This window comes from Streptomyces sp. NPDC005438, assembly GCF_040606315.1.
Taxonomy (GTDB): domain Bacteria; phylum Actinomycetota; class Actinomycetes; order Streptomycetales; family Streptomycetaceae; genus Streptomyces.
This window is the reverse complement of the sequence record NZ_JBEXEP010000001.1, coordinates 401,486-459,156: the sequence shown is the minus strand read 5'-3', so window position 1 is coordinate 459,156 and position 57,671 is coordinate 401,486. Positions and strand designations below refer to the sequence as shown.

The following is a 57,671-nucleotide window of genomic DNA, read 5'->3' as shown; positions in this document are numbered from 1 at the left end:
CACCGAGGAAGAACCACATACCGAACGGGAAGGCGGCCCAGATGCCCAGCAGTCCGAAGGGGAGCCAGGAGTTGGCGCCGAAGGCGCCGTCGTCGACCGGGATGTCGTTGAGTCCGCTGGCCTGGAACTCGGTGAACGCCCCGACGGCGAAGACCAGCAGGGCCAGTACGGCGATGGAGGTGACCACCAGGCTGAACCGCAGGGCCTCGCCCACGCCCCACAGGTGGACGCCGATGAAGATGACGAAGCAGGCGAGGTAGACCGGCCAGCCGGAGGTGAGCCCGAAGAGGTGGAGGGACTCCACGTAGTCGCCGATGAACAGGGAGATGGCGGCCGGGGCGAGCACGTACTCGATCAGGATGGCGGTGCCGGTGAGGAAGCCGCCCCAGGTGCCCAGGGCGCGGCGGGCGAAGCCGTAGCCGCCGCCGGCGGTGGGGAGGATGGCCGACAGTTCGGCCAGCGAGAACACCAGGCAGGCGTACATCAGGCCCATCAGGACGGCGGCGACCGCGAGTCCGCCGAAGCCGCCCTCGGAGAGGCCGACGTTCCAGCCGGAGTAGTCGCCGGAGACCACGTAGGCCACGCCCAGGCCGGTCAGCAGCAGCGAGCCGGCGCTGCCCCGGCGCAGGGTTCTCCGTCGCAGGTAGCCGCCGCCGGGGTCCCGGGGGTCACCGGCCGGGTGGGGGCCGTCCCCCGCCGGTGCCGTGCGCGATGAAGTGTGCTCGGCCATCAGCCGCTCCCGCCGCTCGACAAAGGTACGGCTCGACACCATTGACCCTTCGTACGCGGACGCGCAAGACCCGTGCGGAAAACAGGGTGTTACGCCGGGGCCGGTCGGCGCTCAGGCGAGGAACCCGCGCAGCAGCGCGGCGGTGCCCCGGCAGTGCTCGCGGGTCAGCTCGGCCGCCGCGTCCGGGTCCTGGTCGAGCACGGCCTCCACCAGCGCGGTGTGCTGGTGCTGGGAGTGCTCCAGGTTGCGCACCAGCAGCGGTACGCAGTCCAGCAGTTCGTTGACCGTGGCGCGGACCGCCGCGTACTGGGCGGCCAGGGTCGCCGAGCCCGCCAACTCGGCGAGGGTCAGGTGCAGCAGGGTGTCCACCCGGCGGTACTCCGACAGCTCCGCCTCCTGGGTGGCCGCCAGCGCCGCCCGCAACCGGTCGGCCTGCGCGGGGTCCAGGCCGTGGGTGGCGCACAGGTGCCCGGCGCCCACCTCCAGCACCTCCCGGAACCGCAGCACGTCCTCGATGTCGACCTCGGCCACCCGGCGCCGCAGCTCCTGTTCGGCCAGCCCCTGCGGGGGGTCGGGGCGGGGCAGCACGAAGGTGCCGCCGTACCGGCCCCGCCGGGACTCCAGCAGCCCCTGTTCCTGGAGCACCTTCAGCACGTCCCGGAGGGTGACCCTGCTGATCCGCAGCCGGTCGGCCAACTCCCGTTCGGAGGGCAGCCGTTCCCCGGCCGGCACCAGCCCCAGCCGTACGACCTGGAGTATCTGCTCCAGCGCCTCCTCGAAGCCGTTGTCCGCCCGCACCGCCCGGAGTACCGGGTCCAGTCGGCGCGCGACCTCGCCGGGCTCGGCCATACCGGCTCGCCCCCTTCCCAAACAATGGTCTCCGGTCATACCTTATGGCTCTGTTGACCTAAGGAGGACTCTCCCGTGGCAGAACGCACTCCCCCACTGCGGGTCGAGGAGCTACGGCGCCGGGTGGCCGACGGTGAGGTGGACACCGTGGTCCTGGCGTTCCCCGACATGCAGGGACGACTCCAGGGCAAGCGGTTCGCGGCGGGCTTCTTCCTCGACCAGGTCCTGGACCACGGTACGGAGGGCTGCGCCTACCTGCTGACCGTGGACACCGAGATGAACACCGTGGACGGCTACGAGGTCACCTCCTGGGACCGTGGCTACGGCGACTTCGAGATGCGCCCCGACCTGGACACCCTCTGCCTCCTCCCCTGGCATCCGGGCACCGCCCTGGTCATGGCCGACCTCGCCTCCACCGGTGGCGAGGCGGTCACCGTCTCCCCCCGGCACGTGCTGCGCCGGCAGCTGGACCGGCTCGCCGAGCGCGGCTACACCGCCCAGGTCGGCACCGAGCTGGAGTTCATCGTCTTCCGGGACTCCTACGAGGAGGCCTGGGACCGTGGCTACCGCGACCTGACCCCGGCCAACCAGTACAACGTCGACTACTCCGTGCTGGGCACCGGCCGGATCGAGCCCCTGCTGCGCCGTATCCGCAACGAGATGGCCGGCGCGGGACTGACCGTGGAGTCGGCCAAGGGCGAGTGCAACCTCGGCCAGCACGAGATCGTGTTCCGCTACCAGGACGCGCTGACCACCTGCGACCAGCACGCGCTGTACAAGACCGGGGCCAAGGAGATCGCCTCCCAGGAGGGGTACGCCCTCACCTTCATGCCCAAGTTCGACCAGCGCGAGGGCAACTCCTGCCACGTCCACCTGTCCCTGGTCGACGCCGGCGGCACCAACGTGATGGCCGGCGACGAGCCGTACGGGATGTCCCCGCTGATGCGCCGCTTCCTGGCCGGACAGCTCGCCGCGCTGCGGGACTTCACCCTGCTGTACGCCCCCAACATCAACTCCTACAAGCGCTTCCAGCCCGGCTCCTTCGCCCCCACCACGGTCGCCTGGGGCCCGGACAACCGCACCTGCGCCCTGCGCACCGTCGGCCACGGGCCGGGCACCCGCTTCGAGAACCGGCTGCCCGGCGGCGACGTCAACCCCTACCTGGCGGTGGCCGGACTGGTCGCGGCCGGGCTGTACGGGGTGGACAACGAGCTGGAGCTGCCCGACCCCTGCGCGGGCAACGCCTACGTCGGCGACCACGCCCAGGTGCCCCACACCCTGCGCGAGGCCGCCGACCTGTGGGCCGCCAGCCCGCTGGCCCGGGAGGTGTTCGGACCCGAGGTGGTCGCCCACTACGAGCGCATGGCCCGGGTCGAGCTGGAGGCCTTCGACGCGGCCGTCACCGACTGGGAACTCCGCCGCACCTTCGAACGCCTCTGAGCCCGCCCCGCACACCCCGCACCAGATCGCGAGGAACTCCCTTGTCGACCTCAGAACCCACGCTGCACGAGGTGCGCAACCCCGCCACCGAGGAGATCATCGCCACCGTCCAGGCCACCCCGCCCGAGGCGGTGGACCGCGCGGTCACCCGGGCCGCCGGGGCGCAGCGCCGGTGGGCCGCCCTGGCCCCCGCCGACCGGGCCCGGTTGCTGCGCCGGTTCGCCGCCGTGGTCGACGACCACGTCGAGGAGCTGGCCGGACTGGAGGTGCGGGAGGCCGGCCACCTGCCGGGCAACGCCCGGGGGGAGGCGGGCAACGTCCGCGACCTGCTGGAGTACGCGGCCGGCGGGGTGGAGCGGCTGAACGGCCGGCAGATCCCGGTCAGCGGAGGGTGGAACGTCACCCTGCTCGAACCGCTGGGCGTGGTGGGGGTGATCGCCCCCTGGAACTTCCCGATGCCGATCGCCGGTTGGGGCCTGGCCCCCGCCCTGGCGGCCGGCAACGCCGTACTCCTCAAGCCCGCCGAGACGACCCCGCTGACCGCGCTGCGGCTGGCCGAACTCGCCCTGGACGCCGGGCTGCCCGAGGACCTGTTCCAGGTGCTGCCCGGGGCGGGGTCCACCGTGGGCGAGGCGCTGGTGGGCCACCCCGGGGTGGCCAAGATCGTGTTCACCGGCTCCACCCGGGTCGGCAAGCGCGTCATGGCGCGCTGCGCGGAGCGGGTGAAGCGGGTGACCCTGGAGCTGGGCGGCAAGAGCCCCAACATCGTGTTCGCCGACGCCGACCTGGAGCGGGCGGCGGCGGCCACCCCGATGTCCTTCCTGGACAACGCCGGCCAGGACTGCTGCGCCCGCACCCGGGTGTTGGTGCAGCGCTCGGTCCACGACCGGTTCCTGGAGGCGTTGGCCCCGCATCTGGAGTCGGTGGTGGTCGGCGACCCGGCGCGGGAGGGCACCCAGATGGGCCCGCTGATCTCGGCCGCCCAGCGGGACCGGGTCCGCGCCCTGGTCGGCGACGGTCACCAGGGCATCCGGGGCACCGCCCCCACCGGGCCGGGCTACTGGTTCCCGCCCACGGTGCTCACCGGGGTGGCCGAGAACGACCCGGTGGCCGTGGAGGAGGTGTTCGGGCCGGTGGCCGTGGTGCTGCCCTTCGAGGACGAGGAGGACGCGGTACGGCTGGCCAACGCCACCGAGTACGGCCTGTCCGGCTCGATCTGGACCCGCGACATGGGCCGGGCGCTGCGGGTGTCCGGTGCCGTCGCGGCCGGCAACCTGTCCGTCAACTCACACAGCAGCGTCCGCTACTCGACCCCGTTCGGCGGCTTCAAACAGTCCGGCCTGGGCCGGGAGTTGGGGCCCGACGCCCTGTCCGCCTTCACCGAGACCAAGAACGTCTTCCTCAGCACGGAGGGATGAGCACCCATGACCGACAGCGTGACCCCGGTCTGCCGGCGTCTGCCCGGACGTACCGCCGTGATCACCGGTGCCGGCAGCGGGATCGGCCTGGCCACCGCCCGCCGGCTGGCGTCGGAGGGGGCGCACGTGGTGTGCGCCGACATCGACGAGAGCGCCGGCAAGGCCGCGGCCGAGGAGGTCGACGGGCTGTTCGTGGCGGTGGACGTCACCGACCCCCAGCAGGTCGAGGACCTGTTCCGGGTGGCCCAGGAGACCTACGGGTCGGTGGACGTCGCCTTCAACAACGCGGGCGTCTCGCCCCCCGAGGACGACTCCATCCTCACCACCGACCTGGACACCTGGCGGCGGGTCCAGGAGGTCAACCTCACCTCGGTGTACCTGTGCTGCAAGGCGGCGCTGCCCCACATGCGGCGTCAGGGCCGGGGTTCCATCATCAACACCGCCTCCTTCGTGGCCGTGATGGGGGCGGCGACCAGCCAGATCTCGTACACCGCCTCCAAGGGCGGGGTGCTGGCCCTCTCCAGGGAGCTGGGCGTGCAGTTCGCCCGGGAGGGGATCCGGGTGAACGCGCTGTGCCCGGGGCCGGTCAACACCCCGCTGCTGAAGGAGCTGTTCGCCAAGGACCCGGAGCGGGCCGCCCGGCGGCTGGTGCACGTACCGGTGGGGCGGTTCGCCGAGGCGGAGGAGATCGCGGCGGCGGTGGCCTTCCTCGCCAGTGACGACGCCTCCTTCGTCAACGCGGCGGAGTTCCTGGTCGACGGGGGCATCGCCGGGGCGTACGTCACCCCGCTGTAGGGCCGGCCCGCCCGTGCCGGAGGCCGTCGGGAACGTGTCAGGCAAGCGCCGATGAGTTCCCGGCGGCCGGCCCGTCTACCCCTTCGACAGCGGACACCCTGGCGAAGGAGCGGGTCATGCAGAAGATCACGACCAATCTGTGGTTCGACACCGAGGCCGAGGAGGCGGCGAGGTTCTACGCGTCGGTCTTCCCGAACTCCCGGGTGGTGGAGGTGACCCACTACGGGGAGGCCGGTCCGCGTGAGCCGGGCACCGTGATGACGGTGGTGTTCGAGCTGGCTGGACAGCGGTTCGTGGGCATCAACGGCGGGCCGGAGTTCCCGTTCAACGAGGCCGTGTCGCTGGAGGTCTCCTGCGCGGACCAGGAGGAGGTGGACCGGATGTGGGAGTCGCTGGGGGCGGACGGCGAGTGGGGCCCCTGCGGCTGGTTGAAGGACCGGTACGGGCTGTCCTGGCAGATCGTCCCCGACCGGCTGAACGAACTGATCGCCGACCCGGACCGGGAGAAGTCCCAGCGAGTGATGGCGGCGATGCTGAAGATGCACAAGATCGAGGTGGCCGAACTGGAGGCGGCGGCGGCCGGCTGACCGCGCCGACCGGCCCGGACGCGGCCGACGACCGGACCCGGGACTACCGCCGGGCCCGCTCGGTGCCGATCGCGCTCTCCACCCCGTCCAGCAGGACGCCCAGCCCCGCGGCGAAGGTCTCGTTGGCGCGGTTCTCCAGGTAGGGGACGCTCTCGTCCTGGGGCGGCCCGGTCTCGCTCTCGATCCAGCCGATCTGGGGGAACCGCTGGTCGAAGTCCGGCACCAGTTCGGCGAGCATCGGCGAGCGGCCGTACCACCAGTCGTCGTCACTCAGCCCGGACTCGGCGGCGGCCTGCCGGGCCTCGGCCACCACGCTGGCCGAGCCGCGTACGAAGTCCATCAGCGCGCTGACCACCGCGCGCAGCCGCCCCGGGGGCAGGCCCGTCTCCCGGAGCACGGTCACCAGGGTGTTCATCAGCCGGAACTCGCCGGGGCCCAGGACGGGACGGGCGGTGGACACCTGGAGGGTCCAGGGGTGCCGCAGGTAGAAGGCCCGCAGGTCCTCGGCCCAGCGCACCAGGGCGGGCCGCCAGCCGTCCGACAGCGGGTAGTGGTCGGGGAGTTGGCCCAGGGCGCGGTCGTACATCAGGTCCACCAGCTCGTCCTTGCCGGGAACGTAGGTGTACAGGGCCATGGCGCTGCGGCCGAGGCGTTCCCCGACGGCACGCATGGAGACCGCGCCCATGCCCCGGGCGTCGGCCAGCTCGATGGCGGCGGCCACCACCGCGTCCACGCTCAGGGCGGGTCGGCGTCCCGGTCGGCCGGCCGGTGGCGGGTCCTCGGGGCCACTTCCCCGCCACAGCAGGGACATGGATCTGCGGGGGTCGCCCTGCCCCGCGAAGATCACCGCTGGTGGCACTTGTGACTCCTCTCCGACCTCGCCTACGCTCTGGCCGTCAATTCCTTACGCTGTAATCAATTCCCTCGCCTCGACCACCGCCAGGCAGGAGCGCGATGTCCGCCGATCCTCTCAGCCCCTCCCGCGAAGCCCACACCGCCGACAGCCACCAGATGATCGAGGTCCGGGGCGCCCGGGAGAACAACCTCACCGGAATCGACCTGGACATCCCCAAGCGCCGGCTCACCGTCTTCACCGGGGTGTCCGGCTCGGGCAAGTCCTCCCTGGTGTTCGGCACCGTCGCCGCCGAGTCCCAGCGGCTGATCAACGAGACCTACACCGCCTTCCTCCAGTCCTTCATGCCCAACCTGGCCCGGCCCGAGGTGGACGCCCTGCGCAACCTGTCCGCCGCGATCGTGGTCGACCAGGAACGGATGGGCGCCAACTCCCGCTCCACCGTGGGCACCGCCACCGACGCCCAGGCGATGCTGCGCATCGTCTTCAGCCGCCTGGGCACCCCCCGGCTGGGCGCCTCCAAGGCGTTCAGCTTCAACCTGCCGGACGGCATGTGCCCCGAGTGCGAGGGACTGGGCCGCTCCACCGACATCGACCTGGACCAACTCGTCGACCGCGAGCGCTCGTTGAACGAGGGCGCGATCACCGTCCCCCAGTTCCAGGTGGACTCCTGGTACTGGCAGGTGATGGCCCGCTCCGGGCTCTACGACCCGGACACCCCACTACGCGACTTCACCGAACGGCAGTGGCACGACCTGCTGCACAAGCCCCTCACCAAGATCCGGGTCGGCACCAGCAACCTCAGCTACGAGGGCCTGTTGGTCAAGGTGCGCCGGCTGTTCCTCGCCAAGGACCGCGAGGCCCTGCAACCCCACCTCCGCGCCTTCGTCGACCGCGCCGTGGTGTTCGGCCCCTGCCCCGCCTGCCACGGCACCCGCCTCAACGAGGCTGCCCGCTCCAGCAGGATCGACGGCCACCACATCGCCGACTGCTCCGCCATGCAGCTCACCGACCTCGCCGCCTTCCTCCGCGACGTCCACGACCCCTCGGTGGGCCCCCTGCTGGACACCCTCCGCGACACCGTGGACCAGCTGATCGAGATCGGCCTCGGCTACCTCAGCCTGGACCGCGACTCCGGGAGCCTGTCCGGGGGCGAGGCCCAGCGGGTGAAGATGGTGCGGCACCTGGGGTCCAGCCTCACCGACGTGACGTACGTGTTCGACGAACCCACCGTCGGCCTGCACCCCCACGACATCCAGCGGATGAACCGGCTGCTGCTGAACCTGCGGGACAAGGGCAACACCGTCCTGGTCGTCGAGCACAAGCCGGAGACCATCGCCATCGCCGACCACGTGGTCGACCTCGGCCCCGGAGCCGGCGGCGACGGCGGGCGGCTGTGCTACGCCGGGGACGTGGCCGGGCTGCGCGCCTCCGACAGCCTCACCGGACGCCACCTGGACCACCGGGTACGGCTACGGGAGCGGCCCCGGCACCCCACCGGCACCCTGTCCGTACGGGGCGCCGACCTGCACAACCTCAAGGGGGTGGACGTCGACGTCCCCCTGGGGGTGCTGACCGTGGTCACCGGGGTGGCCGGCTCCGGCAAGAGTTCGCTGATCCACGGGTCGCTGCCCGGCCGGGAGGGGGTGGTGGTGGCCGACCAGTCGCCGATCAGGGGTTCCCGCCGCAGCAACCCGGCGACCTACACCGGGCTGCTGGACGCCGTCCGTACCGCCTTCGCCAAGGCCAACGGGGTCCGGTCCTCGCTGTTCAGCCCCAACTCGGCCGGCGCCTGCCCGCAGTGCAGGGGCATCGGCATGGTCTACACCGACCTGGCGATGATGGCCGGGGTGGCCTCGGTCTGCGACGAGTGCGAGGGGCGGCGGTTCACCGACGAGGTGCTCCGCTACACCCTGCGGGGACGGAACATCCACCAGGTGCTGTCCATGTCGGTGGCCCAGGCCCTGGACTTCTTCGACCGGGGGCAGGCCCACCGCGTCCTGTCCCGGCTGCACGACGTGGGCCTGGGTTACCTGCGCCTGGGGCAGCCGCTGACCACCCTGTCGGGAGGCGAGCGGCAACGGCTGAAGCTGGCCCTGCACATGGCCCGGCCGGCGAGCACCTACGTGCTGGACGAGCCGACCAGCGGGCTCCACCTGGCCGACGTGGACCAGCTGTTGGGGTTGCTGGACCGACTGATCGACGACGGCAACTCGGTGATCGTCATCGAGCACCACCAGGCGGTGATGGCGCACGCCGACTGGATCATCGACATGGGCCCCGGGGGCGGCCACGACGGCGGCCAGGTGGTGTTCACCGGCACCCCGGCGGAACTGGTCGAGCGGGGCGACACCCTCACCGCCCGGCACCTGCGGGAGTACCTGAGCCCCTGAGCCCCGGCACCGCTCGGCACCGCTCAGCGCGCGGGGACGGAGGCGTCCAGCCGATGGGCGGCCGAGGGGTCGATGTGCCCGAGGGCGGCCAGGGCGAAGCGGGTGGCGAACTCCCCGGCCTCGGCCAGGTCCGCCCCCTCGGCGTCCAGCGAGCGGCGGCAGCCCTCCACGGTGGCGCCGATCAGCATCGAGGCGCACAGGTCGGCGCTCCAGCCCCAGGGGCCGTCGGTCCGGTGCTCGGTGAACAGCCGGATGTGGCGGGCGAGTTCCCCCCGGACGGTGGCGATCAGCCGTTCCCGGGCGTCGACCGCGGCGCCGGTGGCCTGCCGTCCGAACAGCAGCAGGAAGTGGGCGGGGTGTTCGGCGACGTAGCGGAAGAAGTCGGCCATGCCCGCCCGCACCTGGTCCTCCAGGGAGAGTTCGGTGGCCGAGGCGTAGGCGGCGAACAGGAAGCGGATGAGAGTGTCGGCGGCACGGTCCACGCACCGCTGGTAGAGCGCCTCCTTGCCCTCGAAGTGGGCGTAGAGGGTGGGCTTGGTGGTGCCGGCCCGCTCGGCGAGAGCCACCATGGTCGCCCGCTGGAACCCGACCTGCGAGAACACCTCCGACGCCCCGTCCAGCAACTGGTCGTCGGTGGGGCGGTGGGTGGTCGGACGGTGACCGGCCGGGGACCGTCCGTGGAGGGTCACGCGGGGGTCACCGTCGGGCAGGCGGGATGTCGCGGATTGGGCCATGAACCCCACTTTACTTACGAGTAAACAGCCGCTAGGTTCCAGACTCACCAGTAGCGCTGGGGTGTGTGGTCGGGATCGTGAAAGGCCGGTGAGCGCGTTCTGGTGCCGTGCGCCGAGGCACGGAGCAAGGCGGAGGAGGAGTCCGGTGCGAGGCACCGGCGACCCCGACCGCCACAGCGACGACGCGGCGAGGCACGGCACCGGGAGCACACGGGCCTCTCGCTGATCCGCACGCACACCCCGGGTGTCGGGCCACCGCCGCCCACCACCAGGGGGACGACGGTGACCCCGCCCCGTCCCCACTCCCCGACCGGCCTCCCGCACGGGAGAACCGGTCACCCCCAGGAGCCGCCATGCTGCCGCCCCTACTCAACGGCGTGGTCCGGTGCGTGCCCCCAACCTCCGCAACCCCGGGGAACTTCGAACCGCTCACCGCCCGACCCCACACCACCGGCCCCGTCACGCCGGCCACCGCTCCCCCCGAGGTGGCCCCCGTGACCGGTGGCCCTTCCCGGCAGCACCGGGCCGCCTCCGCGCCCGGCCCGCCGCTCCTCGCGGTGTCCCCTCCCCCGTCGACGCCCCCGGCCCGTACCGCCGGACCCTGGCCGCTCCCGAACGCCCCGGAGTGCTGCGCCCAGGTGCGCGGCAACGTACGGGAGACGCTCACCCTCTGGGGTTTGGCCGACCTCATCCCCCAGGCGGAGTTGCTGGCCAACGAGTTGGCGGCGAACGCCGTACGGCACGGCCGGGACCCGATACGGCTCACCCTGGCGCTGGACGACGACGGCACCCTGCGCTGCCTGGTGGACGACGGTTCCGTCCTGCTGCCCCGGCCCCGACGGGCCGCGGAGGAGGACGAGGGGGGCCGGGGGTTGGCCCTGGTCGCCCTGCTGGCCAGCCGTTGGGGGGCGGAGCGCTCCCCCAACGGCAAGACCGTCTGGTACGAGTTGGGGCCCGGGTCCCGCTGACCCCTCGTACGGTTCAGCGGGTGGCCGGCTCCGGCCGGGTCCGGGTACCGGCCCCTGCCCCGGCCTGGGGTTCCGTCTCCGCCGCGCCCTCCGGCTCGGGGTAGAAGTCCCGACGGCTGCCGTCGGAGTTCCGCAACCTGCCCAGCAGGCTGGCCGGGTACTCCACGAGCCAGTAGCTGCACGTGGCCAGGGGCAGCGCCACCAGCAGCACGATCAGCACCGCCCAGGGGAAGCCGGACTGGCTGGCCGGCAGCAGCCCGAACTTGTCCAGCTCCAGCATCACCGGCTCGTGCCAGATGTAGAGGCTGTAGCTGACCAGTCCGACCGCGGTGATCCACCTGCGGCTCAGCGCCGACGCCCAACGGCCCTTGTAGTTGGTGTGCAGGGTCGCGTAGAGCAGCACCATCCACAGCGCCGAGGACAGCGGGTGGAAGTAGGTGGCCGCGAAGTTCTCCGGCGCGGTGTGGTACGAGAGCGCGTAGACCAGCACCAGGGGGATCACCCGCAGCACGATCGCCGGCCCCCGGCTCAGCCTGCCCCGTTCCTTGAGGGCGACCGTGGCCACGGCCAGCGCCATGCCTGCGGCGAAGCCCCCGTAGCGGGCCTGGGGTCCGAAGTAGACCGGCCACTCGGTGTGCGGGACGTGCATCCCGTAGTGGGCCACGCTGATCCACACCAGCGGCAGCAGGTACAGCAGGGCGCAGCCCACCAGGCAGAGGGCCACCCGGGAGGTGCGGCGGCGCAGCGGCCGGCACAGCCGGGCGGCCAGGGGGCCCAGCAGCACCAGCGACAGGTAGAAGATCACTTCCAGGGAGAGCGACCAGGTGGGGCCGATGGTGTAGAAGATCTGCTCCTTGCTCAACACCTGGGTGAAGGTGAGGTGTTGGAACAGGTCCAGCCAGTTGCCCGGCAGGGTGGGGTTGCGCAGCGCCCAGACCAGGAGCACGGCCAGGAAGTACAGCGGGACGATGCGGATCATCCGGCGGTACAGGAACGCCCCGGCCGGCCGGGTCCGCTTCCCGTCGATGGCCGCCCTGGCGTAGGAGATCGTCAGCAGGTAGGCGGACATCACGAAGAACAGGTCGATGACCTCCAGGGAGATCAGCCCGCCCAGGAAGGGGTTGTCCACCGGGGGGTGGGCGCCCTCCGCGTCGTAGCGGTAGTACTGCTGCCACACGTGGAAGACCACCGTGCTGAGCGCCGCCAGCCCACGGAAGCCCTCCAGTTCCCGGGTACGGGTGCGCGGTGGGGCGCCCTCGGGGGGCAGTCCGGGCGTACCCCTCTTGGCGGGGCGCTGGGTGGGGGTCGTGTCGCGGCTCACTCGCCGGCCCCCGTTCCCCCCGGCCGTCCACCGCGCTGGCCCGGCAGCGAGCCGGTGGTCTCCGGTACCGGTGACCTCTGGGCGGCGGCCCTCGGGGTCACCCGCCACTGCCGTTCGCCCAGCGCCTCCTTGAGGCAGGCCTGACGGGCCAGGATGTTCTTGAAGTGGGTGTAGAACACGGTCGAGGTCAGCAGGTACGCCCAGAACCAGGAGCGCCGCCGGCGTATCTCGGGGGCGGCCAGCCGCCAGGCGAAGATCGCCTGTATCACCCCGGCGGACAGCGTGAACAGCGCCGCCAGCAGGCACAGCGGCACCGCCCAGTCCATCTGGGTCACGCCACCGGAAGCCCATATCGCGTACAGGATCACCGGCAGGATCTGGAGGGTCAGCCACGGCTGCGCCTCGCGCCAGCCCAGCAGCACCAGCAGGCCCAGCTTCTGGCGTCGGGTGAACACCGGGGACCGCAGCGTCCGCCACAGGTGCTTGACCGAGACCTGGAGCCAGCCCTGCGCCCAGCGGGACCGCTGGTTCCACAGGGCGCGCAGCCCGGTGGGGGCCAACTCCCGGGAGATCAGGGTGCGGTCGACGGTGAACCGGGCGCCGTGGCGCAGCGCCCGCAGGGTGGAGTCGATGTCCTCGGTGAGCATCGAGCCGTGCATCCGGGTGCGGGCCAGCAGGTCGGTGCGCCAGAAGCCGTTGGAGCCGCCGAACACCCCGAAGCCGTACAGCCGGGTGCGGCCGGGGTGGCTGACCGCGTAGATCGCCTCGAACTCCACCGCGACCATCCGGGCCACCCAGGAGCTTCCGCCGTTACGGACCAGGCAGTGGCCCTGGACCACGTCGTAGCCGTTGGACAGCCAGTCCCAGGCGCGCCGGAAGGCGTCCGGGCGGGGGTGGTGGTCGGCGTCGAAGATGCCGACGAACTCGCCGCGCACCCCGGAGACGGCGGCGTTGACGTTCTGCGCCTTGGAGGTGCTGCCGTCGACCGGCAGCAGCACCAGTCGCCGGTCCCGGGCGGCCATCTCCCGCAGGGTGTCCTCCACCGGCAGGGGGTGGGGGGTGTTGTAGGCGAGCACGATCTCCAACTGCCCCGGGTAGTCCAGCCGGAGGAAGGACTCCACGGTGTCGACGATGGTGGCCGCCTCGTTCGGCAGGTAGGCGGCGATGACCGCGCTGGCCGGTGGGTAGGGGCTGCCGGGTTTCTCCGGCCGGCTGGGCGCGTCCAGCGCGTACATGCACTCCAGCACGATCAGCACCGCCGACAGCAGCAGCCCGCCGACCACCACCCAGTACATGTACGAGCCCAACGGGATGCCCAGCTGGCCGAGTTGGAGGTAGACCGCCAGCGGCACGCCGACCCCCAGGGCCAGCACCACCAGGGGCGACAGGGCCGACAGCAGGGCCCGGACGGCGACCCCCAGCCGGTTGCGGCGCGGCCCGGTGCCGCGCATCCACGACTCGTACCGCACCGGCCGCAGGTCCTGGAGGCTGAGCGCCTGTTCCACGGCCACCCGGGCCCTGTCCAACGCCTGCCGCTGGCCCGCGCACTCGGCCAACGGCAGCCAGCCGACGACCGGGGTGAGCCGTACGTTCTCGTCGGCGACCACGAACCGGGTACCGCCCACGGTGTGGGCGAACTTCTCCAGGATGCCCCGGGCCTCCTCCTCCTGGGTGGCCGGCATCAGCATCAGCAGGTGGCCGTCCTCGTCCCAGCCCAGCCGGTCGCAGTGGGCGCCCAACTCCATGGCCACGGCGGCCAGTCGTTCCGCGACCTCCCGCCGCAGGTGGGTGCCCAGCCGGGACTCCAGGGCCCTCATCTCGGCCACGCCCACCATGGCCACCACCCCGGGGCGGCGGCCCTGGGCGGGGCGGTGCAGTTCCCGGTCCAGTTCGTCACGGAAGTGCAGCGGCGAGTGGAGTCCGGTACGCGGGTCGAGCGGCAGCTCGTCCACCGGCATCGCGACCCGGCGCAGCCGGGCCGCTATCCGGGCGCCCAGTTCCAGGGGCGCCGCCTGGTCCGGTACGCAGTCGTCGGCGCCCCTGCGCAGCAACTCGGCCACCTCGGCGGGCTGTTGCTGCGGGGTGACCATCACCAGCGGCAGGGTGCGGCCGACGCTGGTGGAGCGGACCTCGTGGATGACGTCCGGCCCCAGGGGCTGCTCGTCGAGCGCGACCACCGCCTCGGGGGTGGCCTGCTCGATCACCGGGGCGGCGGCGCCCGGCTCGGCGTGGCCCACCCGGTGTCCGGTGGACCGCAGTACGTGGACCAGCCAGTCCAGCCGGGGGCCGGGGTAGCCGACGGCGAGGACCCGTGCCTGGGGGGCGGGCGCGGGGCGCGAGGGGTCTTCGGGGGTGGGGGATCGGTGGGTGGCGGGGGTGGTGGGGGGAAGGTGCGAAACGAGCACCGGGGTTCCTTCCTCGGTACGTGACCGCCGGGGTACCGGATCGCCACCGGCCCGGCACACACGGCGACGACCCCGGGCCGCACCGGACCCACGGCGTGGGGGCGCCGTGTATCCGCGAGGTGCTGACCGGGTCGCTCGTGGTGAGGGGGTGGGGGTGGCCGGTACCCGGATGGTCCGGGGGTTGGGGGTGGGTCTCGGCGGCCGGACAGCCAGGGGACACCCCGTGGTCGGCGCCCCGAGGGGATGACGGGGGACGGGGCGCGGTGATCCGGGGCGGGCGGTCCGGTCGGAGAGTGGGGGCGGGTGCCCGGGGGCCTTCGGGTCACGGCCGGACTCGCGCGCCCCGGCCCCGTGCTACGCCGCCGGGACCGCGCGCCGCTCCGACGTGACCCCTGGGGGACGCCCTAGCAGCTCAGGGGCGATCTTCGGCAGTGCCGCGACAGAAGGAGGGGCACGGTGCCGAGGGTCCGACCCCGCCCGGGACGCTGCCGGCCAAGGCGGTGCTGCTCCTGTTCCAGCGGACTGGTCATCTCTGGTGGGTCCCATCCTGGGTCTGATCGTGAGGGGTTCACAGGCCCCGACCGTGGTGGCCGATCCGGTGTCCCGTGTCAGCCTTTCACCACAGCCTCAGCGAACACTGTGACATCGGGCCGTCCTTGGAGTAACACACTCATTAAGACGTCTGCGCTCTCCACCGGGACCCTTTGCCACTCGTTCACAGGTCCGGCACCGCTTTGGTTGAATCTTCGCCGAAAAGCGAATGGGGAATGGCGGACCACCGCACGCCGAACACCCCCGCACCCCTTCTCACCTTTCCCTCACACGCGGAACTCCCGCCCGCGCGAAGGGTTTTTCTCGGCGCGGGCGGGAGAGGGGGACCAGGAAACCGGAAGACCGGGACGAAGGCGTCGGGAAGGAGGAAGGACGGGGGAATCCACCGCCCTTCGGGCACCGACCCGTACCTCACATCTGGGACATGTCCATGTGGACCACTTCCCAGATGTGACCGTCCAGGTCAGTGAAGGAACGCCCGTACATCGGCCCCTCCTCCATGGTCTCGCCGTGCGTCTTCCCACCCGCGGCGATCGCCGAGTCCACCAGTCCGTCGACCTGCTGACGGCTTTCCGCCCCCAGGCACAACAACATCTGGGCGGTCCGCGCGGTGTCGGGGATGTCCTTCTTGCTGAAACCCTGGAAGAAGGGCTCGGTCAACAGCATGGCGTAGACGGTGTCGTTGAACACCACACAGCTGGCGTTCTCGTCGGAGAACTCGGGGTTCTTGGAGTACCCCAGTTTCTCGAAGAATGCGGTGGACGCGGCGAGGTCCTTAACGGGCAGGTTCACGAAGATCATGCTGGCCATGACGGTTGCCTCTTTCCAGCCCCTGGGGAAGGGGTTTGTCGTGGATGGTGAGGATGCGTACACCGGGTCAGACGGAACCGGCACCGGAAACTCATCGCCCCCCGCCGGGAAAGTTGCCGGAGGCCCCGCCCCGGGCCGCCCGGCGGCACCCGTACGCCCCCGTCGGCGACCCCACCGCCCCGGCCGGACGTGGCGCAGTGCGGGTGCACAGGGGGACGCACGCGGGGACACCGTGGGCGAGCCTCGCGGTGATCCGAACGGCACGCCCTAGCGTCGGCCCCAGCGCGGAACGGCGAGCGACGAGGCGGTACGGGACATGGGGCAGGGCGGGCGAAGGACACTGCGGCGACCCGACCCCCGCCAGCTGGCCCGCCTGTGGCGCAGCCCCCTGCGCGGCCCCTGGCTGACCTCCGTACTGGGCCTGGCCCTGCTGGTGGGCCTGCCGCTGGTGGCCGTCACGGGACTGCTGTCCTACGCGGCCTACAACCCCGACCTGCCGGGCAACGACCACACCCCGGACCGTGGGCTGCTGGGCCTCTACCTGTTCCCCTGGCCCACCCGCCCGGTGTGGCTCTACCGCCTCACCCAGGGGGTCCACGTGACCCTGGGAATCACCCTGGTCCCGGTACTGCTGGCCAAGCTGTGGTCGGTGATCCCCCGGCTGTTCGGCTGGCCACCGGTACGGTCCTGGGCCCACGGCCTGGAACGGCTGTCGTTGCTGTTGCTGGTGGGCGGCGCCCTCTTCGAGTTCGCGACCGGGCTGCTCAACGTGCAGCTGGAGTACCTGTTCCCGGGGTCGTTCTACCCCCTGCACTTCTACGGCGCCTGGGTCTTCCTCGCCGCCCTGCTGGCGCACGTCACCCTCCGACTGCCGCTCGCCGTACGGACCCTGCGCGACCGTGGCCTGCGCGCCCAGCTGTGCACCCCGACCTCACGCACCCGGCCCGAACCTCCCGACGACGGGCTGGTGTCCTCCGACCCCTCGGAGCCCACCCTGTCCCGTCGTGGCGCCCTGGCCGTGGTCGGCGCCGGTGCGGCCACCCTCTGCGCGGTGACCGTGGGCCAGAGCCTGGGCGACTCGGTACGGGGCACCGCCCTGTTCGCCCCACACGACCGGGCGCCCGCCCCGGGCGACTTCCCGGTCAACAAGACGGCCGCCTCGGTGGGCATCCGGCCCCGCGACGTCGGCGCGCACTGGCGGCTGACCGTACGCTCCGGGGCGCGCGAGGTGGCGCTCAGCCGGGCCGAACTGCTGCGGATGCCCCAGCACTCCGCCCACCTGCCGATCGCCTGCGTGGAGGGCTGGTCCACCTCCGACCAGCACTGGCGCGGGGTACGCCTGAGGGATCTGGCCGCCCTGGTGGGGCACGACCAGGACCCCCCGGGAGTGCTGGTGGAGTCCCTCCAGCGCCGGGGCGCCTTCCGCCGCGCGGCACTGCGGGACAACCAGGTGCGCGACCCGCTGTCACTGCTCGCCCTGGAGGTGAACGGCGCCCCGCTGAGCGCCGACCACGGCTATCCGGCGCGGGTGATCGTGCCCGCCCTGCCCGGGGTGCACAACACCAAGTGGGTCAGCCGACTCACCTTCGCCGGGCCGACCTCGACCTTCCGGGAGCGGGGATGACCCCGCGCCGCGCCCCGTGGCGTCCGGCCGGCGTACTCCGACGTCGCGCCCCCGGTACCGCCCCGGGGGTGGCCGGTCCCGGCATCGCCACCGCCTGGCGGATCCCGCTGCTCGCCCTGTCCCTCGCGGTCACCGGGTACGCGGGGGTACGGCTGCTCGCCGAGGACCCGCTGGGCGTCACCCTCTGGTGGGTGGGCGCCGCCCTGCTGCACGACCTGGTGGCCCTGCCCCTCTACAGCGCCCTGGACCGCCTCACCGCACGGGTCACCCGCACCCGCACCCCGCTGGGCCGCCGACTGTGGGGCACCCGTGGGTGGGTGAACCACGTACGGGTGCCCGCCCTGTTGTCCGGGTTGCTGCTGCTGGTGTGGGCACCCCTGATCGTGGGGCCGGCCACGCGCTACCAGGAGGTGACCGGGCTGTCCGCCGAGGTGTACGGGCGGCGCTGGCTGACGGTCACCCTGGCGCTGTTCCTGTGCTCCGGGCTCTGGTGGGCGGTGCGGTGCGCCCTCACCGCCCGGGCGGGAGACGAGGAGACGGACACGCCTGGCTGAGCCGGCGCCCCGACTCCCTTGCCGGTGGCGGGACTTGGGGCCGCTCCACTGCCACTTTCGGGTGACTCAGGACCTCTATGTCAGGGATCACGAGCCAACAGGAATCGAACAGATGTATGGTCGAAGGGTGGCGAACGAAGGCTTTCCCGAGGACCTGATCAGGGCGGAGCGTGAACGGCAGCGCATCTGCCAGGAGTTGGACCGGATCCCCCTGCGTCCGTACACCGACAGCACCGGCACGGAACACCGACCGAACCCCGACTGGACCTCCGAGCACCAGGAGAACGAGCACCGACTGCGCACCCGCCTGCGCGAGGTCGCCATCGAGGTGTCCATCCACCCGCACTGGGAGAGCCTCGACAGCGAAGTGGTGGCCGCCCGGATGAGGTTGAAGCGGCTGGTGCGCGAGGAGGAGCAGCGACAGACGGCCACCCAGGAAGGCTGAGCCCGCCCCCACGGAGTGCCCGACGGACGGGACGCGGCGCCCGCTTCGGGCACCCCCCGGGGAGGGGCACCCCGAGGGCGCGGACCCGGACCGAAGGGACCCGGGCCGCCCCGGCGAGGGCTCACCCATCCACAGGGGCCCGCCCACCAAGGCGTACCCCTGGAGGGGCGGCACGGGGAGGACCACCGAGCTGGGCCCGCCCCCTCGCGCACGGGTACGCGAGGGGTGGGAGTGGGGCCGGAAGCACCCACCGGCACGGTCGACACGGAACGCGGAACTGACCGCAGAGCACCCCGACCCTGCCGCAGTCGGCACGCGAGAACACCTCGCGTGGGCGCCGTTCGAGGCCCCGGCGTGCCCGCATCGACACCGTTCACCCACGCCCTGGGCTGCCTCCACAGGAGGTCCACATCACGTTCACCCGACGGAAGTTGAGGAAATTCGGCTCCTACACATCGGTAACCACGTAACCTTCCTCACTTTCTCGGACCACCAAAGCGGCACCGAGCCCGGAAATTCGGACGTTGAGGGGCGTTTGACCTGCCAATCTCTACGCTGTGTTCACTATCGGCCACGTTCCGTCGAGGCGTGAAACCGACTGCCAGTTGTCCGTGGGTGGGCCTAGCCTTGTCTTATGTCCACTCCCACTCCGCTCCACGACGCCGCTTCGGCGAACGAGGCGATCCGTCGCTTCGTCGCTGGCCGGCGCGTGTGGACGCCCACCGATCTCGCCGAGTTGGACCGCCTGCGCGCGGTCTGGCAGCGCGCGGTGGAGCGTGAGGAGAAGCAGGCCCAGGCCGTTGAGGAGCGAGAGACCCACCCGCCGGAACCACTCCGCCCGGGAGTCATACCCGCCGCCTGAGCCCGTTGCCGACCCCACCGGGGACGTCGCGTCGAAGCCAGCGGACCGCCCGAGGAAGCCCACGCCACCGCGTGGCCCCTGCCTCTCGGCGCCCGCCACGGTTCACCAGCGCCCGCATCCCGGGCCCCGGAACCCGGCGTCCCGAACCGGTCGGCACCCCAGCCTCACACTCACCGTACGCACGACCCCTGACCCGCCGCTGAGGCGGGCCCGACCGCGTACCACCTCCGCCCCGACCGGGGCGGAGATCCCCGACACCGCCCGAACTCCCGTCCGCGGTACGGAGCCTGCGCCCGAACGGGCCGCACGGCGACGCCCCCGTGAAGGAACCGTGACGCCCCGAGTCACCGAGGGCTGCCACCCGGGCACCGACAGCGCCTCACCGGCAACCACGGAGCACCCGCGCCCACCGGCGCGGGTGCTCCGTACGTACCGGGTCACGTCGGGTCAGCGAACGGGTCCGGGAGTCGACGCGGGAGGGCGAGGGCGGAGGAACTCCCGTACGGCCACCGAGGCGAGGCGCGACAGGCCCACTCGTGCGCCTCGACGCCGACGGCACCCGCCACCGAGGCGAGGCGCGGTACGGGGCGTGGCACCCGGGCCTTGTGGTGGTCCGCCCCAGGCCCCTAACGGCCGGTGGTCTGCTCCGCTTCCATGGCACGCTGCTGGATCTTCGACAGGGCCCCCTTCGGGTCCCCGTCACCGCCCACCGCCTGGCCGATCTCCTTGCGGAGCGTCTCCAGCGTGGGCTTCCAGGTCCGCTTGTTCATGGGGTAGAACCTCGCCGTCTCCAGGCTGCGGAAGAAGCGCCCGAGTTCCTTGCCCTTCTTCCCGGTCCGCATCGCGTCGGAGGCGGCGGTGGTGACCGGCATCACCTCGTGCTGCTCGGCGTACTCCCTGACGTTCGCGTCCCGGTAGAGGTAGTCGAGGAAGGTACGGATCTCCTCGCGGTGGCCGTTCTGCTTGAAGGCCATCATCCACTCCACGGTGGCGGCGGTCACCGTCATCGGGCCGGACCGCCCGGGCGGGATGGCCAGACCACAGTCGATGCCCTTCTCCCGGGCCCGACGGGCCAGGGAGGAGTCACCGTTGATCATCGCGACGTCCCCCTCCAGGAAGCTCTGGAAGGCGACCTCGTCGTTGATGACGCCCGGCTCCTGGTAACTCAGCCCCTCCTTGACCAGGTTCTTCTGGAGCCAGTCGAAGGTGCTGATGTTGCTGGGCGAGTTGATGACGTAGGTACCGGAACTGTCGGTGTAACCGCCCCCGCCGCTCAGCAGCCAGCTGAGGGCCTGGCCCTCGGGAGCGGCGTCGCCCAGCGGCAGCCCGTAGGGCGTGCGCACCCCGGCGTCCTTCAACTTGGCGGCGTGTCCGCGCAGTTCCTTCCAGGTGGACGGCGCCTCCTTCAGACCCGCCTTGTCGAACAGCCGGGTGTTGTAGAGGAACATCCGGGTGTTGGCGCTGAACGGCAGCCCGAACTGCTGCCGTTGCACACTGCCGGCGTCGGCCAGCGAGGTGGTGAACGCCGCCTGGGTGCGGGTGGAGGTCACCTGTTCCGCCGTGTAGAGCTCGCCACGGTGGGCGGGTTCCACGTAGGAACCGCCCTGCACCAGGTCGGGGAGGTCCTTGGCGCGCTGGAGGTTGCGCACCTCGGCGTCGATCGCCGCCTGCGGGTGGATCGTCACCTCGACCTTGATGTCGGGGTGCCTCTTGGTGAACTCGGCGGTGAGCTTGTCCCAGTAGCGCTGGGTGGTAGCGACCGACTGCTCGTCCTGTGAGGCGGCCATCAGCTCAAGGGTGGTGCCGGATGAGGATTCTGCTTGCGCCCCACAGCCGGTGAGGGCCGTTCCCGCGAGGAGTAGGCACCCCATCGCCAACGGACCCAGTTGTCGCTGCCCCACGTTCTCCCTCTCGTCCACGCCCACGCCTGTGCCGGGCGCCCTGTGACGCGAAGTGTCTCCCCGACACGCCCCGTGGCCGATGGCGGGGTGCGTATCACTTCGGTTGCAGAGGTCACGTTCCTGCCCCTGTCATGGGGCCGTCAAATGCCACAACTACCCGCGAAACAGCGGTCGTTGTTCCCTCCCATCACAGCTGACCCACCCTCCGGCACGGAGGGTTTCCCCAAGCTCAGCGCCCTTTCCGACAGGTTCCGTTTACCCTCCGGCCACCTCTCCCCGGGCAACTGACAGCCCATCGGACATTCCCGTGACAGGACGACGGACTGGCGAGAAACAGGCGGTACTGTCGCGCCATCGCCGACGCCGGCACCGCCGAACGGGCCTGACCAGCCCGGACGGTGACCGCCGTCACCGCACCCGACGGCGCACTCCCGTAGCCAGCCTTCCGCACTCGGAGGTCCGTGACCCATGGCACCGTCCACCACCACCGTGCCCCCGCAACAAGACGCCCTGTTGCGGGAGATCACCCAGCTCCTCACCGACGCCCTGCCGGAGCGGTGGCACCAACTGCTCATCGACTACCGGCAGTTGGGGCGGCACATGAACCTGGCGGTCGGACTGCGGCGCACCGCCGAGGCCGAACTGGAACTGTGGGAGCCGCCGATCGCCGTCTGGCGGCTGTTCCAGATGCTGCGCCACGGGATGTACGACGACCAGCGGGGCACCTGGTTCTCCGCCCGGTACACCCTCGACCACCGGGGCGACTACGACATCCGCTACAACCACCATCGCCGCCCGACCTGGGGCAGCCCCACGGCGGAGGACTTCCGGCAGGAGCTGGAGCGCTACCCCCGGGCCCCGGAGCACCAGCCGGACTGGTTCCGCACGGGGCTGGACGGCTGAGCAGCGGCTGCGCTTCCCGGCGTCCCCGGCGAGGATGAGGGACATGTTGTTGGCCGACCTCGCACAGACCTCGGCCCGGGTCGCCGCCACCCGGTCCCGTACCGCCAAGGTGGCCGAGCTGGCCGAGCTGCTCCGCCGGGCCGACCCCGAGGAGTCGCCGGTGGTCGCCGGCTACCTGGCCGGGCGCCTCCCCCAGCGGCGTACCGGGGTGGGGTGGCGGGCCCTCAGCGAACGCCCTCCACCGGCGGCCGAACCGACGCTGACCGTGGCTGAGACCGATCGCTTCCTGGAAGCCCTGTCCCAGGTGTCTGGTAAGGGCGCCCAGGAGAGGCGGCGGGCCCTGCTGGCCGAACTGCTGGGTACCGCCACCGAGCCGGAACAGGACTTCCTGGTACGCCTGATCGGCGGCGAACTGCGCCAGGGAGCACTGGACGCCCTGGCGGTGGAGGGGCTGGCCGAGGCCGTCGGGGTGCCACCGGACGAGGTGCGCCGGGCGGTGATGCTGGGCGGCTCCCTGGGCGAGGTGGCCCGCGCGCTGCTGCGGGAGGGCGCGCCGGCGCTGGAGCGGTTCCGGCTCCAGGTGGGGCGGCCGGTCCAGCCCATGCTGGCCCAGACGGCCCGTACCGTCGCCGAGGCCCTGGACCGGCTGGGTCCCAGCGCCATCGAGGAGAAGCTCGACGGCGTACGGGTGCAGGCGCACCGACAGGGCGAGACGGTGCGGATCTACACCCGCACCCTGGACGAGATCACCGACCGCCTGCCCGAAGTGGTCGAGGCGGTACGGGAGTTGCCGGCCGAGTCGCTGGTCCTGGACGGCGAGGTGATCGCCCTGGGTGAGGACGGGCGCCCCCACGCCTTCCAGGACATCGCCAGCCGGGTCGGCTCCCGGCTGGACGTGGCCTCCGCCCAGCGGACCCTGCCCCTGTCAGCGGTCTTCTTCGACCTGCTCAACCTGGACGGGCGGGACCTGCTCCAGGAGCCGGCCCGGTCCCGGCACACCGAGCTGGCCCGCCTGCTGCCGGAGCGGCTGCGCATCCGGCACATGGTGGTCGAGGCCGTACAGGACGAGCAGGCCCGGGCGGCGGCCGAGGACTTCGCCGAGGGCTGTCTGGCCCGGGGCCACGAGGGGGTCATGCTCAAGTCCCTCGACTCCGACTACCGCGCCGGCCGACGCGGCGCCTCCTGGCTGAAGGTGAAGCCGGTCCACACCCTGGACCTGGTGGTGCTGGGCGCCGAGTGGGGCCATGGCCGGCGCACCGGCAAGCTGTCCAACCTGCACCTGGGTGCCCGGGCCGAGGACGGTTCCTGGGCGATGCTGGGCAAGACCTTCAAGGGGCTGACCGACGTACTGCTGGACTGGCAGACCCGACGGCTGCCCGAGCTGGCGAGCGACGAACACCCCTGGGGGCTTCGCGTGCGGCCGGAGCTGGTGGTGGAGATCGCCTTCGACGGGGTGCAGCGCTCCACCCGCTATCCAGCCGGGGTCACCCTGCGGTTCGCCCGGGTGCTCCGCTACCGAGAGGACCTCACCCCGGAGGACGCCGACAGTGTGGAGGCGGTACGCCGCCACCTGCCGGGAGGGGGCGGCTGATCCCTACTCCGGGGGGCAGCTCGTTCCCCGGTTGAGGCCGTACGGGGCGGCGAGGCGGTACACCCCCGGGGCCGGCGCCTCCAGGGTGGTCCAGGTGTCGGTGGGCGGATCGTCCTCGGAGTCCGGGGTGGGGGAACCCCCGGGCCTGGGCGGCGCCTTGCGCAGACAGCCGTGCTCGTTGTCCTCCATCCGCTCCGGCGGGGGCAGCCGCTTCCCCTTCTCGTCCACCACGCTCAGCCAGGGGGACCAGGGGATGCGCACCAGCACCGAGCCGGGCTCACGCAGGGTGACGGTGACCATGTCGGCGTCCGCCTCGGCCTTCTTCGCCGGGTACTCCGCGAGCGGCAGCGGGTCGGCCACCTTGAACAGCTTCCAGTTGCGGTCCGACCACACCTCCTGGAGGTACGGCTGCCCGGCGGCCACCAGTCGGGCCTCCTCCTTGCCGGCCACGTCAGGGTCGTCGGACGGCAACACCACGTAACGAACCGCCCACCGCCGCAGCCACTCGTGGTAACTGTCCGGGGTCAGCAGCTTGGAGTCGTAGAAGATGGGGTTACGCTCCGCGTCCGCCTGCCGGTTCCAGCCCCGCGCCAGGTTCACGTGGGGGGAGAGCGCCGACGCCTCCCGGTGACTGCTGACCGGTACCACCTCGACCCGTCCCTGGTGGACGTCCCTGCGCTTGAGTTCGTGCAGCAGGGGTGCCAGTTCCCGCGCCCAGGAGGCGTCCGGGGTGGTCATCACCACGTCCCAGGTGGGCTTGCCGATCTGCCAGCCGGCGGCCACCACGAACGCGGTCAGCAGGGCCACGCCCCGACGGGAACGCAGGGTCACCAACGGCAGCACGCAGAGCAGGACCACACCGCCGAGCAGCAGCCCCATCCGCTCCACGTTGGAACCCACCTGGGAGGGGATCAGCCAGGTCAGCAGGGTGCCCAGGGCGTAGATGGCGGTACCCACCCGCACGATGCGCCAGGAACGGGGAGTGCTCAGATAGATGCCGAGGGTGATCGCCAGGGTGAAACCGAGCGAGACCAGAGGCATCGGCATGATGCCGGTGAACGGGAAGATCAGGGCCGAGCCGGCGACCACCAGCGGGGGGCTCACGGCCACCGCGTAGGCCGCCTGCCGTCGCCCGCACAGGAACAGCGAGGCCGCGACCACTTCGAGGAACAGCCCGGCCACCGGACTTCCGGCGGTGGCCAGCGCGGAGAACAGCACCACCAGCCCGGCCCGGAACCAGCGGGCCTGGAGGTAGCGGCGCCGGGGCCCGGGGCTGAACCGCCACCGCTCCGGCCAGGCCCAGATGACGGCGGCGGCGGCCAGCGCGAACAGGGTGCCCACGGCGAAGGTGACCCGGCCGGAGAAGGCGTTGCAGCTGATCGCGAAGGCGCCCCAGAGCGCCGGCCACAGGGGCTGGGCCACCGCCCGTCCCCCACCGGGGACGCGTGCCCGCACCAGGATCAGCGCCAGTATCCCGGCGGCCGGCACCCCGGCGATCACCATGGTGCTGCGGACCCCGAGGACCGCCATCAGGTAGGGCGAGATGACGCTGTAGGAGACCGGGTGCATCCCCCCGTACCAGGCCAGGTTGTACGCCGAGTCGGGATGCTTGCTGACGAACTCCGCCCAGGCGTCCTGGGCTGCCAGGTCACCGCCGCTGGAGGCGAACACCCACAGCCACAGGGCGTGCAGCACTCCCGCTACCAGCATGGACGCCGGCACCGGGTGGGCCAGCACCTGGAGCCAGGGGGGCCAGCGGCGTACGAAGTCGGGCTGCCCCTGGGGCAGGACGCGTTCCTCGGGCGCTATCGAGGCGATGAAGCCCTCGGCCTCCGGGGGTTTTCCTTCGGCGTCCGGTGAGCCGTCCTCCGACGGGTCACGGTCGCCCACCTCGCTGGCCGAGGAGCCCTCGGCCTTGGAGGCACCCTTGGCCTCCCGGGCGGGCGGGGAGTCCTCGGCCTCGGGGGCCGGTTCCTTGGTCGCCGGGTCCTTGGCGCCCTCGGCGTCGGGGGCTTCCGCGTCGGGAGCCCGGTCCGGGGCGTCCTCCGCCCGGGAGGCGTCCTTGGTGGCGTCCTCGGGGGCGTCCTTGGTCTCGCTGGCCGGTTCCGTGGTCACCGGGTCAGGGGAGCCCTGGGGGCCGCCGGGGGAAGCGCCAGAGGCAGAACCGGGGGCGCCCTTCGCGGGCTCGGTCCCGTCAACCGGGTCCGAGCCCGGCCCGTCAGGGGTCCTGCCCACGGGGCCGCCCACCTCGGTGTCCCTGACCTCACCGTCGGAAGCCTGGTCCGGGGCGCCCTCCGCCTGGGAGACGTCCTCGGTGGATTCCTCGGTGGTTTCCTCGGTGATGTTCTGGACCTTGGGGGGCCGGGAGGGCCCGTCCGCTTCGGTGGCCCTCGCCACGGGTGCCCGCTCTTCCTCCCGTTGGTCCGGCAACGGGGTGGGTTCGCTCCCGTCCGGCGCAGGCGAGGGCTGCACGGTGGTCACGCGGGCACTTCCCCCTGGCTCGGCTCCGACCGTTCCGCGATCCGCGCTGAACGCCGAAGGGTGTGGTCGACGGCTGGTCGGGCTGCCCCGCGCATCCGTCGTCTTCTTGACGCCCCGACGCTACCGGACACCCCGGCCGACGGTACGGGGCTCCTGACCTTCCCAGCCACCGGTATACGTGAGCGCCGGGGTACGGGCGGCCTGCCGCACCCCGGCGGAACAGCTACAGCACCCGCGTGAGCTTGGCCCCGAAGCCCGGCTTCTCCAGCTTCTTCTGCAAGGCCACCGGCACCCTGACCTGGCCCGCGCCCTTGCCGACCGTGACATGGCCGACGCGTTCACCGGCCTCGGCCTCACCGGGCACCCCGTCCTTGGCCCCGTCCATCTCCAACCGGACCCGGAGGCCCGGCCATCCGACGGCCTTGACGTCCCGGGTGGCCACCACCGGGGTGGTGCCGCCCACACCGTCGTCCACGTCGCCGACCACCTGGCCCTTCTTGATCACGGTGCGCGCGATCAGGGCGGCCTGGGCGGCGTCCATCAGCTTCTTGCTGTTGTTCAGCACGGTGTCGATGATCGGCGGCACGTGCTGGCCGAGCATGGCGCCCACGATCAGCTGCCGCGTACCGTTCACCTCCCGCTCGGCGGCGAACAGCAGGTTGCCGCCGGCCTTGGTGGTGGTGCCGGTCTTGATGCCCACCACCCCGTCGAACGGGACCAGGTTGTTCCAGTTGCGGTGCTGGTCGCCCTTGCTGTCCTTGTACGAGGGCATCCGCACCACCTCACGGAACAGCGGGTCACGCATCGCCTCCTTGCCCAGCTTGACCTGGTCGGCGGCGGTACTGACGGTCTGGGCGCGCAGCCCGCTGGGGTCGGTGTAGGTGGTGTTGGTCATGCCGAGTTCCTTGGCGGCGTCGTTCATCTTCTGCACGAACCGCTTCTCGGAGCCCTTGCTGTCCCAACGCGCCAGCAGGCGGGCGATGTTGTTGGCGGAGGCGATCATCACGGCTTCGATCGCCTCTCGCTGGGTGATCACGTCACCCTCCTTGACGTCCACCGTGGACTCGTTCTGGGCGCTGAGCCCCGCGTCCTTCTCGGCCTTCCGGTCCACCTTGATCTTGTCGCCCTCCTTCCCCGGCTTGACCGGGTGGTCGCGAAGGATCACGTAGGCGGTCATCACCTTGGCCACACTGGCGATCGGCACCGGCTTCTGTTTGCCGTACGAGCCCAGCGACCCCAGCCCGTCCACGTCCACCACGGCCTGCCCCTCGGACGGCCAGGGCATGGACGGTTTGCCGCCCTCGAAGGTGTACGTCTCCGAGGCGGTCAGGTTCAGCTCGGGTTCGGGCAACGGACGCACCAGCTGGGCGACCACGAACAGTACGACCACCAGCAGGACCAGCGGCGACCAGATCTTCACCCGGCGCAGCACCATCCGCACCGGGGTCTCCGGTGGCGGCGGGCGGTTGGTCAGCTGGGCCAGCAGGTCCAGCGGCGGCGGGTCGGGCACCGGCTGCTGGCGGGTGCGCTCCGGCTCACTCAGCGACGCCGGCGCCTCGGCCCCCTCCTCGGGCAGCGCCCCGGGAGCGGAGGCGGGCTTCGGGGGGAGGCCCTGCGGCATCGGCGGGGCGGCGTCGGAGCGCAGCGGCACATAGGTACTGGACCCCGCCTCCCCCTTGCCGGAGTCCGGGGTCTTCCCCGTACTCCCCGGTGCGGTGGGCGGCATGGGCGGTACGACCGCACCGCCCTTGCCCCGGGCGTCGCCGTCGGTGGGGGCGGGGGCCTTGGCGGCGTCGGCCGCCGGGCTCTCCCCGGCATCCTTCCCGGGCTTCCCGGGCTTCCCGGCCTTCTCGGGCTCGGCGTCCTTGGTGTCCCCGGCGGCCCCGGTGTCTCCGTCGGCCTTGTCGCGCTCACCCTCGGCGGGGGTGGTGGCCGGTCCGCCCTTGTCCTCCCGGGGCTTCGCCCCCGGGGCGGCCTTCGGCTCCTTGGCGTCCTGATCGGTCTCGCCCGCCTTGCCGTCCCCACCGCTGGGGGCCGCCTCGGCGCTCCCGGCATCCTTGGCTTCCTCGGTGTCCTTGGCGCCCTCGTCCGTGAGGGAGCGGTCGGCGTCCGGGGCGGGAGCCCCGGTGTCCTCGGGCTTCTCCCGGGCCTCTTCCTCGGGCTTCCCTGCGGCCTTCTCCTCGGGCTCCACCGAGGGGCTGCGGAACACCGCCGTCGCCTGGTCCACGTCCGAGCCCTCGCGGGTACGGCGACGCTCCTCCTCGGTCAGCCGGGTACCGAAGACTGCCGTGGTGTCGTCGCCGGAACCCTTCCGTTCCCGGTCCTGCCGAGGCTTCTCGGTCTTCCCACGAGCTGGCTTGTTCTGGCCCTTGTCCCCCGGGTCTCCGGCAGGCGTCCCCGAGGCCTTCGCCGGGTCCTCGCCGGCCGTGGTCTCGCCGCTGTCCTCGGGCTTCGACGGCGAGGGCGAACTCCCCGCCGCCTCCGGAGACTTGGCGTCCTCACTTGGCCGCAAATCGTCTTGATCTCGCCCCTCGGCCTCTTCGGCCCTGGACGCCTCCTCGGCCTTCCGGGCGGAACGCCTGCCGGGCCCGAAGAAGGCGGCGGTCAACTGGTCGGCCCGGCGCGTGGCTTCCGCCTCGACATCCTCGTCGTCCTCGTCGGCGAGCCCGCCCTTCCCCTCGGCGGAGTCGTCCCGGGAACCCCCGGAGCGGGGCACCCCGAAGACGGCCGTGGGCTGGTCCCCCTTCGCCTCGCCCCCGGCGGGCTTGGGGCGTACCGGAAGATCCGAGTCAGCGCTGTCAGCGCTGTCAGCGCCGTCGCCGCCCTCTTCCGAGGAGGGGGTGGGCTCCTCGGCGCCGGCCTCCGGCTTCTCCTCGGAAGCGGGCTCGGAGGACTCGGGGGCGGCGTCCGAGGAGGGTGAGTCGCCCTCCTTCAGGGAGGGTTCCTCTCCCTGCTTTCCGCCGGCCACCCAGGCGGCCACGGCGGCCTTCAGTCGCTGGTCCCCCTCGCCGTCGTCCACCGAGGGGGCGGACGGGGAAGCGGTCTCGTCGGTCCCGGAGGGCGCTGGAGGCTCGGTGGCCTGGGGGTTCTTCGTCTTCCTGCCCGTTTTCGCGCCCTGCGCGGTCTTCCCGGTCCGGGTGCCCCCGGCCGCCTTCGAGGCCTTGCCCGTCTTCGGGCCCTTCGGGCCGCCACCGGAGCGCTTCGTGCCCTTCGTGCCGCGTGCGGCCTTCGGACTCTTCGCCTCCGGTGCCGGCTTGGCGCCCTCGTCGGACTTCCCGGCCGCCTCGCCCACCTGGGCGGACGTCGAACCGCCTTCGCCCTCAGGGGAGTTGGCGCCGTCCTCGCGCGTACCGTCGCCGTCGACCGCCTTGGTCACGTCGGACTCCTCGCCGGAGTCGGCGACCACAGCCAGCCGGGGATCCATAGATGACTTCTCAGCCGTTTCGCTGGACTTGTCCGCCTGGCCCCCGGAGGCGGAATTCGATGGCGGAACCACCCGGCCGAGATCGGTCGTCTTGTCCGACGACGTCTCCCGCTGCTGCTTGTCGGGGGATTTGCCCGCCACCTGCGCCTCCTGAAGCCTTGATCTCACCCTTGGACCAACCAACCAACAGTGTCCGTCTTCGCGTCAGTCTCCCGTAAAAGCCTTGGCCGAAATCTTGCGGCCCTTCCAAAAGACGAGAAGGACATATCTATCGGTTCCCTCACATATAGATCACGCACTCTCGACAGACCTATGTGAGAGGGGTCACCCTGTTGCCCATCCACGCGGGGAGGCATGGATGGGCAGGAGCCGTAGAACAATTCCGGAAGAGCTACTACTGCTCGCCCTGGACCCGACCACGGGCACCACGGCGCAACCACAGTCGCTCGACCTAGGCCTGGCCGGGGCCCAGCTAGTAGAGCTGGCGCTGGCCGGACGGATAGCCCCGGACGGGGACCGTATAGCCGTGGTGCTGCCACGGCCGACCGGAGATCCGACGCTGGACTCCGCGCTCGAACTGCTGCGACGTCGCGGCAGTCCGGTGCGCGCCGTCCACTGGATAGGCGGCCCCAGGTTGGGGCTCCGTCAGACGTATCTCACACATCTGGAACGCTGTGGAATGGTTCACGCCGTATCCAGCCAGATGTGCGGAGTGCTTCCGACGACGCGCTACCAGGCGACGGACACGGCGATCAGCCGGGAGATCAGGGCCCGGCTGGACAACGCGATCCGCACCGGCGTACCGCCGGATCCACGGACCGCGGCACTCGCCGCACTGGCCCACGCCGTGGGCCTGGGCAAACACCTCTACCCGGGCAACGAGGGGCGGTCCTGCCGCTCCCGACTCCGGGACCTGATCCGACACGACCCCATGGGCGGCCTGGTCGCACACGCCGTGATGGACGTGCAGAACGGCGTGGCCGCGCAGTCACGGCGCGCCCCGGCCAAGCCGGCACGTACCACCCGCCCCTCGGTCACCACACGGGCGTCCCGCCCGCTGGCCGAGGCGTCCCGGGCCGGGAGCATGGCCCGCGCCTGAGCGGGAACAGGTCGCGCGCCCGCGCGGACTGACCGCCCGGGCGCGCGGATCGAAGGATCGTACGGATCGCCCCTCACCGCCGGGCCGGTGTCCGAGGTCGGACACCGGGCACCGGCCGTTCCGGCATGTCCGGCGCGGGCCGGTCCGCACGGGAGATTCGGGCCCATCCCTCGCGAAACCCCAACGCGAACACCCACCGTGATGGCAACCTGCCTATACGCAGTCCCATCACCGGAGGGGGAGTTCTCGTGGCGTCCCAGGTCAATCCCACGGTCAGGCGACGGAGGTTGGGGCAGGAGCTGCGCCGACTCCGCGAACAACGGGGCATGACCGCCGAGGAGGTGGCCGACCGGCTCCTGGTGTCCCAGTCGAAGATCAGCCGACTGGAGAACGGTCGACGCAGCATCTCCCAGCGTGACGTGCGGGACCTGTGCGGGGTGTACGAGGTGGAGGACCGCCTCATAGTCGACTCGCTGATGCAGATGGCCAAGGAGTCCCGTCAGCAGGGCTGGTGGCACGCCTTCGGGGAGATCCCGTACAGCGTCTACATCGGCCTGGAGACCGACGCCGCCTCGCTGCGGGTGTACGAACCCCAGGTGGTGCCCGGACTGTTGCAGACCCGCCCCTACGCCCAGGCCGTGGTGACCGGCGCGCTGCCGGAGGCCACCACGGACGCGGTGGAGAAGCGGGTGCAGGTGCGGATGCGGCGGCAGGAACGCGTGGTGGACACCGTCCAACCACTGCGGCTGTGGGTGGTGCTGGACGAGGCGGCGCTGCGCCGCGAGGTGGGCGGGCCGGCGACCATGCTGGAGCAGCTGGGCCACCTGCGGGACATGTCGCAGCTGCCCCATGTGACGGTGCAGGTGATGCCGTTCTCGATGGGCGCCCACCCCGGGGTCAACGGGCAGTACGCCATCCTGGAGTTCCCCGAGGCGAGCGACTCCACGGTGGTGTACCTGGAGGGGGTCACCAGCGACCTGTACCTGGAGAAGGCCAACGACGTACAGAGCTACAGCGTGATGTACGAGCATCTGCGGGCCCAGGCACTCAATCCCGACCAGAGCCGCGAGTTCATCGAAAACGTGGCGAAAGGTTACGCCCGCAGTTGAGGACGAGAACCCTACCGCGCCGCTCCAGGCCAGGTGAAGAGACCGAGGGGATACGCCATCCGGTCGAGTGAACGGCCCGTTGTTCGAGGGGAGTTGACGCGTACCTTCGGTGCCACGTCAACCGCAGCTCAACCACAGCGACCGGAGCAGATGATGGCCATTCAGCAAGGACGCACTCAGCACTGGACCAAGTCGAGCTACTCCACGGGCAACGGCGCCTGTGTGGAGATCAAGGCACCCTGGGAGCACCAGGTCGCGGTACGTGATTCCAAGGATCCGCAGGGGCCGGCCCTGCGCTTCCCCTCGACCTCGTGGTCGGGCTTCGTGGCCGGTCTCAGCGAGGGTGAGCGGTCCCGCCCCTGAGACCGGGCGCGTCAGAGCCCCGTTCCGACCTGCCCCTCGCCCGACGGTCGAGGGGCACCGTCGTCGAACGGCCCGGTACGCCCCGGGGGTCGGCCGTGCAGCCGACGGCAGCGGGGGTCAGCCGGCCTCCCGGTAGGCCTCCCCGGTGGCGTTGGCGCCCTGACCGTCGTGCAGTCCGGTGGGGCTGGTCCCGGTGGACAGGGTGAACCACGCGTGCCGCTCCACGAAGGGCAGTTGGGCCAGCATCTCTCCGGCGCCCCGTACGAAGTCCACCTGCTCCTGCTCGCCGGGGTAGCGGGGTGAACCGCCGGAGAAGTCGATCAGCGCGTACTCGGTGAGCCAGAGCGGCAGTTGGTAGCGGTCGTGGACCGCCTGGAGGTAGCCGCGCAGATGCTCCACGGCGTCCGGGCCGAAGTCGGCGCCGTACCAGTGCAGGGGGACGAAGTCGACCCGGTAGCCCCGGTCGGCCGCACCGGACAGGAACCGGTCGAGCCAGCCGCCCTCCTGGTCTCCCCCACCGGCCACCGCGGGCGCGCCCAGGCGGAGTTCGGTGGCCTGGAGCCTGGGCCACAGGTCGAGGGCCGACTCGACCGTCATGTCGGCCTGCTCGGCCAGGTCGGGCTCGTTGAAGCCCAGGAGGACCTCGCCCTCGCGGCGGGCGTTCTCCAGGTCGGCGTCGTTGACGGAGTCGGCGCCCCAGATCATCGGTACGAACTCCACCCCCTCGGGCCTCGCGGTGTCGCCGGTGGTGGAGGCCCAGGTGTAGTACCAGGAGGCACCAACCTCGCCGAGGGCCTCGGTGGCGCCGTCGAAGGGGGTGAGGCTGACCCCCCGGCCGTCCTGGTCGGCCGCGTGGGCCCGGGTGGCGCCGGTGGCGAGGTGGGTGAGGGGCAGGGCGGCGGCGGTGGAGGCGGCCAGCCCCAACAGCCGGCGCCGGGAGAGCGGTGGGGGAACGCGGTGGACGCGGTGAGCGTGGTGGGGGGACATGACAGATCTCCTCGTGGGGGTGTCCGGGGGGCCGGGTGCCCGGTCATGGCACGGAGCCGCCCGGGGGTGCGGGCGGGGGTGCCGGTGCCCCTCGGTGGTCGAGCGCCTCAGCGGCCCGGTGACCAGTGACCCGGCGCCCCGGTGGTCGGATGCCTCAGTGGGCGGATGCCTCAGTGGAAGGTGACGGTGGCCCCGGAGCAGCGGGTGCAGTTGCGGACCACGTCGTTGCCCGGGACGGTGTCCTGCCGGGACCAGGTGTAGGCCTTGGGGCAGTGCTCGGACAGCGAGCGGCTGTACTCGGTGTCCGGCGAGTCCGGGTCGGGGTTCTGGCACAGCACGGGCTCGTCGGTGTCCGGGTCACGCACCACGTTGTCCGGTGGGCAGTGCTCCATCAGGTCCTCGGGGCAGCCCGCCCGGGAGCACTCGCCGGTCTCGGGCGGGTCGTCGACGTCGGCGTCCACGGTGACGGGCACCGAGTAGCCGTCCACGTAGCTGGCGTTGTACCAGTGGCCCAGGGCGTCGTCGGGGTCGAAGTGGAACTCGGCGTAGCTGGCGCCCGGTTCGGGCTTGTAGTTCGAGCAGCGGTCGGCGTACGGGCCGCAGTCGCCCACCTGGCAGTGCAGGTCGCCGTCCTCGCCGGTGCAGCGTTGCCGGGGGACGAACTTGCCGAACCACTGCCCCCGCTCGTTGGCCGGCAGGGTGACGGTGGCGCTCTCCTGGTCCTCCAGGGTGGGGAGGCCGGTGGCCGTCTCAAAGCCGTCCTCGGCGACGGCGCCGATCCACACGGTCCCGCCGGTGTGGTTGACCAGGGTCACGGTCGGGGGGTCGGCGGCCCGCGCCGACCCGGTCAGAGGGTTGAGGACGGCCGCGAAGACGCCGAGAACCATCGCGACGATCAGCGCGCGTACACGCATCGGTCACCTCTCTCCGCACCGGGCACCGCCCCGTCCCCGTACACCGGGGTCACTCCGCGAGGCAGAGCCATGGGATTAGTTCGGACCAATCAGAACGCGGACAGGCTCTGACAACGTTGACTGTCGCGTCAACAGGTCGGCACGGTTTGCCTGGTGCCCGATCCGGCGGTGGGCCCAACACACCCGGGCACGCGGGGAGTTGAAGCGGGCCGGAGCGGGAGGGCGGTGCGGGTTACGGGCCGTGGAGGTTCAGGCCCGGGGGTAGCGGCTCAGCCACCCGGGGGCGGACCGCGCGGGCGAGTGCAGCGCCGGCCCCTGGGTCATCTCCATGGAGAAGTCGTCGGCCAGTTCGAGGATGGTGCCGCGCCCCTCCACCTCGGCCACCCAGCCGGGAGGCAGCGCGGTCTCCCCGTGCTGGGCGCCGAGCAGGTTCCCGCACAGGGAGCCGGTGGAGTCGCTGTCGCCGCCGTGGTTGACGGCCAACAGCAGTCCGTGTCGTACGTCCTCGGCGACCAGCGCGCAGTAGACGGCCATGGCCAGCGCCTCCTCGGCGATCCACCCCTCCCCCAGCGCCTCCACCCGGGCGGCGTTGGGCAGCCCCTGGCGGACCGCGCCCAGCGCGTGCTTGAGGGCGTCACTGGTCTCCTGGTGGCCCGGGCGCTCGGCCAGTTGGGCCAGGGCACGTTGTACGCCGTGGTCCAGGGAGTCGCCCCTGGCGAGGCTGTGCACGATCAGGGCGAAGGCGCCGGCGGAGAGGTAGCCGGTGGGGTGACCGTGGGTCTGGGCGGCGCACTCCACGGCGATCTGGAACACCAGTTGGGGCTCCCAGCCGACCAGCAGCCCGAAGGGCGCGGAACGCATGACCGCCCCGCACCCCTTGGACTGGGGGTTCTTGGGCTGGTCGACGGTGCCCATCCGGGCGTCCTGGAGGCCGCTCAGGCAGGCGTTGCCGGGTGCCCGCCGCGAGTACAGCCACTCCTCGCGCGCCAACCAGCCGTCGCTCTCCTTGCGTTCGTCCGGTCCCCAGTCCCGTTGGGTGGCGGCCCAGCGGCGGTAGGCGGCGTGCACGTCGGTCGGCGGGTGCCAGGCGCCGGCGTCCCGGCGTACGTGGGCGCGGATCAGCCCCTCGACGGTGAACAGGGTCATCTGGGTGTCGTCGGTGATGGCGCCGCGCCGCCCGTAGGCGGAGACGAAGTCGGTCACGCCGTCCGGGCCGTGCTCGGCGCGGATGGTGCTCAGCGGTTCGAACTCCACGGCGGCGCCGAGCGCGTCGCCGATGGCCCCACCCAGCAGGCACCCCCGAACCCGGCTGCGGTAGTCCTGTTGTTCGGTCCGACCCCAGATAACGTCACCACCGGAAGCCACCACTGCGCCCTCCCTCGTCACCGACCACGTGTCCGCCCCGACCGGCAGCACTCTAGTCGCCGTGCGGCCCCTCTCACCCCAGGTCGTCCCAGGTCCCGCCCACGGATGCCCGACTCCCCGACACCCGCCGGCTCATGTCCCCTCCACCACCGGCAACAGCCGGGGCAGCCGGCCGTCCGCGCCCCGGGCCACCCGCTGCCGTTCGGCGGGCACCGGACCGTAGAGGGTGGTGCGCTGTCGACCGGGGCGGCCGGCCGACTCGGCGATGGACTCCAGCTCCCGCAGCGAGCGGTGGGAGCCGTAGGAGGAGCCGGCCATCCGGGAGATGGTCTCCTCCATCAGCGTGCCGCCCAGGTCGTTGGCGCCCGAGCGCAGCATCTGGGCCGCCCCCTCGGTACCGAGCTTGACCCAACTGGTCTGGATGTGGGGGATGTGGGGGTGCAGCAGCAGCCGGGCCATCGCGGTGACCGCCCGGTTGTCGCGGAGGGTGGGGCCGGGGCGGGCGATACCGGCGAGGTAGACCGGGGCGTTGGTGTGGATGAACGGCAGGGTGACGAACTCGGTGAACCCGCCGGTGCGTTGCTGGATCCGGGCCAGCAGCCGCAGGTGCCCCAGCCAGTGCCGGGGCTGGTCCACGTGCCCGTACATCATGGTGGAGGAGGTGCGCAGGCCCACCTCGTGGGCGGTGGTGACCACCTCCACCCACTGGTCGGCCGGCAGCTTGCCCTTGGTGAGCACCCACCGCACCTCGTCGTCGAGGATCTCGGCGGCGGTACCGGGCAGCGAGTCGACTCCCGCCTCCTTGGCGGCGGTCAGCCACTCCCGTACCGACATCCCGGTGCGGGCCACCCCGTTGGCGACCTCCATCGGGGAGAAGGCGTGCAGGTGGATACCGGGAACCCGTTCCTTCACCGCGCGCGCCAGGTCGAAGTAGGCGGTGCCCGGCAGGTCGGGGTGGATACCGCCCTGCATACACACCTCGGTGGCACCCACCTCCCAGGCCTGCTCCACCCGGTCGGCGACCTGCTCCAGGGACAGCGAGTAGGCGTCGGCGTCGGTACGGCGCTGGGCGAAGGCGCAGAAACGGCAGCCGGTGTAGCAGACGTTGGTGAAGTTGATGTTGCGGGTGACCACGTAGGTCACCTCCTCGCCGACCACCTCGGCACGCAGCTGGTCCGCGATCCGGCCCAGCGCGTCCAGGGCCGGGCCGTCGGCGTGCAACAGCGCCAGGGCCTGGTGGTCGGTCAGCCGGGTCGGGTCGTCGGCAGCCTGGGACAGCGCCTGCCGCAGGTCGGCGTCCACCCTTTCGGGCACCAGGCCGGGGGCGGCCCGTTCCGCGACGGCCTCCCAGTCGCCGTACACCTGGTCGAAGTCCTCGCGGCGGTCGGAGGTGCGGCCGGTGGTGTCGATGCTGTGGTGCAGGTCGGTACGGCCGCTGGCCCGGGCGCCGAACTCCTCGTCCGGCTCCTGCCAGGGGCGGCCCACCACCTCCGCGTCCTCCCGGGCCAGACCGGTCTCCGGTTCGGCCAGCGCCCACACGTGGGGGGCGAGGCGGGGGTCCAGCCAGGTCTCCCCCCGCCGCAGGAACTCCGGGTAGATGGTCAGCCGTTCCCTCAGCGTGAAGCCCGACTCGGCGGTCCGCCGGGCGAGTTGGTCGATCGCCGGCCAGGGGCGCTCGGGGTTGACGTGGTCGGCGGTCAGCGGGGAGACGCCGCCCCAGTCGTCGATGCCGGCACGGATCATCAACGCGTACTGCCCGTCCACCAGGTTGGGCGGAGCCTGGATGCGCGCCCGGGGCCCCAGGAGGTGCCGGGCCACGGCGATGGTGGCGGCCAGTTCCTCCAGGTCGGCGTCGGGGACGTCGCGCATCGGGGTGCTCGGCTTGGCCCGGAAGTTCTGCACGATCACTTCCTGGATGCCCTGGTAGCTGCGCTGCACCCGGCGCAGGGCGAACAGCGACTCGGCCCGTTCCCGGTGGTCCTCCCCGATGCCGAGCAGGATGCCGGTGGTGAAGGGGACGTTGGTGCGGCCGGCGCCCTCCAGGGTGCGCAGCCGTACGGCGGGCTCCTTGTCCGGGCTGCCGTGGTGGGGGTTGCCCGGTTCGCTCCACAGCCGGGTGGCAGTGGTCTCCAGCATCATGCCCATCGAGGGGGCCACCGGGCGCAGCCGCTGGAAGTCGGCCCAGCTGAGCACCCCGGGGTTGAGGTGGGGCAGGAGTCCGGTCTCCTCCAGTACCCGGATGGCCATCGCCCGGACGTAGGCGAGGGTGTCGTCGTAGCCGTGGGCGTCCAGCCATTCCCGGGCCTCCGGCCACCGTTCCTCGGGCCGGTCCCCCAGGGTGAACAGCGCCTCCTTGCAACCCAGTCGGGCTCCCTGGCGGGCGATGGCCAGCACCTGGTCGGGGCTGAGGAACAGTTCGTGCCCCTCCCTCCGCAGCCGTCCGGGGGTGGTGGCGAAGGTGCAGTAGTGGCAGCGGTCCCGGCACAGCCGGGTCAGCGGCACGAAGACCTTGCGGGAGTACGTCAGCACTCCCGGTCGGCCCGCCTCCTCCAGCCCCGCGTCCCGTACCCGGCCGGCGGACTCGGTCAGTGCTGACAGGTCGTCGCCTCTGGCCCGTAGGAGTACCGAGGCCTCCTCAAGGTCGAGGGCCACCCCGTCCCGGGCTCGTCGGAGGGCGCGGCGCATGGCGTTGGCGGTGGGCTCGGACGGCTGGGGTGCGGTGTGGCTGCTCACCTGCCCGAGGATACGAGCGGACCCGGACATCCACGGGCACACCCGGGCAGCCGGTTCCTCCTCCGGCACTCCCCCCACTCACGGTGACGGCCTTGCTGACGGCCCGTCACCCTGGGCGTTCCGGCGGACACATGAGGTTGCTCCCCTGCGGTACGGCCCCACCGCACCGGCCCGGCGGGGCGGGGCGGGGCCAGGGCGGCCCTTCCGGTCACGGCGGGTGGCCGTCCTTCGTCACCGGCCGTTCCGTGCCTCTTTCCCCACCGGTTCCCCGGACGTATAAGGGTGAGGCGCCAGGACCGACCGCCGACCCGGACGGGGAGACAGCGATGGAACGACGCGATGTTCTACGACTGGGAGCGGTGGCCGGGGTCGCCGGAACGCTCACCCTGGAGCCACTGCGGTTCGCCGAGGCCGAGGAGCGGCACGGGGACGGGGGCGGCGGCCGGACCCGTACCCGGACCGTGAAGGGCCAACTGCCCACCGGGGCGCCCGACTTCGTCTACCTGCCGGTCGAGGTGCCGCGCGGGGTACGGGAGATCGCGGTCTCCTACACCTACGACAAGCCCGAGGTCCCCGACGGCACCCTGGGCAACGCCTGTGACATCGGCGTCTTCGACCAGCGCGGGGTCGCCCTGGGCGGCCGGGGCTTCCGAGGGTGGTCGGGGGGCTTCCGCACCGAGTTCGCGATCAGCGCGGAGAAGGCCACCCCCGGATACCTGGCCGGTCCCGTGGAAGCCGGCACCTGGCAGGTGGTGCTGGGCCCGTACACGGTGGCACCCCAGGGAATGCGGTACGAGGTGACCGTGACCCTCAGCTACGGCGAGGAAGGGGAGACGCCCCGCCCCAGTTACCCACCGCAACGGGTCCGGGGGAAGGGGCGCGGCTGGTACCGGGGTGACTGCCACCTGCACACCGTGCACTCCGACGGTGCCCGTACGCCCGCGGAGGTGGCCGCCGCCGCGCGAGAGGCGGGACTGGACTTCCTGGCCACCACCGAACACAACACCAGCTCGGGTCACGGGGCCTGGGAAGGGCTGTGGGGTGACGATCTGTTGGTGCTGACCGGCGAGGAGATCACCACCCGTAACGGCCACTGTCTGGCCCTGGGCATCCGACCGGGCACCTTCGTGGACTGGCGGTACCGGGCACGGGACGACGCCTTCCCCCGGTTCGCCCGCCGGATCCGCCGGGCCGGCGGCCTGGTGGTGCCGGCCCACCCCAACTGCCCCTTCGTGGGCTGCCAGTGGAAGTTCGGCTACGCCGAGGCGGACGCGGTGGAGGTGTGGAACGGCCCCTGGACCCCGGACGACGAACTGGCCCTCGCCGCCTGGGACAACATGCTCACCGACCCCACGTACAACCGGGAGGGCTGGCTGCCCGCCATGGGCAACAGCGACGCCCACAAGGAGGGACAGGACGTGGGGCTCCCCCACACCGTGGTGTACGCCGAGGAACTGTCACGCGAGGCACTACTGAGGAGCATCGCGGCGGGCCGAAGCTACCTGGCCGAGTCCTCCACGGTGAGCCTGGACCTGGAGGTGACCGGCCCCCGGGGGCAGCACGCGGGGATCGGTCAACGTCTGGACGCGCCCGCCGACGCCCCACTGCACGTCAGCCTCAGGGTGGGCGGCGCACCGGGGTGCACCGCCCGACTGATGACCGACCAGGGCGAGACGCACCGCGAGGTCCTCCCCGAAAAGGGCTCCGGCACGGTGCGCTGGACCACCACCGCCTCGCTGGCCCACTACGTGCGTGCCGAGGTGCGCCACCCCTCGGACGGCGGCCCGCTGCCGGGCGCCATGGCCGCGCTCACCAACCCGGTGTGGCTGCGCGCCCGGCACTGACCGGCCGCCCCGAACAGGGGTGACCGCCCCCAGCTCACGGCACCCGGGCCGGACGACGGCGTGATCCCCGGCCCGGTCGGCCTGCCCGCCCCACGGGTCCCGCACCGCACCTCCCTCGGGGCGGCCTCCCAGAGGCACGTACGGGGGGAACGGCGCCCGAACGCGGGGACACCGCCCCGCGCGGGTCACCCCCGGAGGGCCCGGGTTCCGCCGACCCGGCCTCGGCAGGAACGTGCCCACCGGCTCCACGGCACCGCCCGGGCCAGTCACCCGACCTCGCGGTACGGCCCGTACGGAGCCCACTCGGGGTGACGCCCCGTCAGGACCGTTGGGCCAGCGCCCCTCCGCCGGGTGCCCGGTACGGGGGCCAACCCCCGGTGGCGGGGCAGCCGTTCGGCGGGGGCGGCCGTTCGGAGGGGCGCCCACCCGCGCGGTTCGCCCCGGCCGGGTTGGCGTTCACTCGAAGGGGCGCCCCAGCGGGCCGCTCCCCTGGCCGGGAAGGGCACCCTCGCCGGGGCGGACAGGGCCCCGCCGACGCGTCCGCGAGCCGCCCACCGCCCCACCGTCACTCCCCGGGTCGGGGCCCCAACTCCCCCACAGAAGGCGTGAGTTCTCCCCAAGCGGCACCGTTCCCCCAGGCGGACGGCACCTCCGGTCGTACGCCCCACCAGGAGGGGGCGCGCGGGCGAACCCTCACTCGGGCCCCGCACCCCTCCGCAACCGGCCCGATGAGCCGCAACGAACCAGCCAAACGGGAGCACCCGCCCGGAACCGCGTCCAGATGGGCCGTCGCGCCCCTTTTCCTGCGGAAATGGCAGGACCTAGTCCGGCAGGACCGACACCCGGGCCCGGGGCGACGACGACCTCCCCCATGACGACCTCCTCCCGCCCCCGACCAACACGGAGAGTGCAAAACCGCTGCTCACAGCGTGATCGACGGCATCCTGGCGGCGCTTTTTCAAGGGGGTTCTCGGAATGGCCGAAGTGGTGAGGTCAGAGGACCCCTCGTTCCCCGGGTTGAACCGTTCGAGGCCCAAAGCTGGCAGGTCTGTGGCAGGATCGGGCCACCGGCATATGCGCCGCTCAACTCACGTGTGTCACCCGCGACTTGGGGCCTTCGCGCCCGGTTGGGAAGTGGACGTCCACGTGGGCAACCGGGGGACGACATCTTCATAGGGACAGCGACCGCATCACGGGGTGCGCCGCTCGCCCCACCCAGCGACCCAGGTCCGCGACCGGCGATTCCAGGCTACAGACCGGCCATCCCGTTCGGACCCCCAGGTCTGGTCGACCTGCTGTCATGACCATGCCCCAGCAACCCAGTTGACCGAGGATCCCCCGATGACCGAAATACCTGTGGCGTTGGCCGCCGTACTCGCCGCGGGCACCGTCGCCGCGCTCTGTCTGGCCTTCTATCTGGCCAGAGTCCGGGGCCAGCTGAACGGGCTCCGAGCGCGGGCGAGCAGAGCCGAGGAAGAGGGGATCGCGAGCCATCACCGGGCGGCCGAGACCGCCTCCCGGCTCCAGTCCACCGAAGCACGACTACACGCGGCCGAAGCGGAGTTGCGCCACCTGCTCAGCGCCCGCCTGCCGGACACCGTGACCAGGGCCGGGCACGCCCACGTACCCGTACGCGGGCCACTGCACCCGGGCGCGGTCAGCGTCGAGTTCGACCAGACGATGCAGGGGCTGCTGGACCAGGTCACCCAGGCCATCCACAAGGAACGGCTCCGGGTGGACAGCGCCGCCCAGGCGGCGTTGCGCGGTGCGACCACCACCATCCAGGCCCTGCTGTACCAGGTGCAGACCCTGTTGCAGGAGATGCAGGAACGGCACGACGACCCCCTGATCGCCCAGGACCTGCTGAACGCCGACTTCCTCAACGAGCAGGCGCTGCGCCGCATCCAGGCCACCGCCGTGGTCTGCGGCGCCTGGCCGGGCCTGACCCGCCAGGACAGCCACCTGCCCGACATGGTGGTCGGCGCCACCTCCCGTATCCAGGGGTACGAGCGCATCCAGATCGCCAACCAGCTCCGGGACCCCGTGGGCGTGGTCGCCCGCGCCGTGGAGCCGGTGACCGTGGCGCTCACCGAACTGATGGCGAACGCCCTGCACTACTCGCACCACGACCTGCCGGTCGCGGTCACCCTGCAACAGGGCAACCGTGGCGCCTCGGTGATCATCGACGACGCCGGAGTGGGGCTCCACGACGACGAGTTGCAGCGCGCCCGTCGGCTGATGTCCGGTCAGGAACAGCCCCTGCTCAGCGAGTTGGGCGACCCGCCACGCTCCGGTTTCGCCGCCGTGGGTCAGCTCATCCGGCAGTACGGCTTCCAGGCACATGTGGAGACCTCGCCCTACGGCGGGGTGCGGGCCATCGTCCACATCCCCGGCGACCCCCTGCTGACACTCCTTGACCAGGAGGAACAGCCGATGTCCGCGATGGCCCCGCTGCCTCCGACCCCCGCTCCTCCGCTGCACGCCCCGACCGAGAGTGTCCCGGTCGAGGTCGAGAACCCCTCCTCGTCCGGTGACGACCTGCCCCGGCGCCGTAGGCGCCAGCCGGTGGCCGAGGAGTCGCTGAGCGAACCCGTGATCGGCTCCCAGCGGGAGGCGACCGGGGAGCACACGCTGCCGACCGAGAACCCCGAGCCGGCCAGCAACCCCGAGGAGAGCGCGCAGCGTTGGGCCGCCTTCCAGCAGGGCACCGCCTCCGGGCGGGCAGCCGCAGCGGAGGGCGACACCGGCCCTGAGACTGAGAACCGTCCCAGTCCCCCCCAGTCGGAAGGACACTCCCCGTCATGACCAGCCCTGTCCGTCGCCCCGTTCCAGAGGACCTGTCCTGGGTGCTGGCTCCGCTACTGGAGCTTCCACATGTCCGGCACGCCGCGGTGATCTCCGGGGACGGTCTGATCGAGGGGGCCTCGACCGGACTGTCCCGCGAGTCCGCCGAGGGCGTGGCGGCCATGATGTCCGCGCTCCAGGGGGCGGCCCGTACCACCACCGCGGCCTTCAGCGGCACCTACGACGTGCAGTTGCGTCAGACCGTCGTCGAGTCCAACCAGGGCTGGGTGTTCGCCATCCCCGCGGGGGAGAACACCTGCCTGGCGGTCTACGCCGAACCCGAGGTCAACATGGGTGTGGTCACCCACCAGATGCACGTGCAGGTGGCCAGTCTGGGCGCCAAGACCATGAACAGTCCCCGACGCACCGACACCGTCGCATGAATCCGCCTCCCCGTGACAGTCGCAGGCTGGTGCCCGCGTATCTGGCGACCTCCGGTCGCGCGCGCCCCAGCCGCAACACCCTGGACCGTCTGACGGTGCTTCACGGGGCGACCCGCCCCACCCCGGGCGGTATCCGGCCCGAGGCCCGGCGGCTGGTGGAACTCATCCAGCCCGGTGCCCTGTCGCTGGCGGAGGCCGCCGCTCATCTTCGGCTGCCGGTCAGCGTGGTGAAGGTGCTCGTCGCCGACCTGGTGGACAACGGGCACCTACAGGCCCGCGCCCCCATTCCCGATGCCCGACTGCCCGAGCGGCAGATTCTGGAGAAGGTGCTCGATGGACTCCGCACTCTCAAGCGCTCCTGAGGACAGTGGCGGCATGTATCTGGGCGACACCGCCCAGACGTTGGTGAAGCTGCTGGTGGCCGGCCCCTTCGGCGTCGGCAAGACCACCTTCATCCGCGCGCTGTCGGAGACGGCACCGCTGCACACCGAGGAGGTCATGACCCGTACCGGCGCACTGGTGGACGACCTCGACGGAGTACGGGAGAAGGCCACCACCACGGTGGCCATCGACTTCGGCCGGCTGACCCTCCCCGGTGACCTGGTGCTGTACCTGTTCGGCACCCCAGGCCAACGCCGGTTCCGACCGCTGTGGCAGGACATCGCCCGAGGTGCCCTGGGCGCGCTGGTGCTGGCGGACACCCGGCGGCTGGAGGACTCCTTCGAGGTCATGGACATCGTGGAGGAGGCCGGCCTGCGGTACGCGGTGGCCGTCAACACCTTCCCCGACGCCCCCGCCCACTCCGCCGACAAGCTACGGGACGCCCTGGACCTCCACCCCGACACCCCGTTGGTGCTGTGTGACGCCCGGGACCGCTCCCAGGCCGCGGACGCGTTGATCGCGCTGGTCGGCCACGTACTCGCCCACACCTCCGAGGAGCCCGAGTGACCTCGATCGATTCATCCGAGGCGACCGGCTCGCCCTCGTCCCTCGGCGGCCCCGAGCCCGGAGGCATACTGCCGCAACCGTGGCAGCACGACGTGATCGCCCTACACGGCCCCGAGTTCGCCAAGGACCCGCACGCGGTGTACGCGCGGCTGCGGGAGTACGGCGCCCTGGCACCGGTGGAGATCTCGCCCGGAGTGGGCGCGATGCTGGTGACGGACTACCGTGCCGCGCTGGACCTGCTCAACGACCCGGTGACCTGGTCCAAGGACTCCCGCGAGTGGCAGAAGACCGTCCCCGGGGACTCCCCGGTCCTGCCGATGCTGGGCTGGCGGCCCAACATGCTGTTCAACGACGGGGAGACCCACTCCCGTTACCGTCGGGCGATCGTGGACAGCCTCGACATGGTGGAGCCGCACGAACTGCGGTCGACCGTCGTCCAGTTGGCCGACACCCTGATCGCCCGGTTCGCCGCCGACGGCACGGTGGACCTGATCGGCCAGTACGCCCGGGTGCTCCCGCTGCTGATCTTCAACCGGCTGTTCGGTATGCCGGACTCCTACAGTGACCGGCTGGTCAACTCGCTGGCCATGATGATGGAGTCCGACCCGACGCACGCGGCCGAGGGCAACGCCGCCTTCGAGAGCTACATCGGTGAGTTGATCGGCTCCAAGAAGCAGCAGCGCGGCCACGACCTCACCTCCTGGCTGATGGATCACCCCTCCGGTCTGGCGGACGAGGAGATCGTGCACCAGATCGTGCTGACCATGGGGGCCGGTCACGAGCCGACCACCAACCTGATCGGCAACGCCCTGGCCCGGATGCTCTCCGACGACCGCTACTACAGCACGCTGTCCGGCGGGGCCCTCACCCCCCGGGACGCCATTCACGACGTGCTCCAGAACGAGCCGCCGATGTCCAACTACTCGGCCCACTACCCCAGGCGTGACGTGTTCTTCCACGGCACCTGGGTGCGTACCGGGCAGTTGGTGCTGGTCTCCTACGCCGCCGCCAACGCGCAGTTCGGGCGGCAGCTGCCCGGCACCGGTGGCGGCGCCTACGCCTCGGGCGGCGGCTCCCACCTGGCCTGGTCCGCGGGCCCCCACTCCTGCCCCGCCAAGCAGCCCGGGCTGCTGATCGCGATGACCGCCATCGAGCGGCTGACGGCATGGCTGTCGGACATCGAGCTGACCGTCACCCACGACCAACTCGCCTGGCGTCAGGGCCCGTTCCACCGTGCCCTGACCGAACTCCCCGCACGATTCACTCCCCTGACCCCCGAACAAGCTGGAGCCACTCCATGGGACAACAGCCTGTCGTCATCGATCCGGCCGGAAGGGATATCCACGGCGAGAACGACCGACTCCGCGAACTGGGGGCGGCCAACTTCGTAGAGCTTCCCGGAGGCATCAGGTCCTGGGCCATCAGCCGGCACGATCTGCTGAAGCAGCTCTTAGTCGATCCCCGGGTCTCCAAGGACCCCCGCCAGCACTGGCCCGCCTGGCAACGGGGCGAGTTCCAGGACACCTGGATACGTTCCTGGGTGGGCGTCACCAACATGTTCACCGCCTACGGGACCGAGCACCGCAGGCTACGGAAACTCGTCGCGCCGGCCTTCACCGCCCGCCGCACCGAGGCGCTGCTCCCCCGGGTGGAGCGGATCACCGAGGAGCTGCTGGAGGACCTGGGCCGGCACCCCGCTGGCGCCGTGGTGGACCTGCGTCCCGGATACGCCCACCCCCTGCCGATGCGGGTGATATGCGAACTCTTCGGCATACCCGAGGAGTCCAGACCTCGGATGGCCAACCTGATCGAACGGATCATGGACACCACGGTCACCCCGGAGCAGGCAGCCCAGACCGCCGAGGACACCGCCACCGCCTTCGGTGAGCTGGTGGCCCTCAAGCGGGAGAACCCCGGGGACGACATGACCAGCCTGCTGGTCCACACCCGCGACGAGGACGGCACCAAGCTCTCCGAACGCCAGCTGATGGACACCCTGTTGCTGGTGGTCGGTGCCGGCCACGAGACCACGGTGAACCTCATCGGCAACGCCGTGCAGGCCCTGCTCACCCACCCCGACCAGCTGCAACTGGTACGGGACGGGAAAGCCTCCTGGAACGACGTGATCGAGGAGACCCTGCGTTGGGCACCCAGCATCGCCAGCCTCCCGCTCCGGTACGCCGTGGAGGACATAGAGCTTCCAGACGGCACGGTGATCGCTCAGGGTGACCCCATACTGGCCACCTACGCCGCGGCGGGTCACGACCCGGAGAAGCACGGCGACGACGCCCACCTGTTCGACATCCGGCGCCCCGATGTCGAGCACATGGCCTTCGGTCACGGTGTGCACTTCTGCCTCGGCGCCCCACTGGCCCGGATGGAGGCCCGCACCGCTCTGCCGGCCCTGTTCGACCGCTTCCCCGATCTTGAACTGGCCGTGAAGGCCGAGGAGTTGGAACCGGTGGGCTCTTTCGTGGCCTCCGGCTTCCGCGAACTGCCCATCCGGCTGACCAAGGGGTGAGCACCCCGAGTCACCGATGACTCCCCTGAGGGGGTGCCGCGAACATCGCGGCACCCCCTCAGGCCTGTCAGAAGGTCGAGGAGGTCAGGACGGGGACTTGAGACGGGGGGGGCTTGGGGGCGGGGGCGTCAGAGGGGCCGGGAGTCCGGGGCACTGTGAACGCGGGGTCACCCTCCATGTCTCGTTCACTGACGCCCCGGCCGGTCGCAGGACATCCGTGGGGTGACCGTAGGCGACCTCGCGTCCGGCACCCTCGGTGAGGGTGCCCAGCGGCCGGCGTCCTCGGGGTCCGCTGTCTTCGTTCGGGTACGCCCCCAGAGCCCCTGAGTCTGCTCCCCCGTCCCCAGGGAGCGCCCTTCCCGAAGGTCACCGGAAGCAAGGGCTTGGCCGGGGAGCCGTACGACCCGGCGCGGCCCTCTCGGGCGGTAGCCCTGGCCTGTCCGGCCGGCACCGGGCAACGGGGCCAGCCACTGACGGGCGCCCCTGGTCACGGGACCCGTGAGCGACCGTCACCGAGGGTCACCGGTGACGGTGCCATCAGGTGAGGGGACGAACGCGCGGGACCCCTCGGTCAGGGGCTCCTCCTGGTCACGTGTTCGGTGGGGCCTCGCCGTCCTCGGCGGCCCCGACAGCCCCGGCGGTGCCCTCGGGTGGGCACGGCGACTCCAGTCCCTCCGCCAACAGTTCGGCCAGGTGTCGACTGCGCTGGCCGGCGAGCTGGTCCAGCTGGGTACGGCAGGAGTAACCGTCGGCCAGCAACTCGGCGTCGGGTCCCGCTTCCCGTACTGCGGGCAGCAGCTGGTCCTCCGCGCAGGCCACCGAGACCTCCCAGTGGCCGCGCTCGAAACCGAAGTTGCCGGCCAGCCCGCAGCACCCCTTGCTCAACTCCCCTGACAGGCCGGCGCGTTCACGCAGGCGCCGGTCCGCCTCCTCCCCCAGCACGGCGTGCTGGTGACAGTGGGTCTGCCCGGCCACCGGCCTGTCCAACTGGGGTGGCCGCCAGTTTGGGGCGTACTCCTCCAGGGTCTCCGCGAAGGTGCGTACCGCCTGGGCAAGCCGTGGTGCCCGGGGGTCGTCGGGCAACAACTCGGGCAGGTCCGTCTTGAGCGCGGCGGCGCACGGCGGTTCCAGTACGGCGACGGGCAGCCCCGCGTCCAGGGCCGGGGTGATCCGGTCCAGGGTGCGCCGCATCACCGCGCGGGCGGCGTCCAGCTGACCGGTGGACACGTAGGTCAACCCACAGCACACCTGCCGGGGCGGCACCGCCACCCGCAGGCCGGCGTCCCGGAACACCTTCACCGCCGCCGAACCGGCTTCCGGGGAGAGGTAATTGGTGAAGCTGTCCGGCCACAGCACCACCCGCTGCCCCTGCCCCTGTTCGGCCATGGACCGGCCGGGCTGGCGGCGCCACCACCGGGTGAAGGGTTCCCTCGGCAGGGCGGGGATGTCCCGTTCGGGTGCCAGCCCACCCAGCTTCTTGGCCAACGGCGCCAGGGGGGAGCGTGCCCCCAGGTTCAGCAAGGGCACCGTGCGGCTGCCGTGTGCCAGGGCCAGCCATCGGGGCAACCGCCCCATGGAGTAGTGGGCAGGCGGGCGAACCCGCCCCTGGTAGTGGTGGTGGAGGAACTCCGCCTTGTAGGTGGCCATGTCCACCCCCACCGGGCAGTCGTTGCGGCAGCCCTTGCACGAGAGGCACAGGTCCAGGGCGTCCCGTACCTCCGTGGAGCGCCAGCCGTCGGTGATCACCTCGCCGGCGAGCATCTCGTGGAGCAGCCGTGCCCGCCCTCGGGTGGAGTGCTCCTCCTGGCCGGTCGCGCGGAAGGAGGGACACATCACCGAGGAACCGGCGCTGGTGTTGCGGCACTTGGCGACACCCACACAACGCCGTACGGCGGCGGAGAAGTCACCACCGTCGTGTGGATAGCCGAACGCCACATCCACCGGTTTCCGGGGCAGTGGGTCGAATCGGAGGTTGTCGTCGAGTCGGTCGGGGCGCACCAGCACCCCGGGGTTGAGACCGCCGGCCGGGTCCCACAGCTCCTTGAAACGACCGAAGACGTCGACGAGTTCCCGGCCGTACATGCGGGGCAGGAGTTCCGCCCGGGCCAGCCCGTCCCCGTGCTCCCCGGAGAGCGAGCCCCCGTGCTGGACCACCAGGTCGGCCAGGTCCTCGGAGAAGGAACGGAACCGGGCGATGCCGTCCCGGCCCAGCAGGTCGAAGTCGATCCGCACGTGGATGCAGCCGTCGCCGAAGTGGCCGTAGGGCAGGCCGCGCAGGCCGTGCTCGGCGAGCAGCGCGCGGAAGTCCCGCAGGTAGGCGCCGAGTTGGGCCGGAGGTACCGCGCAGTCCTCCCAGCCCGGCCATGCCTCGCTGCCGTCCGGCATCCGGGTGGCGGTGCCCGAGGCGTCCTCTCGTACCCGCCACAGGGCCCGCTGCTCTCCGGGGGCGACGACCAGGGTGTGGTCGATCGCGCCGTCGGAGCGCGCCCCACGCCAGAGGGACTCGGCGTTGCCCCTGGCGTCCGCCGCGTCGGTACCGCCCATCTCCACGAACAGCCAGGCCGCTCCACGGGGCAGCGCCGCCCTGGCGGAGTCGCTCACCAGGTCGTTGGCCATGCCCTCCACGGTCAGGGGCCCGTACGACAGCAGTCCCGCTGCCGCCTCCGCCGCGGCGCTCTCGTCCGGGTACCCGAGTACGGCGAGCACCCGTGCCGCCGGTACCTCCACCAGGTGCACGGTGGCCTCGGTCAGCACCCCGAGGGTCCCCTCACTGCCGGTGAAGGCGCGGGCCCAGTCGGCGCCCCGCTCGGGGAGCAGGGCGTCCAGGGCGTAGCCGGAGATGCGTCGGGGCAGTTCGGGGAAGCCGGTACGGAGTCGGGCCAACTCCTCCCGCACCAGGGCGTCCACTCCCTTGCGCAGGTCGGACGGCACCCCCTGTCCTCCGGGCTGGAGTTGGGCGACCTCACCGGAGTACGTCAGGGCACGGAGGGCCCGCACGTTGTCGGCGGTGGTGCCCCAGGCCACGGAGTGGGAGCCACAGGAGTTGTTGCCGACCATTCCTCCGATGGTGCAGCGACTGTGGGTGGATGGGTCGGGACCGAAAGTGAGGCCATGTCTGGCAGCGGCGTTACGCACCGTGTCGCAGATGACTCCGGGTTGCACCACGGCGGTTCGGTTCACTGGATCCAGCCCGAGGATGCGGTCCATGTGTCGGGTGAAGTCCAGCACCACGCCCAGCCCGGTGGCCTGCCCGGCGATCGAGGTCCCGGCACCGCGGGGAACTACCGACACGCCCCGTTGCCGACAGACCGCGAGGGTGGCGGCCACGTCCTCCTCGTCCACCGGGGCGACGACCGCCTGGGGCACCCGCCGATAGTTGGACGCGTCCATGGTCATCAGCGCCCGACTGGCGCGGTCGGTCTCGACGTCTCCGCGCACCACGGCCCGTAGTGCTCGCTCCAGTTCCGCTAGCTCAGCCATGGGCCAAGCCTGCCCTGTGATCGGCTCGCCGCAAGGGATGGGCGGCAGGGTTTTGGCACATTCTGAGACCGACCAGCGGACTGCGGGGGTCGGGTTGTCGTGGCAGCAACACCGACGGGTGAGCGGAGACCCAACGGTGGTGCGCGCAAGACCGCGAAGCGCCCGCCGTCACGCCCTTGCGCACCGGTCACATCCCCGAACAGGCGGTAACCGCATGTAGTCGAAGCTGTTCACCAGGTGCCGACGGAGCCGCTTACCCGTGTCTCGCCCGGTGGACGGCAGCGGCCCCGGGCAGGCGCGGGCGACTACGCTACGGCTGTGGCTGAGATCCAGATTCCCGCTGACATCAAGCCCGCCGACGGTCGCTTCGGCTCGGGCCCCTCCAAGGTACGTACCGAGGCGCTGAACGCCCTCGCCGCTACCGGTGACTCCCTGATGGGCACCTCCCATCGGCAGGCCCCGGTACGCGAGCTGGTGGGTCGGGTGCGCGAGGGCGTACGCGAACTGTTCTCGCTCCCCGAGGGCTACGAGGTGGTGCTGGGCAACGGTGGCTCCACCGCCTTCTGGGACGTGGCGACCCATGGGCTGATCACCGCCCGCTCCCAGCACCTGTCCTTCGGTGAGTTCTCCTCCAAGTTCGCCAAGGCGGCCAAGGTCGCGCCGTGGCTTGAGGAGCCCACCGTGGTCTCCTCGGACCCGGGAAGTCACCCGGAGCCGCACGCCGAGCCCGGTGTCGACGTCTACGCGCTCACCCACAACGAGACCTCCACCGGTGTAGCCGCTCCGGTACGACGGGTGAACGGCGCGGACGACGGCGCCCTGGTCCTCGTCGACGCCACCTCCGGCGCGGGTGGGCTGCCGGTCGACATCTCCGAGAGCGACGTCTACTACTTCGCCCCCCAGAAGTCTTTCGCCGCCGACGGTGGTCTGTGGGTCGCCGTCTTCTCCCCGGCCGCCCTGGAACGCGCCGAGCGGGTAGCAGGCTCCGACCGCCACATCCCGGCGTTCTTCGACCTGCCCACGGCGATCGACAACTCCCGCAAGAACCAGACCTACAACACCCCCGCGGTAGCCACGCTCTTCCTGCTCGCCGACCAGCTGGACTGGATCAACGGTCAGGGTGGGCTGGACTGGGCGACCCAGCGGACCGCCGACTCCGCTTCGCGTCTCTACTCCTGGGCCGAGAAGTCACCGCACGCCACGCCCTTCGTACGGGACCCCGCGCAGCGTTCCCAGGTGGTCGGCACCATCGACTTCGACGACGCGGTGGACGCCTCGGCTGTGGCCAAGGTCCTGCGGGCCAACGGGGTCGTGGACACCGACCCCTACCGCAAGCTGGGCCGCAACCAGTTGCGGATCGCGATGTTCCCGGCCGTGGATCCGGCGGACGTGGAGGCCCTCACCGCCTGTGTGGACCATGTGATCGACCGTCTCTGACCGGTTCTGGATCTTCGTGGGGCCCGTCGTGTGGCGTACACGACGGGCCCCACGCATGTGCCGGCGCGACTCGGGTACGCGTGCCACATGTCCACGCCGACAACCGGGCTGAGCCAGTTCGCCCAGGTGAAACGAGTACGACTGACCACCTACGCCGCCAACGGCAACCCGGTGGGAACCACGACCTCCATCGCGGTGGAGGGTGACCACGCCTTTGTCCGCACACATCGCCGTGCCGGGGACCATGCTCGGCTGGAGCGCTACCCGGAGGTGGAGATCAGCAAGGTCACCATGGGTGGCACTCCCGACGGCGCCCCGATGAAGGCTCGTGCCCGCCGACTACGCGGGGCTGAGGCACGCCACGCCGCGCGCAGGCTGGCCCTGCGGCACCCCGTGGCCCAGGCCGTGGCCACCCCGATCGGCTACGCCCTGATCGCGGATCGCCCCGTGCACTACGAGCTGAGACTGGTGGGCGAATAGCACCAGCCCACGCGCTGCGTCACGGCTGCTTTGCCGAACGGCGCGCGGGAGACCCGTCGTGGGGTCCGGGGCCAGCTCATCCCATATACGGAAAGTGAGCAGCCCCGGCGGGGCAACCTCATAAGGCATTCGCGCCACAACAGCAGCCCTCTGCGAACGACGGGGCGCCCACCGCTTCACCGATCGCCAGAGCGGTCCGTGCCAGCAGCGCCGAGGCTCGTCCCTCGGTGCCACCATGGGAAGTCCAGCGCGCGGCGGCCCGCCACCGAACCCACTACTCGCCCAGTGCGGCCAGTCCGTTCTGCGCGATGAGGGATCACGGGTGGTAACCGTGCGTTGCCAGGACTCCCCTTCAGGCAACGGTGCCGAACGTAGCGGTGGGGTCGGTTCCGTCGCACACCGCGTGAGGTGTGGCCGAACCGACTGGAAAGCTGCCTCCACCACACGGCAGAATCCCTTCGCTGGTGGCACATAGGCCCCGCGACGAGTGACAGATGTTGTGCTTCATCGGAGGAGTGTCGTGAGCAGCCCGGTAGAGACCCACGAGTTCCAAGCTGAATCCCGTCAGCTGCTGCAGCTGGTGGTGCATTCCATTTACTCGAACAAGGACGTGTTCCTCAGGGAGCTGATCTCCAATGCTTCGGACGCGCTGGACAAGCTCCGCCTGGCGTCCCTCATGGATGGGGACCTGAAGGCGGACACCTCTGACCTGCACATCGCACTCGAAACCGACAGCGAGCAGCGCACCCTCACGGTACGTGACAACGGGATCGGCATGTCCCGGGACGAGGTGACCGAACTCATCGGCACCATCGCGAAGTCCGGGACCGCCGAGTTCCTGCGGAAGCTCAAGGAAGCACGTGACGCCAAGGACGAGGCGGCCTCGGCCGACCTGATCGGGAACTTCGGTGTCGGCTTCTACTCCAGCTTCATGGTCGCCGACAAGGTGACCCTGGTGACCCGGAAGGCCGGCGAGTCCGAGGGCACCCGCTGGGAGTCCAGTGGCGAGGGCACCTACACCCTGCAGGCCGTGCCGGACGCACCGCAGGGAACCTCGGTCACTCTGCATCTGAAGGACGTGGACGCCGAGGACGGCCTCTTCGACTACACGGACGAGCAGAAGCTCCGTTCGACGGTGCGCCAGCACTCCGACTTCATTCCCTGGCCCATCCGCCAGGAAGTGGAACGCCCCAAGGAGAACGAGGAGGGCGAGGAGGACGGTACGGAGCGCGTCACCGAGACGATCAACTCCATGAAGGCCCTCTGGGCCCGGTCTCAGGACGAGATCACGGAGGAGGAGTACCAGGAGTTCTACAAGCACGTCAGTCACGACTGGGCCAACCCGCTGGAGACGATCCACACCCGGGCCGAGGGCACTTTCGAGTACCAGGCGCTCCTGTTCATCCCCTCCCAGGCTCCCTTGGACCTGTACACGCAGGGCGCGCGGCGTGGCGTCAACCTGTACGTCAAGCGCGTCTTCATCATGGACGACTGCGACTCGTTGCTTCCCGACTATCTGCGCTTCGTCAAGGGAGTCGTGGACGCCCAGGACCTCTCGCTGAACGTCTCCCGGGAGACCCTCCAGCAGGACCGCCAGATCCAGCTCATGCACCGCCGGCTGGTGAAGAAGATCCTCTCCACCGTGAAGTCGATGCGTACCAAGGACGTGGACCGCTACCGCACCTTCTGGCGGGAGTTCGGGCGCGCGGTGAAGGAGGGCCTGCTCAACGACTACGACAACCGTGAGGCCATCCTCGACATCTGCTCCTTCGACTCCACGCACGACTCCGAGCAGCAGACCAGCCTTCGTGACTACGTGTCACGGATGAAGGAGGGTCAGGAGCACATCTACTACCTCACCGGTGGGTCGCGCTCCCGTCTGGAGAACTCGCCGCACATGGAGGCCTTCAAGGACAAGGGCCTTGAGGTGCTGCTGCTGACCGACCCGATCGACGAGGTGTGGGTGGACTCGATCCGCGGGTTCGACGGCACCCCGCTCCAGTCGATCGCCAAGGGACAGGTCGACCTGGACTCCGAGGAGGACGGTGGGGAGCAGGACGCCGAACGCGAGCAGAAGCAGCGGGACTTCGAGGACCTTCTGAAGTGGCTGCAGTCCACTCTTCAGGAGGACATCAAGGAGGTGCGGCTCTCCTCCCGGCTCACCAACTCTCCCGCCTGCGTCGTGGGGGACTCTCATGACGTCACGCCCACCCTGGAGAAGATGTACCGGGCGATGGGACAGGAAGTGCCGCGCATCAAGCGGATCCTGGAACTCAACCCGTCGCATCCACTGGTGACTTCGTTGCGCTCCGCGTACGAGACCGACAAGGACGACGCCGCCCTGCCTGAGACGGCTGAGCTGCTCTACGGCATGGCCCTGCTTGCCGAGGGTGGGGAGTTGAGTGACCCGGCCCGGTTCACACGGCTGCTGGCCGGGCGTCTGGCCGCCGGCCTCTGACAGTGCCGAGCTCGGGGGCTGAACAGCGCTGAGACGCCGTTCAGCCCCCGAGTGTCACGGAGCCTGTCGGTTGACGCGCCGTTTCTCCATTCGGGGCGGCTACTCGTTCCCTCGCTTCCGACGGGTCAGGGCCAGCAGAGCCACTCCCACCAACGCCACGAGTCCCCAGGTCACCTTGGAGTCCGACGACCCGGGAGGGGAGTCGTCGTCGGGTGACGATCCGCCGTTCCCTCGATCACGGTCCTTCCTGGGCACGCTCTCGGGGAGAAGGCGTTCGTCCAACTCCACGGGTTCGACACGACTCGCCTGACGTTCGCTGCCGAACATCACCGTGCGTCCGTCGGGGGTAAAGGTCACCGACTCCCCCTGGGGCTGGACGGGTACCGAGACGGTGCCCATCGCACTGGGGCGCCCCGCCTTCCAGCGGTACATCTGTGCCGAGAAGTAACTGCGCAGGATCAGACGTGAACCGTCGGGTGAGAAGGCTCCGTCCGTGGCCCACAAACCGACCTTGGCGATCCGGCGGAAGGTGTTCACACCGGAGCTGTTGAGCTTTTCGGGCCCCTCGTACAGGCCCCCCTTGCCCTCGTCGTTCTTGCTGGCGATGTACGCGCGGCCGGTCTTGGGGTGCACCATCAGTGACTCGGCGTCTCGGGGGCCGTCGTCGTAGCGCACGGTGAACCTGGTCGGGGTCACCGTGGTGTTCCGAAGTGTGCTCGGCTCCGGGAAACGGTAGATCCAGACCTCCTGCCACCTGCCGTCGAAGTTGTCGCCGATGTCGCCGACATAGAGGTTGCCGTCCGGCCCGAGTGAGATCGCCTCCATGTCCCGGGGGTCGATACCTTGCATGGTCACCTTGGCGACCGTGCGGCCGGTTGTCCCGTCGACGGCGTAGACGTAGGGGCCCTTGTCGCAGTTCGGCTGCCCCTCGCAGGATGCCGAGTCGTTGTGCGTCCAGTAGACGTCCTTGTGCCGCCTGCTCGCGGCAAGGCCACTCGACTCGTCGATCTCCGGGTCCTTCACGGTGAACGGTTCGGGCGTGCGGGCCACCGCCGCGCTGGCACCACCAGCCACGGGTACGAGCACCAACCACGACACCAGCAGGACCGCGAGGGCGCGGACAGTCCGAGACATGGGTCCAGTGTCCAGGGTGGTCATCATCACGTCGTCATCCCCTCCCCTTTCCAGGAAGGATGGGCGGATGCGTGTGATGCTCGTGGGCGATTCCATGACGGTGGGCAGTGTCGGCGACTTCACCTGGCGCTACCGCATCTGGCAGCACCTGAACGCGACCTACGGAGGACCGTGGCGCCTCGTCGGGCCTCGCGAGACCCTGTACGACCCCGCCACCGACACGAGCGACTCTCCTGCCTACGGTGACACGACGTTCCCGTCACGTGCCCGTCGGCATCTGGCCGGTTGGGGCGAGGGCTGGTGTCACATGGCTCCGCTGATCCAACAGGAGACAAGGGAGCACCGCGCGGACACTCTGCTGGTGTTCCTCGGACTGATCGACCTCGGGTTCTACACCGGTGCCCAGGAGACCAGCGAGCAGGCGCTGTTCTTCCTACGTGAGGCACGAGTGGCGAATCCGGGGATACAGGCGGTTCTGATGCCCGTGATACCCAACATCAGAGCGCAGCATGACGAGTGGTTCGCGGCGGAGGTCCATCACTTCAACGAGTTGCTGGGCAAGCTGGTGGCGGAGCTGTCCACGGAAGCCTCACCCCTGTTGCTCGCCTCCCCACCCCACGACTGGGATCTGAACCGCGACACCTACGACGGCACACACCCCTCGGCCCAGGGAGAGCACCGCATCGCTGCTTCCTTCGCCAACGCCATGTACCAGGCCTGGGGGCTGGGAGGTCCCTACCAGGCGGGGCCTGGAACTCGGTTGGGCTGAGGGTGGTGGGACCGTGGTGTTCTCCCTGGCCGGCACCGGGATCACTACCCCGGCCCCACCTGCTGGATCGGCGCCTGATCCAGCCCTCGTCACCCTTTGCCCATAGATCACCTCTCCTGTCTGTGGTTGGTGCGGACGATGGTCGCGGTTGCCCAAGGGCGGCTCCCAACGATTCCCGGCGGACGTCTCCCCCAGCGGAATCCGGTGGCGCGCTTTCGCGCTGAACGGTCTTCGGGGCGTTCGGGCTCTCTCGGACACGGCACTCCGATCGGGTCCGAACTTCCCTGTTTTCTGCTGCCGTTGGCGTCTGGTACGTCCCCAGACGCTCGATGAACCGTCGACGGTCCGATCCGCAGCTCCGGAACCCACCGCGGATCATGTGGAAAAGACTAGAGAACGGCCCCGAAAGTTATCCACAAGAGGATCATCGCGATCACACAAGTCAGAACCTGCCAGACTCCGTGCACAATTCTTCGAGGGGTTTCAGACCGCCCGTCCCGCCGCCAACAGCAGCCGAACTCCTTCCTCCGCTTGAACAAAGCACCAGGTAAATGCCGGAATCCCGCCGGAGAACTCGGCGCCCGAACATCGCCGCCGAGGGAAAGGAGAGTGTGGAACGCGGGTTGACACGTCGCCCTCGACCCGGAACATGGTCTTCGACACCCCCTCAGTCAGTGGGTGTGACCAAGCCATTCACCAGACAGGGGAGCCCTGGTTCCCCTCCAGGACAGGGGCGCACGGCACCGCCCCTCGGTGCTTCCAGCACCCTCACGACAGCCAGGGCCGAGGACCAACTCCTGCTCCCCCGCTCCTGGCTGGCCATCCCCAGGCGCTGCAGGTAGTCCCCTGAACCGCACCAGTGACTCCCGCCATCAGACCGGGGTCTCGCCCCTCAGGCATGAGCACTGTTTCGTGCCGTCCGTCCCCAAGCCGGTTCACGGGAAGACCGCGATCCCGGATCCCGCCAGAGGCCACGAGCGAAAATTCCATGGGCCCGAGCCCTGTTGCTGGCGGACAGGGGAACTGAGACATGCCGCCAACTGCCGACTTGCCAGGAACACCGAGTGCCAAGCCCGGTCCCTCGAAACTCCCGTCCGCACGAAAGTTCCTCAACTAATCAACCGAGGAGAAGGTGGTCAGAAACGGAGCCGAACCCCCGTCCC

42 protein-coding genes (1 of these 42 cut by a window edge) are annotated in these 57,671 nt (G+C 71.1%); 26 read left to right on the top strand and 16 right to left on the bottom strand.

Translation table 11 applies throughout. The features are described 5' to 3' along the window. Together eat and ABZT14_RS01825 are read right to left on the bottom strand one after the other, a co-directional pair. Positions 1–730 carry the 5' end (the start) of an ethanolamine permease gene (eat, locus tag ABZT14_RS01830; RefSeq protein ID WP_356296991.1) on the bottom strand. The gene continues 767 nt to the left of window position 1, outside the view, so the window shows 730 of its 1,497 coding nt (coding positions 1–730); it begins with the start codon at positions 728–730; its stop codon lies off the left edge, out of view. A gap of 111 nt (positions 731–841) precedes the next feature. After that, positions 842–1,579 carry an FCD domain-containing protein gene (locus tag ABZT14_RS01825; protein ID WP_356295408.1) on the bottom strand — a complete coding sequence of 246 codons (738 nt, stop codon included), beginning with the start codon at positions 1,577–1,579 and terminating at the stop codon, positions 842–844. Positions 1,580–1,654: 75 nt separating this feature from the next. Between ABZT14_RS01825 and ABZT14_RS01820 the strand changes: the two genes are divergently transcribed. The 4 genes from ABZT14_RS01820 to ABZT14_RS01805 all read left to right on the top strand — a co-directional run bounded on the left by ABZT14_RS01820 (position 1,655) and on the right by ABZT14_RS01805 (position 5,819). After that, entirely contained in the window at positions 1,655–3,019 is a 1,365-nt protein-coding gene (locus tag ABZT14_RS01820; RefSeq protein WP_356295405.1) for a glutamine synthetase family protein, read from the top strand. A 41-nt stretch (positions 3,020–3,060) separates the two neighbouring features. Continuing rightward, positions 3,061–4,437, top strand: coding sequence for an aldehyde dehydrogenase family protein (locus tag ABZT14_RS01815; protein ID WP_356295402.1), 1,377 nt, complete (start codon positions 3,061–3,063; stop codon positions 4,435–4,437). A 6-nt stretch (positions 4,438–4,443) separates the two neighbouring features. Then, positions 4,444–5,232: a 3-oxoacyl-ACP reductase gene (locus ABZT14_RS01810; protein ID WP_356295399.1), complete on the top strand. Its 789-nt coding sequence runs from the start codon at positions 4,444–4,446 to the stop codon at positions 5,230–5,232. Positions 5,233–5,348: 116 nt separating this feature from the next. After that, complete coding sequence (locus tag ABZT14_RS01805) at positions 5,349–5,819, top strand: VOC family protein (protein WP_356295396.1); 471 nt, start codon at positions 5,349–5,351, stop codon at positions 5,817–5,819. Positions 5,820–5,862: 43 nt separating this feature from the next. On the opposite strand, the gene ABZT14_RS01800 is transcribed toward ABZT14_RS01805, so the two are convergent. Next, complete coding sequence (locus ABZT14_RS01800) at positions 5,863–6,630, bottom strand: TetR/AcrR family transcriptional regulator (protein ID WP_356296988.1); 768 nt, start codon at positions 6,628–6,630, stop codon at positions 5,863–5,865. 200 nt (positions 6,631–6,830) lie between these two features. Here ABZT14_RS01800 and ABZT14_RS01795 point away from each other — a divergent pair, with 200 nt between their 5' ends. Beyond that, positions 6,831–9,065 carry an excinuclease ABC subunit UvrA gene (locus ABZT14_RS01795; protein WP_356296985.1) on the top strand — a complete coding sequence of 745 codons (2,235 nt, stop codon included), beginning with the start codon at positions 6,831–6,833 and terminating at the stop codon, positions 9,063–9,065. 23 nt (positions 9,066–9,088) lie between these two features. Here the strand turns inward: ABZT14_RS01795 and ABZT14_RS01790 are convergent, their stop codons facing one another. Next, a complete protein-coding gene (locus ABZT14_RS01790) occupies positions 9,089–9,799 on the bottom strand; it encodes a TetR/AcrR family transcriptional regulator (RefSeq protein WP_356295393.1) in 711 nt (236 codons plus the stop codon). A gap of 494 nt (positions 9,800–10,293) precedes the next feature. On the opposite strand from ABZT14_RS01790, the gene ABZT14_RS01785 reads away from it, so the two are divergent. After that, entirely contained in the window at positions 10,294–10,767 is a 474-nt protein-coding gene (locus ABZT14_RS01785; protein ID WP_356295390.1) for an ATP-binding protein, read from the top strand. Between the two features lie 13 nt (positions 10,768–10,780). Here ABZT14_RS01785 and ABZT14_RS01780 read toward each other — a convergent pair whose 3' ends face one another. From ABZT14_RS01780 to ABZT14_RS01770, 3 genes are all read right to left on the bottom strand, one after another. Further along, positions 10,781–12,088, bottom strand: a complete 1,308-nt coding sequence (locus ABZT14_RS01780) for an acyltransferase (protein WP_356295387.1) — start codon at positions 12,086–12,088, stop codon at positions 10,781–10,783. Beyond that, positions 12,085–14,493, bottom strand: coding sequence for a glycosyltransferase (locus ABZT14_RS01775; RefSeq protein ID WP_356295384.1), 2,409 nt, complete (start codon positions 14,491–14,493; stop codon positions 12,085–12,087). Before ABZT14_RS01775 ends, ABZT14_RS01780 begins: the two co-directional genes overlap by 4 nt. Before the next feature lie 963 nt (positions 14,494–15,456). Further along, a complete protein-coding gene (locus tag ABZT14_RS01770) occupies positions 15,457–15,855 on the bottom strand; it encodes a VOC family protein (RefSeq protein ID WP_356295381.1) in 399 nt (132 codons plus the stop codon). A 316-nt stretch (positions 15,856–16,171) separates the two neighbouring features. On the opposite strand from ABZT14_RS01770, the gene ABZT14_RS01765 reads away from it, so the two are divergent. From ABZT14_RS01765 to ABZT14_RS01750, 4 genes are all read left to right on the top strand, one after another. Continuing rightward, positions 16,172–17,479: a molybdopterin-dependent oxidoreductase gene (locus tag ABZT14_RS01765; protein ID WP_356295378.1), complete on the top strand. Its 1,308-nt coding sequence runs from the start codon at positions 16,172–16,174 to the stop codon at positions 17,477–17,479. Further along, positions 17,476–18,033, top strand: a complete 558-nt coding sequence (locus tag ABZT14_RS01760; RefSeq protein ID WP_356295375.1) for a hypothetical protein — start codon at positions 17,476–17,478, stop codon at positions 18,031–18,033. Before ABZT14_RS01765 ends, ABZT14_RS01760 begins: the two co-directional genes overlap by 4 nt. 127 nt (positions 18,034–18,160) lie before the next feature. After that, entirely contained in the window at positions 18,161–18,478 is a 318-nt protein-coding gene (locus ABZT14_RS01755) for a hypothetical protein (RefSeq protein ID WP_356295372.1), read from the top strand. A gap of 634 nt (positions 18,479–19,112) precedes the next feature. Continuing rightward, positions 19,113–19,340, top strand: coding sequence for a hypothetical protein (locus ABZT14_RS01750; RefSeq protein ID WP_356295370.1), 228 nt, complete (start codon positions 19,113–19,115; stop codon positions 19,338–19,340). Positions 19,341–19,966: 626 nt separating this feature from the next. On the opposite strand, the gene ABZT14_RS01745 is transcribed toward ABZT14_RS01750, so the two are convergent. Next, positions 19,967–21,127: an extracellular solute-binding protein gene (locus ABZT14_RS01745; RefSeq protein WP_356295368.1), complete on the bottom strand. Its 1,161-nt coding sequence runs from the start codon at positions 21,125–21,127 to the stop codon at positions 19,967–19,969. Positions 21,128–21,709: 582 nt separating this feature from the next. On the opposite strand from ABZT14_RS01745, the gene ABZT14_RS01740 reads away from it, so the two are divergent. Then, positions 21,710–22,144 carry a hypothetical protein gene (locus ABZT14_RS01740; protein WP_356295365.1) on the top strand — a complete coding sequence of 145 codons (435 nt, stop codon included), beginning with the start codon at positions 21,710–21,712 and terminating at the stop codon, positions 22,142–22,144. 43 nt (positions 22,145–22,187) lie between these two features. Further along, positions 22,188–23,735, top strand: coding sequence for an ATP-dependent DNA ligase (locus ABZT14_RS01735; RefSeq protein WP_356295363.1), 1,548 nt, complete (start codon positions 22,188–22,190; stop codon positions 23,733–23,735). A 3-nt stretch (positions 23,736–23,738) separates the two neighbouring features. Here the strand turns inward: ABZT14_RS01735 and ABZT14_RS01730 are convergent, their stop codons facing one another. Both ABZT14_RS01730 and ABZT14_RS01725 read right to left on the bottom strand, forming a co-directional pair. Beyond that, on the bottom strand, positions 23,739–26,216 hold the full coding sequence (locus ABZT14_RS01730) for an MFS transporter (protein WP_356295360.1): 2,478 nt from the start codon (positions 26,214–26,216) through the stop codon (positions 23,739–23,741). A 223-nt stretch (positions 26,217–26,439) separates the two neighbouring features. Further along, positions 26,440–29,781: a D-alanyl-D-alanine carboxypeptidase gene (locus tag ABZT14_RS01725; protein ID WP_356295357.1), complete on the bottom strand. Its 3,342-nt coding sequence runs from the start codon at positions 29,779–29,781 to the stop codon at positions 26,440–26,442. A 217-nt stretch (positions 29,782–29,998) separates the two neighbouring features. On the opposite strand from ABZT14_RS01725, the gene ABZT14_RS01720 reads away from it, so the two are divergent. From ABZT14_RS01720 to ABZT14_RS01710, 3 genes are all read left to right on the top strand, one after another. After that, positions 29,999–30,739, top strand: coding sequence for a GPP34 family phosphoprotein (locus ABZT14_RS01720; protein ID WP_356295355.1), 741 nt, complete (start codon positions 29,999–30,001; stop codon positions 30,737–30,739). A 248-nt stretch (positions 30,740–30,987) separates the two neighbouring features. Continuing rightward, the gene (locus ABZT14_RS01715; RefSeq protein ID WP_356295353.1) at positions 30,988–31,848 is read left to right on the top strand and encodes a helix-turn-helix transcriptional regulator; all 861 of its coding nucleotides are present in this window, start codon (positions 30,988–30,990) and stop codon (positions 31,846–31,848) included. Positions 31,849–32,001: 153 nt separating this feature from the next. Next, a complete protein-coding gene (locus tag ABZT14_RS01710) occupies positions 32,002–32,211 on the top strand; it encodes a DUF397 domain-containing protein (RefSeq protein ID WP_356295350.1) in 210 nt (69 codons plus the stop codon). 117 nt (positions 32,212–32,328) lie between these two features. Here ABZT14_RS01710 and ABZT14_RS01705 read toward each other — a convergent pair whose 3' ends face one another. The 4 genes from ABZT14_RS01705 to ABZT14_RS01690 form a co-directional block, all read right to left on the bottom strand. Further along, positions 32,329–33,198, bottom strand: a complete 870-nt coding sequence (locus tag ABZT14_RS01705; protein ID WP_356295347.1) for a glycoside hydrolase family protein — start codon at positions 33,196–33,198, stop codon at positions 32,329–32,331. A gap of 170 nt (positions 33,199–33,368) precedes the next feature. Continuing rightward, complete coding sequence (locus tag ABZT14_RS01700; protein ID WP_356295344.1) at positions 33,369–34,112, bottom strand: thaumatin family protein; 744 nt, start codon at positions 34,110–34,112, stop codon at positions 33,369–33,371. 249 nt (positions 34,113–34,361) lie between these two features. After that, positions 34,362–35,480, bottom strand: coding sequence for an ADP-ribosylglycohydrolase family protein (locus ABZT14_RS01695; protein WP_356295341.1), 1,119 nt, complete (start codon positions 35,478–35,480; stop codon positions 34,362–34,364). Between the two features lie 129 nt (positions 35,481–35,609). Beyond that, entirely contained in the window at positions 35,610–38,210 is a 2,601-nt protein-coding gene (locus tag ABZT14_RS01690; protein WP_356295338.1) for a bifunctional FO biosynthesis protein CofGH, read from the bottom strand. 326 nt (positions 38,211–38,536) lie between these two features. Between ABZT14_RS01690 and ABZT14_RS01685 the strand changes: the two genes are divergently transcribed. The 7 genes from ABZT14_RS01685 to ABZT14_RS01655 all read left to right on the top strand — a co-directional run bounded on the left by ABZT14_RS01685 (position 38,537) and on the right by ABZT14_RS01655 (position 46,750). After that, on the top strand, positions 38,537–40,054 hold the full coding sequence (locus ABZT14_RS01685) for a CehA/McbA family metallohydrolase (RefSeq protein WP_356295334.1): 1,518 nt from the start codon (positions 38,537–38,539) through the stop codon (positions 40,052–40,054). 1,341 nt (positions 40,055–41,395) lie between these two features. Next, the gene (locus tag ABZT14_RS01680) at positions 41,396–42,859 is read left to right on the top strand and encodes a sensor histidine kinase (protein ID WP_356295331.1); all 1,464 of its coding nucleotides are present in this window, start codon (positions 41,396–41,398) and stop codon (positions 42,857–42,859) included. Beyond that, positions 42,856–43,281: a roadblock/LC7 domain-containing protein gene (locus tag ABZT14_RS01675; RefSeq protein ID WP_356295328.1), complete on the top strand. Its 426-nt coding sequence runs from the start codon at positions 42,856–42,858 to the stop codon at positions 43,279–43,281. Before ABZT14_RS01680 ends, ABZT14_RS01675 begins: the two co-directional genes overlap by 4 nt. After that, a complete protein-coding gene (locus ABZT14_RS01670; RefSeq protein ID WP_356295327.1) occupies positions 43,278–43,643 on the top strand; it encodes a DUF742 domain-containing protein in 366 nt (121 codons plus the stop codon). The genes ABZT14_RS01675 and ABZT14_RS01670 overlap by 4 nt, the downstream gene beginning before the upstream one ends. After that, on the top strand, positions 43,615–44,229 hold the full coding sequence (locus ABZT14_RS01665; protein ID WP_356295324.1) for an ATP/GTP-binding protein: 615 nt from the start codon (positions 43,615–43,617) through the stop codon (positions 44,227–44,229). Before ABZT14_RS01670 ends, ABZT14_RS01665 begins: the two co-directional genes overlap by 29 nt. 65 nt (positions 44,230–44,294) lie before the next feature. Next, a complete protein-coding gene (locus ABZT14_RS01660; protein WP_356296983.1) occupies positions 44,295–45,620 on the top strand; it encodes a cytochrome P450 in 1,326 nt (441 codons plus the stop codon). Then, positions 45,527–46,750, top strand: coding sequence for a cytochrome P450 (locus ABZT14_RS01655; RefSeq protein ID WP_356295321.1), 1,224 nt, complete (start codon positions 45,527–45,529; stop codon positions 46,748–46,750). Before ABZT14_RS01660 ends, ABZT14_RS01655 begins: the two co-directional genes overlap by 94 nt. Positions 46,751–47,338: 588 nt before the next feature. On the opposite strand, the gene ABZT14_RS01650 is transcribed toward ABZT14_RS01655, so the two are convergent. Beyond that, positions 47,339–50,230 (bottom strand): FAD-binding and (Fe-S)-binding domain-containing protein, encoded by a 2,892-nt coding sequence (locus tag ABZT14_RS01650; RefSeq protein ID WP_356295318.1) that lies wholly within the window; start codon positions 50,228–50,230, stop codon positions 47,339–47,341. Between the two features lie 318 nt (positions 50,231–50,548). On the opposite strand from ABZT14_RS01650, the gene serC reads away from it, so the two are divergent. The 3 genes from serC (at position 50,549) to htpG (ending at position 54,605) form a co-directional block, all read left to right on the top strand. Continuing rightward, positions 50,549–51,667: a phosphoserine transaminase gene (serC, locus tag ABZT14_RS01645; protein ID WP_356295315.1), complete on the top strand. Its 1,119-nt coding sequence runs from the start codon at positions 50,549–50,551 to the stop codon at positions 51,665–51,667. Positions 51,668–51,754: 87 nt separating this feature from the next. After that, positions 51,755–52,147, top strand: a complete 393-nt coding sequence (locus ABZT14_RS01640; protein ID WP_356295312.1) for a hypothetical protein — start codon at positions 51,755–51,757, stop codon at positions 52,145–52,147. 520 nt (positions 52,148–52,667) lie between these two features. Continuing rightward, positions 52,668–54,605, top strand: coding sequence for a molecular chaperone HtpG (htpG, locus tag ABZT14_RS01635; protein ID WP_356295309.1), 1,938 nt, complete (start codon positions 52,668–52,670; stop codon positions 54,603–54,605). A gap of 99 nt (positions 54,606–54,704) precedes the next feature. Here htpG and ABZT14_RS01630 read toward each other — a convergent pair whose 3' ends face one another. Continuing rightward, a complete protein-coding gene (locus ABZT14_RS01630) occupies positions 54,705–55,739 on the bottom strand; it encodes a hypothetical protein (RefSeq protein ID WP_356295306.1) in 1,035 nt (344 codons plus the stop codon). A 67-nt stretch (positions 55,740–55,806) separates the two neighbouring features. Between ABZT14_RS01630 and ABZT14_RS01625 the strand changes: the two genes are divergently transcribed. After that, entirely contained in the window at positions 55,807–56,508 is a 702-nt protein-coding gene (locus ABZT14_RS01625; protein ID WP_356295304.1) for a GDSL-type esterase/lipase family protein, read from the top strand. Positions 56,509–57,671: the final 1,163 nt, after the last annotated feature.

What these genes read in the sequence shown, in the direction of transcription:
- ABZT14_RS01790 (WP_356295393.1), bottom strand. Translation starts at nt 9,799, where the DNA reads ATGGCCCAATCCGCGACATCCCGCCTGCCCGACGGTGACCCCCGCGTG.
- ABZT14_RS01625 (WP_356295304.1), top strand. Translation starts at nt 55,807, where the DNA reads ATGCGTGTGATGCTCGTGGGCGATTCCATGACGGTGGGCAGTGTCGGC.
- ABZT14_RS01750 (WP_356295370.1), top strand. Translation starts at nt 19,113, where the DNA reads ATGTCCACTCCCACTCCGCTCCACGACGCCGCTTCGGCGAACGAGGCG.
- ABZT14_RS01805 (WP_356295396.1), top strand. Translation starts at nt 5,349, where the DNA reads ATGCAGAAGATCACGACCAATCTGTGGTTCGACACCGAGGCCGAGGAG.
- ABZT14_RS01655 (WP_356295321.1), top strand. Translation starts at nt 45,527, where the DNA reads ATGGGACAACAGCCTGTCGTCATCGATCCGGCCGGAAGGGATATCCAC.
- ABZT14_RS01665 (WP_356295324.1), top strand. Translation starts at nt 43,615, where the DNA reads ATGGACTCCGCACTCTCAAGCGCTCCTGAGGACAGTGGCGGCATGTAT.
- ABZT14_RS01735 (WP_356295363.1), top strand. Translation starts at nt 22,188, where the DNA reads ATGTTGTTGGCCGACCTCGCACAGACCTCGGCCCGGGTCGCCGCCACC.
- ABZT14_RS01675 (WP_356295328.1), top strand. Translation starts at nt 42,856, where the DNA reads ATGACCAGCCCTGTCCGTCGCCCCGTTCCAGAGGACCTGTCCTGGGTG.
- ABZT14_RS01640 (WP_356295312.1), top strand. Translation starts at nt 51,755, where the DNA reads ATGTCCACGCCGACAACCGGGCTGAGCCAGTTCGCCCAGGTGAAACGA.
- ABZT14_RS01630 (WP_356295306.1), bottom strand. Translation starts at nt 55,739, where the DNA reads ATGTCTCGGACTGTCCGCGCCCTCGCGGTCCTGCTGGTGTCGTGGTTG.
- ABZT14_RS01810 (WP_356295399.1), top strand. Translation starts at nt 4,444, where the DNA reads ATGACCGACAGCGTGACCCCGGTCTGCCGGCGTCTGCCCGGACGTACC.
- ABZT14_RS01745 (WP_356295368.1), bottom strand. Translation starts at nt 21,127, where the DNA reads ATGGCCGCCTCACAGGACGAGCAGTCGGTCGCTACCACCCAGCGCTAC.
- ABZT14_RS01650 (WP_356295318.1), bottom strand. Translation starts at nt 50,230, where the DNA reads ATGGCTGAGCTAGCGGAACTGGAGCGAGCACTACGGGCCGTGGTGCGC.
- ABZT14_RS01720 (WP_356295355.1), top strand. Translation starts at nt 29,999, where the DNA reads ATGGGCAGGAGCCGTAGAACAATTCCGGAAGAGCTACTACTGCTCGCC.
- ABZT14_RS01685 (WP_356295334.1), top strand. Translation starts at nt 38,537, where the DNA reads ATGGAACGACGCGATGTTCTACGACTGGGAGCGGTGGCCGGGGTCGCC.
- ABZT14_RS01670 (WP_356295327.1), top strand. Translation starts at nt 43,278, where the DNA reads ATGAATCCGCCTCCCCGTGACAGTCGCAGGCTGGTGCCCGCGTATCTG.
- ABZT14_RS01740 (WP_356295365.1), top strand. Translation starts at nt 21,710, where the DNA reads ATGGCACCGTCCACCACCACCGTGCCCCCGCAACAAGACGCCCTGTTG.
- ABZT14_RS01770 (WP_356295381.1), bottom strand. Translation starts at nt 15,855, where the DNA reads ATGGCCAGCATGATCTTCGTGAACCTGCCCGTTAAGGACCTCGCCGCG.
- ABZT14_RS01825 (WP_356295408.1), bottom strand. Translation starts at nt 1,579, where the DNA reads ATGGCCGAGCCCGGCGAGGTCGCGCGCCGACTGGACCCGGTACTCCGG.
- ABZT14_RS01705 (WP_356295347.1), bottom strand. Translation starts at nt 33,198, where the DNA reads ATGTCCCCCCACCACGCTCACCGCGTCCACCGCGTTCCCCCACCGCTC.
- ABZT14_RS01700 (WP_356295344.1), bottom strand. Translation starts at nt 34,112, where the DNA reads ATGCGTGTACGCGCGCTGATCGTCGCGATGGTTCTCGGCGTCTTCGCG.
- ABZT14_RS01765 (WP_356295378.1), top strand. Translation starts at nt 16,172, where the DNA reads ATGGGGCAGGGCGGGCGAAGGACACTGCGGCGACCCGACCCCCGCCAG.
- ABZT14_RS01680 (WP_356295331.1), top strand. Translation starts at nt 41,396, where the DNA reads ATGACCGAAATACCTGTGGCGTTGGCCGCCGTACTCGCCGCGGGCACC.
- ABZT14_RS01795 (WP_356296985.1), top strand. Translation starts at nt 6,831, where the DNA reads ATGATCGAGGTCCGGGGCGCCCGGGAGAACAACCTCACCGGAATCGAC.
- ABZT14_RS01710 (WP_356295350.1), top strand. Translation starts at nt 32,002, where the DNA reads ATGGCCATTCAGCAAGGACGCACTCAGCACTGGACCAAGTCGAGCTAC.
- ABZT14_RS01760 (WP_356295375.1), top strand. Translation starts at nt 17,476, where the DNA reads ATGACCCCGCGCCGCGCCCCGTGGCGTCCGGCCGGCGTACTCCGACGT.
- ABZT14_RS01800 (WP_356296988.1), bottom strand. Translation starts at nt 6,630, where the DNA reads ATGTCCCTGCTGTGGCGGGGAAGTGGCCCCGAGGACCCGCCACCGGCC.